Below are 46031 nucleotides of genomic sequence, written 5' to 3' on the forward strand. Positions count from 1 at the left end.
AAAAGAGTTTAAGAATCTCTCTTGTTTTTGCCTCACTAATTCTTGAACGAATTATATACTTGTTTTTCATCGTGTACATCATAACTTAAGATTCTTTTATGTAAGTTTAAGTTAAAGAGAACCAAATAAAAACACTCATAAAAGCATTCATTGCAAAAAAAAAGCGAAAAAATCCTCTCCCCTCACTTTTTGTCGCTATCCAAATAACAACAAATAAAAACAAATAACAACAAAAATGACAAAACAAACTACACGACAACAAAACCTACACGATTCTATGACTTACAAATTTTGAATAATTATCCAAAATCAGCCCATCTTTGCCACTTTTGGCACTTTTGCGAAATCCTAGCCCGCAAGACTCATACGCAAAAAACACATTTGGCTGGTAGTAAAATCCATTATGTTCATTTAGCTCGCAAAACTCCTGATACACGGGTTTGAAGTTGCCATATTCGCCTAGATTTTGCGCGATAATCGCCCCATTTGAATCAATGATTTCTATCCCCCCGCCCTCTCTGCCAAAGCTCGCTTTTTTGACTTGCTTTGTATGGTTTAGCGGTTCAAAGCTAGCGGGCAAAAGCAAGCGATGATTTGGAAACAAATCCCACAAAATCTTTAACATTCGCTTGCTTTGAAAAAGCAGCGTATAGGCGGGATTTAGGAAAATCCCCGCTTTATTTTGCATTATCCCGCGCATAAGCAGGGCTAGCTCTGGCTCATCAATAGCGATAGATTCCCACGGAAGCAGCTTAAATAAAAATTCATAATTTTCATCGTTAAAAAACACCCCCTCACTCTCGCTAAATTTCACCTCATCAATGTAGCCAAAATTGGTAGCAAATCCCGCGCCTTGTGCGATTTCTTGCAAAAATTTTGTCGTTTTTTCTTCTTCTGCGTTGCCTTTTATGCTTGCAAAGAGGATTTTCCACCCCTCATAGATTTCGCCAAATCTAGCCGTATCTTCGCCTAGTGTAATGATTCGCTTAAAATTTTCTCCCAAAGCCTCATAAATGTTGTTAAATTGTGCATTTTCATCATAGCCATTTGCTTTTAGCATAGCCCACGCGATTACGGAGCTTTCATACAGCAGGGTTGGCGTATCAGCGTTAAATTCTAGCAGTTTTATAGGCTTGCCATCTAGCCCACCGCTAAAATCAAACCTCCCATACAAATGCCAATGCACATCCTCTTCCCAGCTTTGCTCTATCATAGGGATTAGCGCGTTTGGTATATCTAGCTCAAAATATAGATTTTCATTTATGACATATTCTGCCGCTTCACAAAACATATCATACAGCTCATTTCCAGCCTCATAAAATGCCTCGCTTTGTTCTTCGCTTATTTCTACCATTTCAGGCTCGATATATGGCGTGCTATCCGCATCGGTATGCCACGATAATCCTAGCTTTTCTAAATCTTGATTTGTGATTGGATTTAGCGGAGTTACTTGCATTTGGTGTCCTTTTTTATGGGATTTTTGTTTTAAGATTTTGCATTATATCTTAAAATCTTGTTGTTTTTTTATGCTTCGCAAAACTCATTTATCCGTATTTTATATGCTGTTTTTGTGCGATTGGCACAATGTTTTAGTGTTATTTTTCTATGTTTTTATCGTTTGTGTTTTTAAGTGTGTTTTTAAGATTTTTTGGTAGCAAGTTTTTGGCGAAGTTTGTGTATTCTTTTAGCTTTTGATTGTGTGTAGCCATTTTTGAGACCACGATTGCCAAACTCTCTTTGCATTTTTGCAGATTGTTTTGGCAAATGCCATCATCTATGGCTTTTTGTGCAGTTTCTAGGGCTATTTTGCGCGACTTATTATAGGCTTCAAATGTTTGCAATAGGTTGTCAAATTTTTGTTGCAAATCTTGATTGTTTTGCTGTGTTGTCATTTCGTGCAAATATTGCGCGTATCTACCTAAATTATCCATTATTTCAGCCTCTTTTACAAAATGTAAAAATTCTTTGGATTTTGCAAACAATAAACTATATGTAACCATAAACATTTTCTCCAAATCACTATTTTGCTTGTTAGGATTTTGTTGGAGTAGATTTTCTGCGATTTGTATGTATTTTTTTAGGTTTTGATTGTGTTTGTGCATTTTTTCTATCAAGTTTGCTAGAGAGTTTTTGCATTCTTGTAGATTGTTTTGGCAAATGCCATCATTTATAGCTTTTTTTGCTAATTTAAAAGCATTTATTTTTTCTGTTTTATAAGCCTTATAAGTTTGAGAAATGTTGTTTAACGCCTCTTGTATTTGGCTATCGTTGGCACAATATTTGTCCGTATCTATGACTAAATCCTCCGCTTTTTTCGCCACTTCAAACAATGCTTCATTTTGTTTGCTAAACTGCAAAAATATTTCCGTGCGTCCTAGCAACGAATAATATAAATCAATAAATTCCTCATAATAGCTTGTGTCATCTAAATCAATATCGTTATCCGTATAATCACTTGTTGCCATAAGCTTCCTTTGTGTTAATCTGCGTTAAAATGAGGACGCATTATAACACTATTTGGAAACACGGATTTTGCGCACTTTCAAGCGTGTTTTATTTACTTTTCTAAAAAAATCAACTTAACGCAACAAAAAATCAAACAATACTAAATTTTACAAAATCTAGCACGCATAAAATCTAGCGCATTTGTTTTGCCTGCTTCATCTGCCCCATAAGCCCCATTAGCTCTTGCATTCCGCCTTTTGCGCTAAATCGCTTTGCCATTTTTGCAGCATTGTCAAACTGCTTTATTATGCGGTTTATATCTGCGACTTCTAGCCCCGCACCTTGCGCGATTCTCTTGCGTCTAGAGCCATTTAGTAGCCCCACATCTGCCCTCTCTTTTTTTGTCATAGAATCCACCATTGCGCGGATATTTTTGATTTCTTTTGAATTGTCTAAATCAATGTTTTTTAGCCCCCCTGCGACTTGAGATAGTCCGGGTATCATCGAGACTAGCGAGCTCATCGAGCCTAGTTTTTTGACATTTTCGATTTGGGAGAGAAAATCCTCAAGCCCAAACTGCCCTTTTTTTAGCTTTTTGGTGATGTCTTTTGCCTCTTTTTCATCAATCACAGTGGCGGTTTTTTCAGCTAGGGAGATAATATCTCCCGCGCCCATAAGCCTAGATACGATTCTATCTGGCATCGCTATGTCTAAATCGGGGATTTTTTCTCCATTGCCGATAAATCTAAGCGGGATTTGGAGTTGATAAGCGATATTTAGGGCGATTCCGCCTTTTGAGTCGCTATCAAATTTACTCAAAATCACGCCACTTAAAGCGACTTTTTTGTGAAATGCCTCCGCACTGCGCAAGCCATCTTGCCCGCTTAGAGAATCTGCGACATAAAACACCTCATTAGGCAAAATCGCTTTTTTGACTTCCTCTAGCTCATTCATTAGATTTTCATCGATTGCTAGCCTGCCCGCACTATCGACTATCATCACATCAAATCCCCCCTGCAAAGCGCGCTCTTTTGCCTTTTTTGCCACCATTTGTGGCGTTATGTTTTCATAAGTTTTTGGGCTAGATTCCACACCTTGCGTGGCAAGATTTTCGGGGCTAAAAACCTCCACTTCGATTTGCTCTCCTAAAATCTTTAGCTGGCTAACTGCTGCAAGCCGTGCCAAATCACACGCCACAAGTAGCACTTTTTTATTGCGAGTTTTTAGGTAGTTTGCTAGCTTTGTGCTAGTAGTTGTTTTGCCACTGCCTTGCAAGCCACACATTAGCACGATTGTAGGTGGGCGTGGCGCATACACAAATCCATAATTTCCGCTCGTAGTCAAAATCTCATTTAGCCCCTCACTCATCGCGTCCAAAAAACTTTGCTTGCCTATGCCTTTTTGCTTGGTTTTTAATGAAATAGATTCTAGCAGGGCTTTTGTTACTTTGTGATGGACATCGTTTTTTAGTAGCACCTTTTTTAGCTCATCTAGGGCGCGATTTAGGGCTTTTTCATCATCATTAAAGCGGATTTTAGAAGCGATAGATTTAAAAGAAGCACTCAAAGCATCAAACATTTTTTTCTCCTTAATTTATGCAGGTTTTTACAAAATCTAAACACAAAATCTAAATACAAACAGCGCAGATTTTATAAGCGCAAAAATCCTAAAATTGTAATATATTTTGTTTAAATTTTTATTAGACTTATACATAGCTTTGCATAGATTTTTGGATTTGCATAGATTTTTGCGGATTTTGCGCTAAAATAAGCGTTTGAAAATTTTGTATTTTTACTAGCAAGGCAAGACAAAATCAAAACAACATAAAGGGCAAAAGAATGCAGGCAAGAAAAATCATAAGCGTAACCGTAGTAAATGAACACAGCGTCTTAGCGCGTGTATCTGGGCTTTTTGCAGGGAGAGGGTATAATATCGAATCCCTAACCGTAGCCCCTATCCCAAATACAGATTTATCTCGTATCACTATCGCCACGGAGGGGGATTCTCGCGTGCTAGAGCAAATCATAAAACAACTTCACAAACTTATCCCCGTGCTAAAAGTAAGCGATGATGATGATTTGCTAGAGAAAGAAACCGCGCTTATCAAAGTGGGGATTGAAGAGGATTTGGCAGGCATAGAGGCATTAGCCCGCGCTTATAATGGCAAAATCGCTAACGCCAATGAAAAATACATAATCATCGTAGCCACCGAAAAACCCCACCGCATAACAAGCCTAATCAAAGCCCTAAGCAAATTTAAACCAAAAGAGGTTTTGCGTAGTGGCGTAATCGCTATGGAGCGATATTAGATTTTTTGCAATTTTTTTGCAAAATCTATTTTTAAAAAAAAACTAATTTTTAAATAAGCACCAAATATCACGCTAAAATCTAACGCAAAAACTCGCATAGCATAAAATCTCACGCAGATAATTTCAAAATCTCAAACCAAATCTAACACAAAAATCTAGCAGAAGTAAATTTAACATTTTATAAACCACATTTGTCATACTAAACGCAAGCGAAGTATCTTTAAAAACCTAGATTGCTATGCAAGTATTATGATAGTTTGCAATGGCGGATTTTTTTTTTTTTGTCATATTGAGTGTTTGGCAAAATCATTATATGTGAGTTTTTGGATTTTGAGATACTTCGGGTTTATGGGGTTAAGTATGACAAACAATAAGACATAAAAAAAGCAAAAAACTAAAAAAACTAAAAAAAAACTCAAAAACGCAAAAAAAGCAACAAACAAATAAAAGCAACAAAAAAAAACGCAACAAACAAACCAAAAAATTACAAGAAAAAAATAACACAAAAAAGTGTTATTTTTTTAGTGCGATTGCTTCTTTGATTAAATCATCGCCTGTGGTAAATGCTTTGGCATTCATCGAATATCCGCGCTGAAATAAGATAAGATTTGTTAGTGAGTTTCCCACATCGACATTGCTTGTTTCTAAATATTTGTGTTTTATTTGCCCAAATTTTAGATTCCCATTTTCGCCCCAGCCTAAAATTGGATTGCCACTTAGGGTGCGCGTCTGCCCATTTAGCGTATTTGTGCTCATCATATAGACATTATCGCCTAGCTTTTTTAGCCCTTGGTCATTGATAAAAGACACGATACCTATGCGTCCCATAGGCTCTGTGATACCATTGCTAAATGCTAAAAATATGATTCCATTATCATCGATTCGCACTTCTTTTAGCAGTCCCTCTGCCTTGCCATCTTGGCTTATTTCTAGTATCCTAGAATCCTCATAGGGGAGGTTTCTCGTGGTGTATTTATCGCTTCCTATTATAGAATAGCTCACTTTGCTATCTTTAAAATCTAGCTCCATTTGTGCAGATTGTGGCTTGCCATCATTATCAAAAACCAATTCTTGTTCGATTGCATTTGGGCTTATCATTAGCTCGCCACTATAATCATATATCGCGCTTTTTACAAACCACCGCTGATTTGTCGTGTTGCCATCTTTGATTTCGCCAGAATCCACTAGATAATAATCACTTTTTAGCAAAAACTTTTTGCCACTATCATCAAAAATATCTACCGAAGTAGAATAAGTAGCGATTTTGACATCTTTTGATAGGATTTGGGCATTTGGGGAGAGGGGGATTTGTGCGCTATTTATGCCTATTTTGTTGGATAATGCACCACCTATAGTTACTTCTACTTCTCCATCGCTTCCATTTTGCAGGGCAAATGCTAGGCTATTTCTAGCTCCCATTGTTGGCACAAATGTTAGCCCGACTTTTTCAAAAAGCGTGGCTAAATCGCCTAAGGTGTGAAATTCATTTGCGTCTATTCCGCCTGTGCCATAGACAAATTTCAATGTTTTAGCTTGGGATTCTAACACTTCTCCAGCCTCGTTTTTGGGTGCAACAGTTACGATAATATCCCTAAACCCTCTTGGGTCAAACGCGATAGAATCCTCATCGCTAAAGCTAGCCACATCTTGGGCTAGGACGCGCTGTGTGTCTACCACGCCATTTGGCAACAAAAATTCAGTCGCGGATTTAAAATTTGATTTTGGATTTAGATTTACAGATAAATCAACTTTTGAAGTATTGATAGGCTGAAAATGCAACTCTTGGGGGATTCTAAGAGGTTGCATTTTATTGGTGGTTAGCTTTGCCATATCCGCGTCCATATCATTGGTGGAGTTGAAAATATCCTCGCTGACTTTGTCTAAATTTACGCCATAGACATACTGCCCGCTTGTATTTACGATATATCCATCTGCATCGCGCAAAAATCCGCCATTGCGCGTAAAAAGCGTGGTTTGCTCCGCTTCATATCCATCTTCGCTCACTTCAAAGCTACCATCTTGCTTTGGTGCGACTACAAACCAGCCTTTGCCCATATACGCCACATCAAATTGCCCATCGCTTGCGTGATAGTTGCCATCTTTGGTAGAAATCGCATTGCTAGCACTTGTCGCGCCATAGGAGCGGTCGTTGTTGGTTATGGTGTTTGCATTTAGGTGGTCCATATTCATCGCAAAAAGTGTTTTAAATTCAGGGACATTTTCTTTGAAACCATTTGTATTGACATTTGCGATATTGTTTGAGACAGAATCAAGCCCAAATTGGTGGGTTTTCATACCGCTATATGAGTTTAAAATCGTATCATTCATTGTGTTTCCTTCACGCTTCTTGCTATTTGATTTTTGCTACTTAGTTTTGCTACTCGATTTTGTGGATTTTAAAGCTATCAAATCGCTACAAAATCATTGCATAGCCGCCTCTTTGTCATAAAATTCTAATGCCGCGCTTAATGGCAAAATCAGCTCTCCCATACGAATGAGTGGCTTGCCTTTGTCAAAAAGCACGCTTTGGATTTCGCCCCTGCCTATGCGGGTTATGAGGTATTGATTTGTCTTTGGGTCTAGGTTGTATTCTGCGGATACGGAGTATGAGCCTGCGGGGAGTTGCTCGCCTTTTTCATTTAGCCCGTCCCAGACAAAATCCAAATATCCCCCCTCGCCATTTCTATCTTTTAGCGAAATGGTTCGCACTAGCTCTTTTGCTTCGTTAAAAACTTGCACCACAGGCAAACCCTTGCTCGCATCGATAGCCCTATCAAAATAAAGGCTAAAATGGATTTTGCCATCACCTTTGTAATTTACCCCGCTTACATCGGTTTCTGCGATTTTGCCTACCATTGAGATGGATTGAAACGCGCTAGATTGGCTCATTTGCTCGGTGGCTTCTTTGCTAGATTCTATGCCCGTGCCTAGCTTTTCCATCGTGTCTTTTAGGCTCGCTTGAAACTCTTTAAATTCTTTATTTGTTTCTTGCATAATTTTCATAGATTCCACCATTTCTTTCATCGCTTTTTTGTTTTCCTCTTGCATTTCTACTTGCGTGAGTTGGGCAGTTTGAGTGATGATTTTGTCTGTTTCCATAGGCGCGGTTGGGTCTTGGTTTTTTAGCTGCTCTAAAAACAGCTTCATAAACGCATCTTTATCCAAACCATTAGCGATTTTTGGTGCGCTATCTTTTGCGCGTTTTTCCTCTAATGCCTTTGTAGCTCCCGTTACCTCTGCTAGATTTATTGCCATTTTTTCTCCTTACTTGTTTGCAACTTATGATTTTAGATTTTGTTTTATTTCACGCATTTATCGCTTTTATCACTTTTTTAGGCATACCTTGTTTAAGCATATCTTGGTTTTTAAGCATATCTTGGCAAAGTGATTTCCATTTGCGTGATTTGAGAATCTAGCGGATTTGTGGTGCTAGAATCTGCTAGATTTTGCCTATTTTCGCCGTTATTGTCGCTATTTTGCTCTCCATTATTTGAGTTGCTACCATTGCCACTATTTCCGCCATTGCTAGAAAAGCTCAAATCCACTCCCTCAAATCCCGCATTTAGCAAGTTTTGTCGCAAATCATTATGATTTTGCGCAAATAGTTGCAATGCTTGGGGGTTTGAAACCACGCTAATATGCAGGCTATTGCCCCTTTGGGTGATAGTAAGCTCGATATTGCCTAGCTCTTTTGGGGATAGCTCCATAGATATTTGTCTCATCGGCGGTTTAAATCGCTTGATTTCTTGCTCAAATTGCTGGACAAATGAACTAAGGGCTTCTCTTGGATTTATATTGCTTGTGCGCGAATCTGCTTTTAGCGCGCTAGTGCTAGAAGCAGTGCTTGCTAGCGTTTTTGCCTCATTTTTAGATTCTGCTTTTGACTCGGTGGATTCTTGCTTTTGGGCTTGTTTTGCTATTGCAGTTTCATTTAGATTTTGGGCATTTTGCTCTAGCTCATTTTGGGCAAATGCTGGCATAGATTGTGCCTTATCTGCGCTAGATTCTAGCGTGGTGGCATTTAGTGGCTCGCCTGTGATTTTGCTAGGATTTTTTGCATTGTCGCTTTGTGTTTTTGCCTCTTTTGATTCTCTAGTTTCTTTATTTTTTGAGCCATTTTTATTGTTAGAATCCCCATTTAGTTGCTTGGAGCTAAGAGCCGTGCTAGCTACCGCACTAAGATTAGTTGGGCTAGTGTTTTGAGAGGCTAGATTTGGCTTTGTGGTGGCTTTTGGGGCGATTTTTAGCGGATTTGGATTTTGGGTTTTGTCATCAAAAAGTTCATTTTCAAGTTTGCTTAGCTCTAGCTCGATTTGAGAGAGATTTAGCTCTTTGCCCGCAAGCAAATCTTTTTGTATTTGCTCAAAGATTTTTTCTTGTCGCTCGTTTTTGATTCGTTGGGCAGTTATGGATTTTGGCAGGCTTTTGCTTCGCTCTATCACAGCGATTTTGTCCTCGCCATTTTGGATATATTTTGTCTTGCTAGTGTTTGTTTGCATAGCCCTGCGTTTTTGGGCGTTTCGTGCGTCAAAAGATTCTAGCAAGTCAAATATCGGGCGCAATTCCTCTGCATTCTCGCTATCAAAGTAAGTTTTTATGCCATTTGTTTGGTTGCTTGCATTGCTAGCGTTACTTTTATTTGCGCTAGATTTTGCTTTTAGATTTTTGGTGGCAAAAGTTTCCTCTTCTTCCTCTTTGTAGCTTAGTTTGCTAGGATTTAGCCCGAGTTCTTTTGCCTTGTTTGCGACATTTTCTAGGGTAGGATTTTGACTATTTAGCGGAGTTTGCAAGGATTTTGGATTTTGCCCTTGTGCGTTTGGCTGCATATTTGATTGCGTGCTTGCCTGTGCGTTTGTAGAGGCTAGATTTTGCGCATTGCCAAAAGGGCTTACAAAATCTAGCTCATCAGCGTTATCATCATTTTTAGTTACTAATGGCTCTTGTGCGTTTTTTATGGCACTTGTTTTTGTATCTGCGTTTGACTCGGCTTTATCGTCTTGTTGATTTTGCATTATTTTGGATAAAAAAGTCTCTTTTTGCTCTTTTTGTTTTGCCATTTGGTTTAAATCTTTTTTGATAGATTCTTTGCCTAGATTTTGGCTTTGAAGTAGGGTTTTGGCGTTCGTATCCTTTTCATTTGGCAAAAAATCCTCCTCGCTAACCTCGCTAATATTGTCAAACTCACTAGATTTTGGCAATGCTTTGCTAGCGTTGTTTGAGAGAGAATTTAGCGTATTTGCTAGCGTTTTTGGATTTGTTTTGCCATTTGATTCTAGCGCGTTTTTGGGGTCAATCTTTTCTTGCAAAAGAGCATTTTTAGCAAGGCTATTTGCGCTATTTTTTTTATCCGCCATAAAAGATTCTAGCCCATCTGTGTTGGCGATTTTGGAGGGATTTGATAGCGTATTTTTTTGCAATGCTTTTTGTAGTTCGTCTTGCTCAAAAATGTCAAAATTAGCGTTGTTTGCGATATTTTTATGATTTTTAGTGGCGTTTTTGTGGGCTAGGGGGTTTGCACTGCCTAAAATGCTTTTTTCTTGTTTATCGTGGAGGCTTTGCGTAGGATTTTTTGCATTTGTAGGATTTTGCGTTGCGGGCGTATCTTTTGGGTTAGATTTTTGATTTTGGATAGATTTTTGCAATGCGGTTTTAAAATCAACTTCATTTGATTGATTTTGCGGTTGATTTTGTTGCGCTACATTTTTGGCTTGGGTTATGCTAGATTGCGCTTCAAAAGGGGCTTTTTTGACTGCTTGGAAATTGCTAACTTGCTCTAACACTTGCTTATCCTTAATAAAAAATTTTGCAATTTTGCAATAAATTTAGAGGGAAAATCAGCGTTAAAAAAGCAAAAGAAGTTCCAAAAATGCTAAAAAACAAACACTAAAATTTTATCAAAAGGCTTATAAGGTTTGATTTAGATTTTTTACCAAATAAAAATCTAAAATCCCGCGCTAATATCGCTAGAATCTATGCTTTTGTTTAAGATTTCTTGGGATTTTTTGATTGCTTCTAGTCTTTGTGCTTGAGTGATTTCGTTATTTGGAGTTTGTGGGGAGGTAGGAGTTTTGGGAGGATTTTGGGTAGATTGTTGGGGATTTTGTGGTGCATTTTTTGCGGGCTGTTTTGCTTTGTTTTGGTTTGTGGGGCGCACACCCGCTGGCATTTTGACAAACACATCTTCATAGTTTTTGCCACCTTTTCTAAATCGCACATACACATCGCCACTTTGGGTATTAAACAGATATGTATCTACGCCATCGCTAAACATCTGCCACTCTGCAAACGCTGGGGTGGCACATAGCACCATAAGCAAAAAAATCTTGCCATTAAGCCGTTTGATTTTATCCATAAGCATACAAATATACGACATAAATGCCCTTTTATGTGGAATTATGCGGAAGTGAAAACTTTGCAAACAAATATGACTAAACATAAAATCAACAAGTTTTGTTAAAAACATTTTTCGTTGATTTTGATTTTATTTGATTTTATTTTGCTTGCTTAAAAGCAAAATTTTAGCATAAAAAATAAAAACAAAGTTTTAGATAAATATTTTTAGCTTTTATGCTTTTTGTAGCGTGGCATTGTGGCGTGGCAAAATCCACAAACTCCGCGCTATCCTTCGCGCTATCCTAGCTCAAAGTCGATACAAAACTACTGCTACTTAAATCTAAGATTTGACAAACGATAACCACTTATAAGCCATTTCAATGGTATAATGCCCCTTGCAAAAATCCATACAAGCAAATGCCGACAAAATCGCGCTAGCAAGCCATCATCACACTTGCAAGCAAGACAAAATCTAAAACAAAACCAAAATCCCAAAACAAAGATAAAAAATGCGCTTTGGAAAGATTGAATTTCTTAATCTACTACCTTTTGATATGTTTATCAAATCTTATCCCCTGCCATCTCGCTTCAAACAAAGCCTTTTTGCCAAAAGCTCCTACCCCGCCAAGCTAAATCAATCATTTTTGTTTAATCGAATCGATGCGGGGTTTATCTCATCTATCGCAGGCGTAGAATCCCATCGCAAACTAAATGGCAAATACGCCACCAAAAGCGGTATCATCGCAAAAGGCGCGGTTTGGAGTGTGCTAGTGCGACACGCTTCACCAAAAGCAGATTTTCAATCCGATACTTCAAACGCCCTAAGCAAAGTGCTAGACATAAAAGGCGAGGTTCTTATCGGTGATAAGGCACTTTTGTGGCTGTATAAAAATTTTTATCAAAATCCACCAAATTCACAAAAATTGCCAAGTTTGCAAAATTCGCAAAAACCGCAAAATCCGCAACATTTACAAAATCTACAAACAAAACAGGATTTTACAAAAAAAGATTCCAAACCAAAATCTAAAATCTCACAACAATGCCTATCAAAATCCACTCACACAAACCCCACTAAAACCACCCCCGCTCACACAAACCAAACCCGCACAAACCCCGCAAGCTACACGGATATGGGCAAAAAATGGTTTGAAAAAACAAGATTGCCTTTTGTATTTGGCAGGCTATGCTGTGCCAAAAAATACGCAAAATTTTATGCAAAAATCTCACACTCTTTTAATGCTTCACACAATGCCTATCACAATGCCACTCACGCAAAGATTCCGCATTTTTGGCTTGTGAAACAATCTAAAAAAATTGGGATTCCACCTTCTTTTGCCAAAGAATATTTAAAACATATTTATTATAAAATCGGCACAAAAGAGCATTTAGGGATTTTGCGGTTTTTTCGCTCATTACGACTTTTGGGCATAAAACCACCCACAAGAAACTATAAAAAAGCACAAAAACACAAAAAATAAACATACAAAAGGACGCAAGACATAATGTATAAAAAAGATTTTGATACCTACCTTGCCTCTCGCACGCCCAAAGCCGCGCTTTTATACGGAGAGAGTGATTTTTTGATACAAACATATTCCAAAAAAATCACAAACGCACTAGGCGTAACCCCAGAGGTGTTTTATTATGCGGATTATAGTTTGGATTCTGTGATGAATATTTTGAGTCAAAGTAGTCTTTTTGGCGATGCGCAAGTGGTGGTGCTAAAGCTAGATAAAAAGCTAGATTCTAAGCATATCACGCCAATCACAAACGCGCTAAAAAATAATCAAAATGCCGCGATTGTCATAGAATTTTATCAAGCAGAAAATAAATCTAGCGCGCAATATGCTAGAGACTTCAAAGCCTTTGCCACAAGCCTACACACGCAATCTAACGGCTTAAGTGGCGTGGTAGATGTGAGATTTTTTGCACCAAATGCAAGGGAGTGTTTGGAGTTTTTACGAGAGAGGGCAAATGCGCTAAAAATCCTAATAAATAACCAAAATCTACAAAGCCTGCTTGAAATGCACAACAACGACATTGCCCTAGCGTGTGCGGAACTAAGCAAGTTTAATATCATCGATGGGGAGGTAAGTAGGCAAGATATTGAGCTTTTGTGCTATGGGCTAGGGAGTGTTGGGATTGAGGAGTTATTAGAGAGGATTTTTAGCAAAAAATCGCCATTTTTGGTGCTAGAAAAAATGCTTGAGAGTGGGCTTGAGGAAATGGGGCTAATGCGTGATATGGAGGAATATTTTAATAAATTGTTTTTGTTTTTTGCGTATGCGCGGGCAAATGGCAAAATCGAGCCAAAAGAGATTTTGGGATATGCCCCACCAAATCTAATCGCTGATGAATACAAGCATAGATGCTTGAGAGTGGGCTCTGAAGAGGGGTATTTGGAAATTTTTAAGCTACTTGGACAATGGCGAAACGAACTAATGCGGGGCAAAAAAAGCATTTCTTTGCAAAGTTTAATCAAAATTCAAGCATTTATTCGCTAAAATCTGCGCTTTATTTTCCTTGCTCTATGCGTGCAGATACTTCTAAACCCTGATTTTAGGGGTTTTACTTTTAGTTTATTTTGGCTTTTTTGAGTCATTTTAGGCTTTTAGGTTTTTTGTAGAGGTTGCCAAAGCATAGGGCAAAAACCATAAGGAGACTTCAATGACTACGCAAAAACACTACGAGACAATGTTTATTGTCAAACCTACTCTTGTCGAGGACGAAATCAAACAAAAAATCGATTTCTACAAAGACGCGATTACCAAAAACGGAGGCAAAATACAAACTTGCCTAGATATGGGAATGCGAAATCTAGCCTACGAAATCAAAAAGCACCAACGCGGATATTACTTTGTGATTTACTTTGTCGCTAGCCCGAAAGCGATATTGGAGCTAGAGCGACTATATCGCATAAATGAGGATATTTTGCGATTTATCGTAATCAAATATGAAAGCAAAAAAGAACAAAAAGCGTGGCAAACCCTAATCGATAGGGCAGACAAAAAAGTAGAGCCCATCAAGCTAAGCCCACCGCGCACTAGAGAGGACAGAGGCTATGACAGAGGCAATAGACGCGCTGAAGCAAGCACGCTAGAGAGCACACAAGAGGGCGCAGATACAAGCGACACTAGCAATGTAGATTCTAACACCAAAAACGCAGAATCTAAAAATCCTAGCGATTCTGCGGATAGCTAGCGTGCGATAATGTCGTATTTGAAGGAATACAAATGTTTAACAGAGTAATTATCATAGGCAACCTAACCCGCGATGTCGAGCTAAAATATTTGCAGTCCTCATCTGCGCTAGCCACTTTTGGCATAGCTAGCAATAGACGCTACAATAAGCAAGATGGCTCAAAAGGGGAGGAAGTTTGTTTTGTAGATGTTACGCTATTTGGACGCACCGCAGAAGTGGCAAATCAATACTTGCGCAAAGGTAGCAAAGTCTTGGTAGAGGGGCGACTAGTCTATGACACTTGGACTGACCAAAATGGACAAAAACGCTCCAAACATTCTATCGTAGCAGAATCTATGAAAATGCTAGATACCAAAAATGCTAGCGGTGGCTATGAGAACAATAGCTATGATGATAGCTATGCTAGCCAATCAAATTCAAGCTATGGTGCTAGCAATAATGCCTACCAAAATAGCTCAAACTACGGAAATAGCGCGGGTGCAAATAACGCAGGCTATGGAAACTACGGAGCGCAAAATCAAACGGCGCAAAACCCCCAAAACTACCAAAGACAGCCAAGCGAGCAAAATATCCCAAGCATCGACATCGATGATGATGACATACCATTCTAACATAAGGAGAACCAAATGGAAAGAAAACGATACTCACGCAGATACTGCCGATACACAGAGGCAAAGATTGAATTTGTGGATTACAAAGATTTGGATTTGCTAAAGCATACACTAAGCGAACGCTACAAAATAATGCCAAGACGCCTAACGGGCAATAGCAAAAAATGGCAAGAACGCGTAGAAGTCGCTATCAAGCGCGCGCGACATATGGCACTTATCCCATATATCATCGACCACAAAAAAGTCGTAGAAAGCCCGTTTAAATAGAAGTTTTTTATAATGACGCCATCGCAATGAAGCAAAATCTGCGATACATTGCGTGGCGTTGATTTTACAAATACATTAAAAAACGCATTTTTTAGTAGCTATCCGCATATCAACAAAATTACCACCATTTTAGAATCGCTATTATGGTTTGGATTCTAAACTTTATTTGAGGATAAAATCTTTGCGATACCTTAGCTACAAAGCGCAAATCAAGCATTCAACATTGATAAAACTTGGATAAAACTTGGATAAAAATTGAATAAAAACTTGGATAAAAGTTTGTGCGATTACTTACCTAGCTTTGCTAATCGTTTTTCGATTTTTTTTAGCAGTCCTTCATATTTTCTAGCAAAAGATTTGTGCTTTACCACTTCTTCAAAAAATGCCTCTAACTCTTGCGCAGATTGCTCATACTCTTTTATCAGTTTTTCTAGCTCTATGATATAAGATTCTTTTTTCTTGTTGATTTGTGGGGCTACTTCTAATTGTTTTTCCATTTCTTGCAAAAATGCCCCATAAGCGACATTATCATATTCGATTTTGTGTTGATATTTTTCCTGTTCCGCGCTAGATTTTTGGATAATATTTATAGGTTCTGCTATGGATTTTTGGAAATGTTCATTAAGATTGTCTATTTGTTTGTCGTGCGCCTCAAGTTTATCAAATACTAGTTTTGCCTTATTGATTAGTGTCTCGTGCTTGGCTATAAAATTTTTTAGCTCAAGTTTTTCTTGTGATAGAAGTTTGGGATTATCAAGCATAGATTTTGCTTTCTGGCTTGATATTTTTAGTCTTGCAAAAATTGATTCTGCTTTCTTTAGTAGCTCCGACATATCATCAAATAACGCTTCTTTTGTGTCATATAAGTTTTTCACTTTTTGATTTAGTTGCCCACCATATTCTCCAAGTTCATTAAACCGCCTGCTTAGTGCGTTCCATTTCTCATTTAATGCAACTCTTTTAGCATATTCTGGGTCATTTCTTAGTCTTTCTAAATGTTCTTGTTGTCTAAATCGAGCTTGCTCTTGTTGCATTTGAAATATTTGCTGTTGAAATTGCATATCTTGCTGTTGCTGCAACTGCTGTTGTTGTAGATTTCGCTCGTGTTGGCGTTGTATTCCTTTCTCAAGTGTTTCACTAAAACTTGGTTGTTTTTGTATCGTTATGTTGTGATTATAAGTGTTGTTAAACCCAAACGATATATTCCCAAACGCATATAATACAAATAATACTGCTAGCCCATTTTTGCAAACGCTTTTTGCTGTAAGATTTTTCATTTTTGCTCCTTTGTTGTGTGTATTGTTGTTTATGCAATCTATTTTATGAGAATATAAAATCCAAAATAACCTTAACAATATCCGCTTTTGGTTCTTGCTTCATATTATAAATCCGTATTCCATAACACCCTTTGTTTTTGCCACTTGTAACAGGCGTGATTTTGGTGTTGAGGATTTTTTGTAGTTCTTTATACTTTGGAAGTAAGCAAATATCTTGCTTCATTTGAAAAATAATACTCCACATTTTAGCCATTTGATTTTCCTCTATCCACTTATTAGACGAATCAATCGCAACAACAATAATATATTCATTTGCATAACTAAAATCCTGCCTAGAATCCCAAGTCCTATCCATTGTCCCGCTATCATAGTTTGCAATCATTGATTCAAGTTGCTCTAATGTCATTTTTATAATCCTTTTTTTTGTAAAATTTTAAAAAAGCAATCCTACAAAAAAAAAAAAAAACAGATTTTAAATGTGGGGGTAAAAAATTGTGGGCAAAAAATATCTGTGGAATAGAAAATCGTGTTTGTTATGCTTAAAATTTGTTTGAAAAGTATATATTTTGTCATACTTACTTACTTAGGCTAAAAGACAAAAATTCTCTGCTATTTGTCATATTGAGTGTCAGCGAAATATCTCTGTTTTTTGTTGAGATTATTTTTTTGTTTTTGAGATATTTTGCCACACTTAATATAATTTTTTGGATATTGAGTTTTCTTACGAAAACTCAATATTATAATTTAAATATGCTGTTTAAGATATTTTGGGCTACACCATCAATATGACAATGTGTAGTCATTGCTAGAAATCGCACTTGAGCTACTTCGTGGCAATCTATGATATTGTTATACTGATGGTGCGAAGTATCCAAAGGTTTGTGCAAAATCTTACCATATTGCAAAGTAGCAATATTTGCAGATTTTGCTTTTTGGATACTTTGCTTACGATAAGTATGACAAACGCTTATTTCCCTAAATTATCCATCAAATTAGCGGCTTTTTTTAGCCTATCTTTGTCAAAATGCGTATAAATCCTGCTCGTGTTTAAATCCGCGTGCCCTAACGCTTCTTGGACTAGGACTAAATCTTTGTGCTTTTGATATAGCAATGTCGCAAAAGAATGTCGCAACAAATGCGCCCCCATTTTTTCTTTTTTGATTCCAATGTAGAGCAAAATCCTTTTTACGATTCCATAAATATACACCTGTGTCAATGCCTTGCCTTTGGCATTGCAAAAAAGTAGATTTCCCTGCACTTTGTGATTTGTGCTCTCTATCAGCGCACGATATGCTAGCCACTGCTTTAGTAGGCTATCGATATGCGCTTTTTTTATCATCACTACGCGCTCTTTATCGCCCTTGCCTTGAATATTTAGCAGGTAAATCTCCCCATCAGGCAAAATCTTATTTATTTCTAAGTTTATCGCCTCGCTCACGCGTATCCCCGTATAGACAATCAACTTTACAATGAGTCTATCTCGCGCATTTACGCCGTCATTTTTCGCACTCATCGGCACTTCATCTATCGCGCCCAAAAATCTATCTAGTTCCTCTTCTTTTAGAAAAGTTGGCAGTTTTTGCCCGCTTTTGCCACGCGTGCCAGAGAGGGATTTTAGCTCGATATTTAGGATATGAGATTTTCCATTTTCATCTTCATTATGCTTAGTGATAAACCCAAAAAACCCAATTAGCACAATGCGAAAATTGCGCTTTGTAGCATTGCTAAGCTGCGCCGTAGCAATAGTGATAAACTCGCTTAAAAACACTTCATCGATTTCGCGCAAAGAGCTGATAGAATCGATATTTGAGAGATATTCTCCTAGTTTTAGCAATGGATTTGTATAAGTGTTTAGCCCTATCATTCCGCAGTTTCTAGCACTCTTTATCGCCTTTTCAAACTCGGCTAAATTGTTGGCAGATTTTATAGAATCTAGGCTTTGTGTAAATGCGTTTTTGTCGTGGATATGGCGATTTGATAGCGTAGTCATTTTGTGGGCAAAAAATTTTTGTAGCCAAAAAAGATAGTTTTTTTCTATGTTGCCAAAGGGCTCTAGTGGGTAAGTCATTGTGCCACCTTTTATCCATAAAATCAAAATCCTGCCATTATAGCAGATTCTACCATAATGATAGATTTTGTGTTTTTTTGGATTTTATGACTTTTTGTTGTTTTATTTACTGCTTTTGCTCATTATTTTTCTAAGTAGCGTTGTTAAATGCGTGTTTTAGCATTTTATAACGATGGATTGTGAGAATCTAGATTCTAACAATTAAGAGATTCCACCTCTACCCGCCTCCGCAAAAAAATAAATACTTTGCTACTTGCCCTACCACCTCCCAGCCAAATTATCCTACCACTCCCCGCCAAACCACAGCGCGTATTTGATATTTAGCGCGTTGCTCATTCCGTTAAATTTATTGCTAGCTTTTGGGCTATCCGCATTTGCAAAATTAAAGTTTGAAAAAAAGATTCCATTATAGCCAAAAGATAGCTCGTGGTTTTTTTTCACTATCCATATAAAATCCATATCAAAATTCCCATATAGCGCGGGCAAGTAGATTTTGCCATCGCCACCTAAGCCACCGATTCTAAATGTCCCTGTGGGCGTGTTTAGTATATTGTAGCGCAAGCCTCCCAAAAAGCTCGTTTTAAATCTCTCCCCCCATACTTTGTAGTATTTGACACTTGCGCCTAGTTGGGGCAGATGCCAATATTGCTGTGGATAGTATTCATTCCCACCTAGTTGGTATTTTGCTTTTTGTAGCTTCATATCTAGCGGGCTTAGCACATCATAGCTTATGCCAAATTCTGGGCTTATATATCCACCGCTTTTAAATTGATAAAAAGTCCAGCCCCCGCGCAATTCAAGTCCAAAACTCCACATAAGTGGCAAAGTAGAGGCATTGGTATTTGATTCTAGCTCAAATTGTATATGAGGCAGTGGGCTTTGTGCTTTTAGCATCGGTATATCCACGCCCCCACGCAAATTTGCTTTGAAATATCCCTCTTTGACTTGCTTTTTCTTTTTGGAGACGATAGGGATTATTTTAAAATAAGTCGCACCTGCTTGGATAGCATTATTATGCGTAGTGGCATTTGCCCCTAGCATTTGCGTGTTTAGATAGGCATATTCATAGGCTGCATACGCCCCTACGATTCCAGCAGCTCGCAAATCTTTTTGCACGCCCATTAGCACCCCTCCAGCCCATTCAAGCACATTACTTATACCCGCATCTGCTAGAGAATTTACCGCGTAAGGCACAAAAAATGCGATATGCGTTTTTTTGCTATCATAGGGCAAAAACTTTTGCTCTACTTGCGTTTTTTTCTTTTGTTGTCTGCCTGCGGTGGCTAGCTTGCGCATAGCGGGTGCGTAGCGCACTTCGCCTGTTAGTTTATTTTTGTCAAATATGTCGCCACGAGCTTTTATAGAGGTTTTGTCATAGCTTGTGGAGCGGAAATTTTTCTTTTGTATAGAATCTAGCATATTTTGTAGCATTATGCTTCTTCTAGCGTAGCTTAGGGTTAGCGTGCGCCACATAGAGCTACCATAGCTTGTCGCCAAATCAGGCTCTACTCTAAAACCTGCTTTTCCCGCGCTATCTTTTGTGTCGATTAGTTTTGTGCCTAGCCCACCGCGCAGGGAGTAGAAGTTGATTTTGCCATTTCCTCTGCCCCCCGTGCTATCGATAATCAAATTGTCATAAAGATAGACATCGCTTTTATTTTCTACCCCCTCGCCTATGTTGATTCTTATCGCGCCTTCGCCTACTTCGCCTACATTTGTTATCGTGCCTGTTAGGGCGATATGCTCATTTGTGCGCGTGCCGATTGTGCCTGATTTATGTCCGTTCCAAACGCCTGCCTTACTATCTAGCGTAATGGTGCTTTGATAGACATTTAGAGTAGTTGCATTTATCGTCCCGCCCGTGCCTATGAGATAGTTTCCTAGCAAATCCGCATAATCCCCAGCAAATTTATAATACCCTAGATTTAGCGTTTGTATGGTGCTTGCTGTGGTTGTTCCTGCGATTTGGCTTACAAAAGTCGAGCGAGTGCCACCATCATAGCCACCATAGATTGCCATAGCGGCGTTTGTTATATTTGTGCCATTTAGCGTGATACCACCTACGATAGTCCCATCTGCTTCCCTACGCCCTATCTGCGTTCCTGCGTGTATGTCAAAAGCGATTTTTACGCCATTTCCATACACCGCATCAGAGCCCCAGCTTTGGTTATTTATCGTTCCACTTACAGTTAGTCTTCGTATCGTAGAGGCATTTGCCGTGTGATTGCCAAGCGTGTAGGGGAGAAGTAGCCCTGCATTATTTTGTCCTGTGATGATAAAATCTGTGTTTGGCGCAGATACCGAGCGAAATATGAGGTTATTGCTTATGGTGGCAGTTACCGAGCCTGCACCTATGGTTAGCGGGGCGGAGTCTCCCCTACCTAGATTGATAAGCATATTTTTGCCTGTTATTGCTTTGCTTAAGTCTTGTGGAGCCATACTACCCGTGCAATCTAGCCAATTTACGCCACCTTCGCTTCTCTGCACGCAGGAAGCTATGGCAAAATCTAGGCTAAATGCACTTGCCAAAATCCCCGCAGTGGCTAGAGAAATCGCAAGGCGTTTTTTGGGCGTTGGGGTTGCTTTTTTGTCATTGCGAGCGGATTTGTCAAAATCCGCGTGGCAATCCAAATAAGCCCCTTCCCTTGCGGAGGGGGTTTTTGCTTCGGCTAACGCCTCGCAACCCGTTGGGTGGGGGTGGGTGTCATTGCAAGATTTTGCAACTTTGTCATTGAGAGTTGCATTACCGTCATTGCGAGCAATTAGATTCTGCATTTGTGCAGAATCTAATGCGTGGCAATCTATTTTGTTTTTATTGCAGAGTGGATTGCCACGCTCACTGCGTTCGCTCGCAATGACGGAAGCAGAATCATTGTCAGTAATGACAGAAGTTGTCGTGGTTTTTGACACTTTGCAATCTATCCAATCTATCAATGAGCGTTTATTAGATTTTGTATGCCAAAAATTTTCCAAGCATAAATCTAATATTTCATTGTTTTGTTGCGATTTTGTCGTAGCAACTTTTTGTTTTTGTGTATTCATTTTGTATCCTTTTTGTGTGGATAAAGGCGGTTAAATGCTTCAACAAAATTTTAATGTAAATAAAAAGTAAATAATAAACAAAATAAACTTAAATTAAGTTGAATTGAAAACAAAAAAAAAAAAAAACGCGCAAATTTTGTGGATTTTGGTGAATTATTAGAGATTTTTAGTGGATTTTTTGGTGTTTTAAGCGGATTTGTCAAAATCCGCGTGGCAATTTTTTTTGTTTATATTACATTGTAGATTGCCACGCAAAAATTCGCTTACGCTCATTTTTGCTCGCAATGACGGAATTTTCAATGACAAAAACAAATTCCTTGCTTGCAATGATGGATCTTTCAATGACAAAAAAGCAAAATCCTTGCTTGCGATAATTTGCCTGCCTACAATGACTTATAAAATAACCACAAAATCTATGTAGCGCAAAATCTATTTAGAATTTTTCACATTCTTTTATCATTTGCTCAAATGCGTTTAATGCCTTATTGACAAGGTAAGAATCATCATCATAAAAAAGTGTTTCAAAGTTGTTTTCAAAAGCGTTTTTACTCCAATTTGCCGAGCCGATATACAGCAGATTTTTATCAATGATTGCCATTTTTTGGTGCATTATCCCATAATAATTGCCATTTTGTGCCTTGCGTCCTTTGAGCGTGCAAGTAGAGATATTGTTGTATTTTTCTAGGTAGCCGATAGTTGAGCGAGCGTCTTTTGAGCTATCTTTGTCATAGATTATGCGGATTTTTACGCCACGATTTGCGCTATCTCGCAATGTTTTTGCGATTTCTCTATTGGTAAAATTATAGATAGAAATATCTATGGTTTTTTGCGCTCTTTTTAGCGCACCTTGCAGGCTTTTTAGGGCTTGCGCTTGCTCATAGGGCATCATATATAGCTCGCTTCTAGCCATACTCAAACTAGAAAAAGCTATACACGCAAAACAACTAAATCCAAAAAATAGAACGAAATTTGCTAGCAACTTATTCATTTGGCAATCCTTTTGTCAAAAAATTGGTATAATTTTGGCATTTTATCTAAAAATGGGTAGGCGTGCGATGAAAATTGTCATAGCAAATACAGATTCTATGGTGGAAAAGCTAATCGAAGCTTGTGCAAAAAAAACGGGGCTAAAAGTGCAGCATTTTATCAGTCTTGAAGAGATTGATGTATCAATGCTTGAGGATTGCTTTTTGTTTGTCGATGAAAATGCGCTAGGTGGCGATACAAAACGCGCTAAGCAAATCGGCTCTGGCTCTCTAAGCTGTCTTATCTACTCTAGGCGAAAACCGCTCGATGAGTTTAAATACCTTGTCCAAAAGCCATTTTTGCCAACGCAAGTGCTAGAGATTTTGCGCAAAGAGCTTGTGCGTAGAGGAGAGGACATAAGCAGGGTAGTAGAGGAGGACAATGACAAAAAAGCACCTATTGAGCCTATCAAGGACATTCCGCTAAATGAATTTGATTTAAAAGATGAGCATTTGTTTGAGGGGAATTTAGAGTTGCCACCATTGCCCGATACAGACGCAGTAGAGACAAAGACAAGCGCACAAAGTGCCAAAGAGCAAAAAGAACAAGATGAATTGCAAAATGATGAGGAAAATTTCTTAGATGTGGGGGAAAATATCGCGCATAAAAGCCTAGCCGCGCTTGAGAGAGGGCAAAGCGAACAAGGTGGCATAAGCGATGAAACAGGCAATGACGCAAGTAGTGAAATAAGCACAGATATGCCTAATGATTCTGTCGCGCAATCACTCACTGAATCGCTAGTAGGCGAGCTAACAGAAGTAAATGCGCTAGGTGGGGAATCTAGTGATTCTAGCGATGGGCTAAGTAGCGATTTGGGAGGGGATTTGGCACTAGATGGCATAGGCGATACTAGCCAAACGCCTGATAGCGCGGGGGATATAAGAGATAGTTTGGCGGGGGGATTAGATGATTCATTAGATAGTCTAGGTAGTTTGGATAATTTGGATAATTTGGCTAGCGCGGATTTGGCGTTGGATTTGGAATCTGCGGATAATCTAAAACCTGTAAATTCTATGAAGGGCAATCTAGCGGGGGTAGGGGCTTTGGATAATTCTTTAGACTCTGCTTTAGATAGCTCTTTAGATTCTGCTTTGGAATCTAGTATGGATTCTGCGGATTTGGGTGGTGGGGAATCTAGTTTGGATTTTAGCGCAGGTTCTAATGTTGGTTCTAATGTAGATTTTGCTAATGTCGATTCTGTGGAGGGGGGAGATTTAGCCACGCAAAATCAATCTAGCGAATCTAGCGCGACTAGCGAAAAAGATGAGTTGCTTGGCGGAGATGGTTTGGAGGATTTATCTAGTTTGGGAGCGGATGCACAGACGGATTTGCAAACAGATTTGCCAGATTTGGACGGAAATATCGCAGATAGCGCGGATATAGCCCAAGACATACAAGAATCTAATACCCAAGAAACAAGTAAGCAAGATACAAATGAAACGCAAACAAATGACTTGCAAGAAACACAAGAAGCGCAATCTAGCCCAGATTTTGCCGCAAATGGTGGCGTGCTAGATAAAGATGAAGCACAGATGATTCAAGAGCTACTAAATGGAGATAGCCAAGACAAACCTAAATCAAGTCAAGCCTCAAATGAAACGGCAATAAGCCAATCGGCACAAACAAGCCAAGAGGCAGAATCTATAAATGCTAAAGAGCAAGAGGGTGCGCAAGAAAATGCACACCAAGAGACTTTGCAACAAGAAGCCAAGCACCAAAAAAACACCCAAGAGGATAGCACACAAGAATCTAGCGCACAAGAAATCACGCAAGAATTTAGCGAATCTAGCGAGGCAAAAACAGCGGAGGCGATTGATGATTTTGCCGAGCTAAATGAAAATGACATTATGGAAGTGCTAGGCGAAGAATCTACAAATGAAAATGCTGAAAACGCCACAAATGCCCCAAATGTTATGGACAAGCAAGCAACCACGCAACAAGAGCCACAAGAATCACAAACACCACAAGAAATGGCGAAAGAATCTAGCACGCAAGATACACAAGAAGTAGCACAAGAGTCTAGTTTGAAGCCTAGTGCGGATAATGAAGCGGATTTGAGCGAGAATGTAGCAGAGGACGCAAAATCTACAATCGCAAGTGAAATCGATGAAAGCACTCAATCCACAGAGCAATCCATAGAAACCACGCAAGATGATATAGCAGGCACAACAGCAGAAGCGGAGGGCATAGCAGAGAAAACGGCAGAAATGGACAAGTCGGCAGAATCTACACCACAAAAAGCGGAAATAAGCACAGATGAAGCTAGTGCGCTAGATGGCATAGATAATGTCGGTGGGGCTAATGAAAATGCGGAGGTTGGGGATATTGGAGGGGAAGTCCTAAAAGATTTGCAAGATAATCTAGCCAAAGATTTAGAAAAAGGCTTAGCAGATGAGTTGGCATTGCAAAATGATTTGGTAGAGGGAATGCCACCTAGCCCTACACAAGAGGGTGCGCAAGAAAAAAATGCCGAGCAAGAAGATAGCGCGGAGCGCGTAAATAGGCAACTAAAAGAGCTAGATTCTAGTTTGGAGCAAGATTTAGCAAACGACATAGACAAAACTAGCGAATCTATGGCGGAGGATTTGGCAAATGACGCAGAATCTAGCGGTTTAGAAGCTAGTGATTTAGGCAATAGCGATTTGGCAGAGGGCGATTTATGCGATGAGGTGGCTAGCGAAAATGTAGAGTTGCCAAAATCTTTAGAAGAGTTAGAATCATTGGTGGATTCTAGTGAGGGGGATTTAGGCGGGCTAGATAAGTTAGATTCTATCATTGATTCTAGCGATGCGGATTTGAGTGCGGATTTGGCGGGGGATAAGCTAGATTCTAGTATGCAAACAAGTGCGGATTCTAGCCTAGATTTTGTCCCACAATCAAGCGTAGCACAATATCTAAACATAGATGAGAGTGGCACGCAAGATTGTTTAGCCAAAGTTGCGCAAAATGATTCTACTAAATCCACTCAAAAACGGCTTATCACCGAGCTTTTGGCAAATAAGAGTGCAGAAGAGATTAGCTCATTGCTTGAGGGGGCGCATATTCATATTGATATTGATTTTTCGCAAAAATAGCAAGCGCAAAAAATGAAATGCAAAAAGCAATGCGAAGTATGCAAGGCAAAGTATGTGGCAAAATATGCAAAAGCCTAAAAAATTATGCCTTGCTTATGGCGGCTAAAAGCGTTTGCATAAAAGCGGAGTTTATAGGTGTAAAAAAAGCAAAAGGCACAAAATGAAATCAAAACATAAAACAAAAAAAGATTCTAGCGCGAAAAAGCCGACAAAAAAATCCGCTTTAGACACGCCACAAAAAATCAAAAAAACCCAAAATCCACAATCAAACAAAAACGCTCAAAATAAAAAACTTCAAAATAAAAATCCTGCAAAAAAACACCCCAAATCCACCAAAAATCTCACAAAAAATTTTATAACAAATACTTCAAACGATTTTGCACACAACTTCACAAGCGCAAAAAATCCCCAAAAATTTGGCAGGATTTTGGTGCTATCAGGTCCTAGCGGTGCGGGCAAATCCACCCTTTGCAATGCGCTAAAAAATAGCATAAAAGATATGTATTTTTCGATTTCCACCACGACTAGAAGCCCCCGAGATGGCGAAAAAAACGGCGAACATTATCATTTTGTAAGCGAAGCAGAATTTATAACCGACATAAAAAAAGGCGAGTTTTTAGAATGGGCTCAAGTGCATAATCACTACTATGGGACTTCCCTAAAGCCCATACAAAAGGCATTAGATGAGGGGAGGCTTGTCGTTTTTGATGTCGATGTGCAGGGGCATAGAAGCATAAAACAATATTATGGTGCGCGTGCAAAATCTGTATTTGTAACGACAAAAAGCAAGCAGATTTTGCGCGAGAGGCTTGAGGGCAGGCAAAGCGATAGCAGGGAGCATATCGAGCTAAGACTTTTGCACGCATATAATGAAATGCAGCATATTTCAAATTTTGATTATGTCATCATAAATGACGACATAGAGCAGGCAAAAAGCGCGATTTTGCATATTGCGTTTTCGTTAGGATTTTTAGCTCAAGAGCAAATGATAAATTCTCTTTGGGAGGATTGGCAGGGCTAGGCAAAATCTTTGGAAAATCTGTAAATGCGCATTTTGCAAGTGTATTTTGCTAGCGTGTTTTGCTAGCGACACGCACGCAATGCAAAAAACAATGCAAGGGCAAAATTTATGTGATTTTGCGCGTGTTTTTATGCGTTGTGTAATGTTTTTTAATAAAAAGATATTACAATAATGCCTTGTTTTGATTTTATATTCACAAAAGGAGCGATAATGGGAATGGGCAGCTGGTGGCATTGGGCGATTGTGATAGCGGTGGTGCTAATCCTTTTTGGTGGCAAAAAAATCCCCGAGCTAATGAAAGGCGTAGGCACAGGAATCAAAGGCTTTAAAAAAGCATTAAAAGATGATGACAATGATAATGTGGATAGTAGTGTGGATAGCGCAGATAGCATCGATAACGCTAATAGCAATGCTAAATCCACGAAGCAAATCACACAAAGCAGCGCAAAAAAACGAGGACGCCCAAAAGGCACGACTACTAGCGCGACTACCTCTAGCACAAAAAAAACCACCACAAAATCTAGCACTTCAAAAAGCCGTGCTACGAAATCGCAGTGATTTAGCGCGCAAATTATGCAATAATCAAAATAATCAATATGTTTGCTTCCATAAAATCCATCATAAGCGAGATTATCGGGCAGGAAGTGGTTTTGGAGTTGCCCAAAAATAAAGATTTTGGGCATATCGCCACGCCTTTAGCGTTTAGTCTGGCAAAAGAGCAAAAACGCTCCCCCCTACAAATCGCCCAAGAAATCTGCCAAAAACTAGAATCCAATCCCAAATCAAACGCCACTTTTTCTAAAATCTCTCAAATAAATGGCTATATCAACCTATCTTTAAGCGCGGATTTTTTTGATGAATGTATAGCAAAAGCGTTTGAAAATGGTTTAAGTTATCAAAAAAAAGACCAAAAAAAAGACCAAACAAAAGATATTGCTAAAAACGATTTAGAAAGACGCATTGAGACAAACGCACAACGCGCAAAAAGCGTGCAACCAACTCACAAAAAAGAAAAAATCCTTCTTGAATATGTAAGCGCAAACCCCACAGGACCGCTTCACATAGGGCACGCTAGGGGCGCAGTCTATGGTGATAGCTTGAAGCGAGTGGGAGAGTATTTGGGGCTAGATATTACGACTGAATACTACATAAATGACGCGGGAGCTCAAATCAATAAGCTAGCCTATTCCCTAGCACTTGCCGCGTTAAAGATTTTGGGTGCAAAGGATTTGCCACAAGAGCTATTAGACGCAGAGCAAGCAGGCGAGACTTACAAAGGCGAATACATCATAAAAACCGCGCAAGATTGCATAGAGCATTTTGGCAAAGATTTTTTCTTGCCACAGATGATAATGCAAAATCTTAATGCGCTAAAAGATTTTGGCAAAGATATTATGCTAGGGATTATCAAAGAAAATCTACAAAATCTAAATATCACATTTGATAATTTTGTAAGCGAAAAAAGCCTCTATACGCAGTGGGGAGAAACCCTAGATGAGCTAAAAGCACATAATGGAATCTATGAAAAAGACTCTAAAATATGGCTAAAATCTAGCCAATTTGGCGATGAAAAAGATAGGGTAGTGGTGCGCGAGAGTGGCGAAGAGACTTATCTTGCAGGGGATATTATCTATCATCGCTACAAATATATGCGCGGATTTAGCAGGCTTATAAATATTTGGGGGGCTGACCATCACGGATATATCCCGCGTGTAAAATCCGCTATGGAGTTTTTGGGGTTTGATTCAAGCAGGCTTGAAGTCTTGCTAGCGCAAATGGTTAGCTTGCTAAAAGATGGCAAACCATACAAAATGAGCAAGCGGGCTGGCAATTTTATTTTGGTAAGTGAGGTGCTTAGCGAGGTTAGCCAAGATGAGCTTCGGTTTGTGTTTTTAAGCAAAAAGCCCGATACGCATTTGGAATTTGACATAGATACGCTTAGCAAAGAGGATTCTAGCAATCCTATTTTTTATATCAACTATGCAAACGCTAGAATCCACACGATGATGGCAAAATCTGCGTTGAGTGAGGGGGAGATTTTGAGCGCAAAAATCGCTTCGTTGGCAAATAAAGAGGGCGAAAATAGCGAGCATAGCAAGCAGATGATGGAGCTAGCATTTGCCTCAATGCTACTGCCTCGCATAGCAGAAATGGCGTATGATGAGAGAAGCCTGCAAAAAATCTGTGAATACCTAAAAAACCTTGCGGGTGCGTATCACGGATTTTATAACGCTACCAAAATCCTAGATAGCCAAAATGAAGCAATTTATCTAAAAATCTCAAAGCTAGTAAGCCTATCAATCACGCAAGGACTAGCCCTGCTAGGCATAAAAGCAAAGACAAAAATGTAAAAAACACAGGGGCAAAATCTACCCAAAATCTGCCAAATGTTTTTGAATATGCCCAAATATGCCAAAATATGCCAAAACTAGAATGCGTTTTGTGGTGATTTGTGTTGATTTAAGTTTTTAGCGATAGCAAACGGTGCGTTTGATAAATAATAAAATCACAAAATCAATGCTTTTATTTGTGTAAAACCTTGACATTAGCGCGATTTTTTCATAAAATTTTGCCTTTATTTAGATTCCGGATTAGCTCAGCGGTAGAGTAGGCGGCTGTTAACCGCTTGGTCGCAGGTTCGAATCCTGCATCCGGAGCCATTTTTACTACGCATTCTGCTTTTTACTACACTTCATAAAACTCAAAAACAAACCTTACAATTTTTACAAATTTTTCTTATTAGATTTTGCTTAGATTCTGCTTTGTTAGCACATTTATCGCTAAATATTTATCAAAATCGTTATTTTGCTTGCACATTATTTGCTAGGCTTAAACGCCCAAAGTTTGCTAATAGCATATCCGCTTATGGTGTAGCTTACATTTGCGATGATTTGGGATAGGTATTTATCCACGCCAAATTCATAATGCAAAACCACAAGCACGGCTAAATTTATGAGATAGGACACACCCATAGCCACGCCAAACCTCACAAAATCTTGTTTATGGGAATTGTGCGATTTGAAAGTGAATTTTTTATTTAAAAAATATGAGTTAAAAAAACCTACGATATAGCCAAGTAGATTTGCTACTTCGGGCTTTGCGCCCATATACATTAGCACAAATATCACGCCAAGCCCAACCGCTGTATTTGCCACGCCTACAAGGGCGTATCGCAGGGCAGAATTCTGCAAGAGTTTTTGTATTTTTATGCGTTTTTTCATTTTTTTCCTTATTTTTTTGTAGATTTATGCGTTTTTTTAGCTTTTTTATGCAAATCATAGTCTATCAATCTAAATTTTTAGTTTTTGTGTTTATTTTATTGCGTTGTTTGTGTGCGTTTTTGTTGTTTTTAGATTCTATGATTTTGGCAAAAATTTTTGTAGCTACAAAACCTTTTTTGAAAGATTAAGTAATGTTTTTTGCAACTTTTTTTTGCATTTTATAGCGATAGATTGCCACGAATCTGCAACTTTTAACAAAGTCGCAGATTCTCGCAATGACAAGAAAAATTCCCTCTCCCTTTAAAAAGTGAGGTGGAGTCCAAAATCAAATCCCTAAACTTGCAAGATTATAAAATCTTATTAGTGAGCGGTAATGACTTAAAATCTTAAGCAAAGCATTTAATCACGCTAATGAGCGATAAATCTAAGCGTGCTAATTTTTAGCAATGCCAAAAAACAATAAAATCAAAAAACAAACATTTTTTATCGAATCACGCCAAATTGCAAACCGCTTACAAAATCCCTTAGCCTACCGCTATCTTCAAAAAAATCCCGCAAAAGCAATGTTTCTTTTGAGCCTGATTTTGCGCTGATTTCAAACCCCAGCCTCTCGCTATCTAAAAAAAATCCACCAAAAGCACTTAGAAAATCTAGCGCGAAATTATGCGTGTTGATTGGCATTTTGTCGTTGATTAGGCTTTTGCGCAAGATTTGGCTCTCTTTTGTGATTATGGATTGTATGTCTTTTTTGTAGGTTTCTCTATCTGAAGCGCGAGCTTTGTTTGCCACATCGATGGCATAAATAGCATACATCGTATCGCTAAAATCTTGCGAAGTAAGCGTAACTTTTAGATTTTTGGGGCTAAAAAGCGTTATGCTAAATTGTGCTTTTTTGCGCGTGATATTGCGCTCGCATTCTGCGTGGCTAAGATTTTGGCACAGCTCTTTGTAGTCTATGCTTTTTGGCAGGGCACTTAGCATAAAATCTAGCAAAAATTCTGCCAAACTTTTATGCTCATAAAATGGATTTGTAGCATTGCCTTGTAGCACTAGCACTAGCGCGCTACCTTGCTCGCTTGTAAAATCCACGCGATAATCATAGCTAACGCTTGCCCCCTCTTTTTTTATAGTAAGAATGTCTTTGAAATATTTGGGGATAATCTTTTCAAATTCGCCCTTTTGAGAATCCGTGTGAAAAGGCAACGAATCTAAAAAGAAATCCGCCGATACATTCGCACTCAAAGCCACTTGCAAAGTATCAGGGAAAAGCCTAAAATGTTGGGAGATTTGAGATAGTTTGATATGTGGGGAAAAAATCTCTATTTCTTTTGGATTTACGCAGATAAAATCTACTTCGCTCCCCTCGCATTCTTGCTCTAATTTTACGCCTAAATTTGCCTCTTTTATGCGTATTTGTTTGGGATTGCTTTGGGCGATTTTATCTAGCTCGCTAGTATCTAGCAGGCTTAGCACCCCTACATAAAAAGGCGAAAAGCTAAGGGCTTGCTGCAACACTCGTTTATGTAGATTTTTGGGTGGGGCATTTCTATCTTTTTTTGCTTGGAGTTTTGCTTTTTTTGCATCGATTTTTGCCTGCTTTTTGGCTTCTTTTTTTGCTAGATTTTGCGCTTTTTTTTGGGCTTTGATTGCGTCTTTTTCTTGGGATTTTTTGCTTTGTTTTGCATTATTTTGGTTAGATTCTGTTTGCGTGTCGCTATTTTGTGGATTGGGATTTTGGTTTGTATCTTGGCTAGATTTGGCAGGATTTTGCTGTGATTTTTTTGGATTTTTATTAGTATTTGTAGAATCTTTTTTTGCTATATCGCTTTTTGTGTCGTTTTTTGTGGATTCTTTAAGCGTCTTATTTTGAGTGGATTTTGTTGTATTTGTCGTTTGTGTCTTTTTTGGTTCTTGCGTAGTGTTTTTGCTATCTTGTGTGTTTTGCGTAGGATTAGCATTTGTGCTTATAACCCCGCTAGCCAAAGCCACAAAAACAATGAAAATTTTTAAAAAGTTCAAACGCATTTTCTATCCTTAAATTTTGTGTCGTAAATTTTGTAGCGTGATACAAACATAGCCAAAAACCACACAAACACTTTACACAAACTCCCCTATGAAGCAAGACAAATCGGCTACATTTCTAAACCAAAATCTATCATAAAACAAAAATCCCAAAATAACCTAAACCCCCTAAAATAAAATCCTAATAAATGCAAAATCTAGTCTATAAAAATCTAGCCTGCAAAAAAACTAAGATTTTAATGCCCTCTCCCACTGATATGCGCTATCTATAATAGTAGCCAAATCATCATATTTTGGCTTCCAATCCGTGCAAGACAAAAGTTTTTCATTGCTAGCTATGAGTATCGATGGGTCGCCCTCTCGCCTGCTAGCAGGATTTACCACGAAATCTACCCCGCTTATTTTTTTGACACATTCTATGACTTCTTTCACGCTATATCCGCGATTATAGCCTACATTAAATATTTCGCTTTTGCCCCCCTCTCTTAAATGCCTAAACGCGCTTAAATGCGCGCTTGCCAAATCATCTATATGGATATAATCCCTTATGCAAGTCCCATCTTTTGTCTCATAATCCTGCCCAAAAATACTCATCGATTCTCTCTTGCCTACCGCACATTCTACGGCGACTTTGATAAGATGAGTGGCGTTTTTGCTTCGTTGCCCTAAGCCATTGCCTTTTGCTAGATTTTCATTTGTGTTTGCCATACTTGCCCCCGCGACATTAAAATACCTTAACGCCACATAATTTATCGCGCCGATTTTGGCACTATCTGCTAGCACGCGTTCGCTCATCATTTTGCTAGCACCATAGGGGTTTATAGGCATTAGCGGGGTGGATTCTCTCACAGGGATAAACTCCGCGCTAGGCTCGCCATACACCGCCGCCGTAGAAGAAAAGATAAAATCCCTCACGCCATTTTTAGCGCACAAATCAATCAAATTTGTCGTGTTTATGACATTATTTTTGTAGTATTGAAGCGGATTTTGCACCGATTCGCTAACAATTAGCGAAGCGGCAAAATGCACGCACGCGCTAAAATCCCCCTGTGATAAAATCTCATCTACGCGCTTTGTATCGCATAAATCCATTTGGATTAGCTCTACGCGATTGTCATACAAAAAATGCAAATATTCAAAGTTTTGCCTAAAACCTGTGGATAGGTTGTCTAGTATGGTGATGCTTGCATCGGTGTTTGCCAAAAAGCAGAGCGCGGTATGAGAGCCGATATAGCCACTGCCACCTGTAAATAAAAGTCTCATATTTTTTAACCTTTTTTGCAAAATTTACCCCTCATTATAGCCAAATACCATTAAAGTATGTTAAAATGCTAGGCTTTATGGGCAAAATCTTAAAGATTTTAATGCCAAGATTTAACGCCACAACAACAACTAAAAGAGGTGTCAAATGAGTAAAAACGCAACGACTAAACATACAAAATCTAGCCCAAAAAAACCACTAGATTCTACTTCAAATCCTAGCAAATCTACAAAATCTAGCCCAAAATCTACTTCTAAAATTACCTCCAAATCCGCAGATTTTATCACGGATTTTACACAGCAAGAAAACAATTTGCTTATGCGGATTTTAGTCGCGCCACAGATGGCAAATTTTAGCGGAGTGATGCACGGGGGCGAGCTTTTAAAGCTATTTGACCAAGTGGCGTATGCTTGCTCTACTAGATTTTGTGGGATTGGCACGGTTACTATGAGTGTGGATAATGTCGCCTTTTATCAGCCAATCCCCATAGGCTCGCTTCTTAGCCTCTATGCAAGCGTGAATTTCACAGGGAAGACAAGCTGTGAAGTCGGCATAAAAGCCGTAGCACAAAATCTAAAAGACAGAAGCGAGACACATTGCGCTAGCGGATACTATACGATGGTAGCAAAGCAAGATGGCAAGACGACTTTAATGAGAGATTTTACCCCCAAAAGCGCGGAGGAAAAACGGCGATATAGCAACGCCCTAAAAAGACGCGAACTACGCGGAAATCTACAAAAATAATACTTCAAACGCCACGATAATCCACAAACACGCTTTATAAATCTAAAATCCGCACCCAAAATCCAAAATCCACAAATCTACAAAATCCACACAAAAATAACAAAGCGCGTTGGCGTTTTGCTTTTTTGTGTGGATTGCTATGATTTTTGTAACTTGGCTAAAAATCGTAGATTTGTAGCAATTTATGATTTTTTGCGAAAAATCCACGAGGATTTTAATAATTGTGAGGATTTTTAATAAGTTTGAGGGGTTTTTATCAGTGCTAAGATTTTGCGTGAAAAATCTTTTTGATTTTTTTGCTTCAAGCATTATTGATTTTGCAAAATGCTTCAAAATTTTCCTTACATTCTTTCTTATTTTTTTACATTTTTGCTTGCCTTTTTACATTTTTGTTTGCTTTTTTCTTGCATTTTTTTATCGCAACTTTTTTCATTTGTTTGCCGTTTTTTTTTTTTTTTTGTAAAACTTAGAAATCCAAATGTGATTTTGGGAAAATACAAAAAAGGAGACGAAATGTCAGCATTACAAAAATGTCCAAATTGTGGAATAGAGGCGGAGTTATTTTGCTATAAATGTGGCGAAATAGTCGGTGGAAAGGAATTTAGCGATAAAAATAGTTTGGAGCAAAGTAGCAAAAATCTAAAAGATTTTATCGCTAAACTTAGCCAAAAAGTAGAGTCAAAACCTGCGCCAAATACAGCGGTGCAAAGCTATTTTGATGAAGTGGCAAAGATTAAAAATGTGCTTTTGGTTGGCAAAAAAGATGAGGATAGCACGGAATCTAAAAAGATTTTAGATGGGTTCATAAACGAAGCGGAAAATTTTCTAAATCAAAGTCAATATTTAGAAATCGCCTTTGTAGGCACGATAAACGCCGGGAAATCCACGCTTATAAACGCGCTACTAAAGGCAGAATACGCAAGCACGCATTCTACGCCTGAAACGGCTACACTTACGAAGTTTCGCTATGGTGAAAAAGCAGAGATGAAAATTACCTTTTACACCAAAAATGAGTGGGAAGAGCTGTGGAATGACGCAATCAAAAGTGGCAAACTTTTTAAAGATAGATATGATGAACTTGGCGCAGAATCTTACAAAGATAGCTTTGTGGGCAAGCAAACTATCACGGAGGATTTTAGTATCGATACGCTTAGAAAATACACTTCCTCAAAAAGCCCTCAACACTTTTTTATCAAAGAAGTAGAGATTAGCTACCCTGATTTTCCATATCAAAAAAATCTAATGTTTGTGGATACTCCCGGGCTAGATGACCCTGTGCCATATCGCTCAAATATCACTCGTGATTATATCAGCACCGCAAAAGTCGTGCTTGTTTGCAATATGGTAAATTCTATGAAAGAAGGTGAATTAAATGTGATTTATAGCGCGTTTGACAATACAGGCGGAAAACCTGAAAAAGTCTATGTGCTAGGCACGCAATATGATACTTTTTCAAATCCCAAACAAGACTGGGATACGCAAAAAGCTGAATGGGCAAATTATCTCACTTCTCCAAAGCAAGTTGATGGAGCAAAAGAGCACACTTGCTACACTAAAAAGCTAGCGAATAAAAATATCATCGGCGTTTCTGGCTGGACTGCTTTTTTGTGCGAACTTTATAAAAAAGGCGAATTAAAAGATACAAAACCGCTAAAAGACATTTGCTATAAAATCTTTAGCAATGATGACATAGATGCAAATTTGGATAAATTGCTTGAGTTTTCAAATGTGGATTTGGTAAATACACGCATACAAAAAGATATTTTGGATAATGCGCAAAAAATCTATATCGATGGCGTAAAGGCGACTTATCACAATCTGCAACGCAACATAAGCGAGTATTTCACAGGCGATATAAATAAAAAGCAAGAGACTTACAATGCCCTCTCTGGCGGACTTGAAGCGACAAACGCACAAATTTCAAAAGAAAAAGATGAGCTAAAAGAGTTGCAAAAAGCGCAAAATGAGATGGAAAATATCATCGCAGACTTTGAATCTCAAAGCAAAGCAATGCTAGAAAATCTAGGTGAGCAAATACAAAATCTCATCGAAAGCAATAAATAAGGGAGGTGTATTATGGGCTGGTTTGATGATTTTGCAGATGGTATTAAAAATGGCTTGAAAAAAGCTGTTGATTTTGTAGCTGATGGTGCTAAAAAAGGTGTTGATTTTGTGGCTGATGGCACTAAAAAATTTGTTGATTCTTGTATTATGAGTATGAAGAATGCCATTGCACTTGGGGAGTATGCTTGGGATAGCGTTACGGGATTGTTGTCCTCTGATGAAGCTAAAAAGACTGCTAGAGAGATAAATCTTGCAAACAAAATGGTTGCTAACTTTCTTGCTAGCACTTCTTTTGACAAAGATAAATCAAGCATAAGCAGTATGAAATCCTTGCAAGATGAGATAAATAGGTTTAAAAATACCATAGCAAGTCAAGCTGAAGTATTTGAATCTGAGCTAAGTCGTATCGGTAGAGAATGTATCGACAAACTAGCACAAACGCTAACCCAAGACGCCGCCAATGATTTTAAGGCACAATGTGAGCTGGCATTTGAAAAGACTGCGGGGAGCGCGCTAAATAGCATTAGTAAGAAAATCAGCCTTAGCGATGATAAGTTTGTGGATATTTTATCGCTTCCTAATGGTTTGGAAAAGGAAGAAAAAATACAAGATTTTATCGATAAAGCTACGCAAGAAGGTTTTAGGACGCTAAGCTATCATTTTAAAGAGGGCATAACGGACAACATAGCCCAACTCATAAAACAGCTAAACAACGAGCTAGAAATCCGCCGCACTTTGAGCGCAAAACAAATGGAGTTTTTGCACAAAATCAAAGAAGCTGGAAGCGTGGAGCAAAAGCAAAGTGAGCAAGCAAATATCGCTTGCAAGCTAAATAAAAATATTGCTATTTTAAATGCGATAAAGGGGGTGTAGTATGACGCAAGCAATTTTGTCGATTTTGACACAAGCAGGTAAGGTGCTGAAAAAAGCTGGTCCAATCATAGAAAAAGTAGTTGCATACTTGCCATTGATAACAAATGGGATAAGCACAATAAAAAGTTGGTTGTCTGGCGATGAGAAAGAGAATCTCACAAGCGAACTCTCCCAAAGCGAATCCTTTGACGCGCAAAAGGCAAGTATCGCAGAGATTCAGCAGATTCGCGGGATTATTTCGCAGTATAAAAACGCTTCGTTGCAAAAGATTGATGATTTTGCAGGGCAGATTGTCGATGGATTTTTTGAAAAAGTGTTTAGCGATTTTGGTGAGCTTTTTGGCGAGATTGATGAAAATATCGCTAAAGATATGCGAAGTGGGGCTAACTATCACTTTGGCAAAGCAAAGGAAAATTTGCGCCAAAATATAATGAGCCAAATTAGCTTTGATAATGAAAAATTGGCTGAAATCTTGCGCGGTGATAGTAGCGAGGACAAAAAGCATAAGCTAGATAGCTTTATAGATTCGGTAAATGCAAATGCGTTGCGTGGGTTTCAAAATGAGCTAGAAAATAGCCTAAATGCGGTTTTTGAGTTAGCAAAGCAAAAGCTAAATGGCAAATTGGAGGGCATAAAATCTAGCGCGGAAAAAAGCGTGCGATTTTTGGAGGATTTTCAAAATTCGCCCGATAAATTAGCCAAAGAAGCACAGCAAATCACACTTGCCAAAAGCATAGCCATAGATAGTGCGATGCTTAAAGCGATAGGGTAGGTGGCATTTGAGCGATGATAGATTGCTAGAAAATATCGCGGATTTGGTGCATAGTGAGTTTAGGTTATTTGTAGCGGATTTGCTATGTGCCAAAGATTTTGATATGCTAGAAATGATAAGTAGCGATGAGATAAGGCGCAAAATCTGCAATGATAAGGCAATCAAAGCTAAGCTACAAGAGATTATCAAATGCCCTAATGAAAAAATCATTATCAATGATAATGGCGATTATACAAGCGTGTATGAAGCGTTTGTTTTGTGGATTATTGGTAGGATTGGCATAAAAAATAAGCTATTTTTAATGCTAGAGACAAAGAGGCTTTATAGCAAGCAAAATCTTTGTAAATCTTATGCCAAAATCCAAAATCTACATTTAAAAAAAGCAAAAAAGCAAGCAATGCTAGCGGTGATAAAAGGCGAGAAACTAAAAAATACCAAACATATCAATGGTAAAAATAACGCTACAAAATCTAGCGGATTTATGGGCGGGTTTATAGAGGCTTGTAGTGAGGGTTTGAAAAACATTGATAGGGGGATTTTGGATAAAATGAATTTGCAAGTTAGAGAGGCATTAAAACAAATTAGCGAGGAATTAAAACAAGATACAGAGCGGATTTCGCTAGATTTAAAAGGTTTTTTAATGAAAAATGATTGAATGCTAGCCTAGATTTTGCAAGATTTCGCGCAAGTTTTCTACCACAAACTTTACTTGCTTTTTGGTAATGATAAATGGAGGCATAAAATAAATCGTGTTGGCTAGCGGACGAAGCAATAGCCCCCTTTTTAGCCCTTTTTTAAATACTTCTAGCCCCGCTCTTTTGTGCCTACTACCCACAATATCTAGGGCAAAAATCATACCGCAATGACGGAGGTTTGCGACATTTTTTAGGCTAGATAGATTTCCCCAAAGCGAAGCGATAAATTCGCTTAATGTTTGATTTTTTTCTATGATTTTTTGGGAGGCAAAAATATCTAGCACCGCATTTGCAGCCGCGCAAGCAAGGGCGTTGCCCGTGTAGCTGTGAGAATGCAAAAATCCTACATTACTATCGCTATCGCCATAAAAAGCCTCATAGATTTTATCGCTTGTAACCACCACAGAGAGAGGCAAATATCCCCCGCTAATGCCTTTGCTAAGGCATAAAAAATCTGGCACTACCCCGCACTGCTCATAAGCAAACATACTCCCGCTTCGCCCAAAACCTACGGCGATTTCATCAAAAATGATTAAAATCCCATATTTTTTAGCTAGCTTGCAGGCGGATTTTATAAAGCCTTTTGAGTAGATATTTATCCCGCCTGCGCATTGGATTAACGGCTCTAAGATAAATGCGCAAATATTTTCCCCCTCTTTTTGCAAAATCTTTTCTAATGCGCGGAGTTCTTGTTGGTAGTTGCTAGAATGTATGGGGTTTGTGGATTTTGCAAGTTTTGATTTTGTGGATTTAGATTTTGCGTTTTTTGTCGTGGCAAAATCGTTGATAGAATCTGTAAATTTTGGCACAGGAGTGGTGATACATTCTAACAACAACGGCTTATAAATGTCTTTATAAAGCCCCACATCTCCCACGCTTAGCGCGCCTAAAGTCTCGCCGTGATATGCGTTTGATAGCGTTAGAAACTTGGTTCGCTTTTTTGTAGATTTTGGTTTATGGTTTTTAGAATCTAGCGCGTGATTTTTAGCTAGATTTTGTGTGATATTTTTGTGGTATTGGTAGCTCATTTTTAGGGCGACTTCTATCGCACTTGAGCCATTGTCTGCATAAAAACATTTATTAAGCGGTGCGGACAAAAGGCTAGTTAATCTATGTGAAAATCTAATAATTTGCTCGTGAGAAAAGCCCGCTAATATAATGTGCTCTAGGGTTTTTAGCTGTTTTTTGATTGCTTTATTTATGGTTTTATTTTGATGTCCAAAAAGATTTACCCACCAGCTACTGACACAATCAATGTATTTTTGCCCATTAAAATCATACAAATACACGCCCTTTGCTTTTTTTATGGGGATTAGCGGGATATTTTCGTCATTTTGCAAATTTTCGTCATTTTGCGAAATGCTAAAATGGTCTTTCATCTGCGTGCAAGGATGCCAAATATGCGCTAAATCAAGGGCTTTTAATCGGGCTTGTTTGTCGTTTTTGACTGCGCTTTTTTGCAAGCGTTTTGGCAAGTGTTTTTGCAAGTTTTTTGGTGGTATTTTTGGGGGAAAAATTTGTGGCATTTGCTAGCCTTTTTTGTGGTTTTTATGGCAAAATACTACACCAAAATCTATAATTTCATTTTAATAAATACGCTTTCATTTCACATTTTTATATTGTTTAGGGCAGGGTGCAAAAGTGCAAAATTACTACATAAAACAAATCTTAGATTCTCTAAAAAAGCAGGATAATTATCGCTATTTGCGCGATTTTAGCCATAATGGCGCGTATTTGTGCGGTGATAAAAAAAGACTGCTAAATCTAGCGAGTAATGATTATTTGGGTTTAGCGACATCTAAAAAAATGATAAAAAAATTTTATCGATTTTTTAGAAAGACTAGTCAAAACGATTTTTCATATTTTAGCTCATCTTCTTCGCGCTTGCTTAGCGGTGGATTTGGCATTTATGGGGTTTTTGAAGCGTATTTGGATTCTATATTTTTGCCTAAAAAATCATTGCTTTTTAATAGTGGCTATCATCTAAATATTTCCCTTTTGCAAGCCCTTAGTCATCTCCCAAACTCACTTTTTTTGCTAGATTTTTATGCGCACGCTAGCATAATCGATGGCGTGCGACTTGGCGGGGCTGATTTTAAGCGATTTAGGCATAATGATATGTTGCATTTGCGTGAGTTGCTAGAATCTAGGGCAAAAAAATATGAGCATATTTTTATCATAAGTGAGGGGGTGTTTAGTATGGAGGGGGATTTTGCGATGTTAGGCGAAATCATCGCGCTAAAAAATGAGTATAAAAAAATGGGCAAAAATATATATATTTACCTTGATGAAGCCCATAGTGTAGGGGTTTTTGGGAAATGCACTTGCGATGAGATAGCAAAGCAAAAACGCATAGCAAGGTGCAAAAAACAAGATTTAAGCGATTTTGCTTTTAATGATTTTGTGCGTGATTTTGGCGCGCAAAATGACGGGCTTGGGCTAGCTAGGGCTTTAGATTTGCACTCACAGATTGATTTTTTAATCTTTACTTTTGGCAAGGCGATAGGCTCAATGGGGGCTTGCGTGATTTGTGATAAACATTTCAAAGATTTTTTTGTAAATAAGGCTAGGGGGCTTATCTACTCTACCGCCCTGCCACCTATAAATGTGGCGTTTAGCCACTTTGTGTTTCAAAAATTAGGCACAAAATCTATGGCAAGACGCAGGGGGAAATTAGCAAATCTAAGCGAGGTTTTTAAAAGCGGATTAGGGATAATCGCTAGCAAATATCATCTAACCTCACTTGGAAAAAGCCATATATTTTCTCTCATATTAGGCGAAAATACAAGGGCTATCAAACTAGCCAAAAAGCTAGAATCTAGCGGGATTTATGCCCCCGCGATAAAATATCCAACCGTGCCAAAAGATATGGCTAGAATCCGCTTTTGTCTAAATGCAAATATCTCACAAAAAGAGGCACAAAATGTTTTAGAGAATTTGGAGAAGCATATAAAATCTATATAAATTATGGGCATAAAATTGTGAAATTTTTTGGGTAAATGCAAAGGGATAAAATGAAAATTTTTACACAAAAAAATAGCCTTAAACCACGCGAAAATCTAATCATATTTTTTAGCGGATTTGCTAGCTTGCCTAGTCATTTTGATTTTTTGTTTGAAGCACAGGATTTTGCTAGCAAAAATCCATCAAAAAATACGCACGATTTTGGCACGGATTTTAGTGTGGATTTTGGTGTGGATTTTGCATCAGATTTTGGCTGGGATTTTGATTTTTTGATGTGTTATGATTATAGCGATTTTAGCGAGTGTGAAGCACAGATACAAGGGCTACTAAAAGAGAGCCAAACATACAAAAAAATCTATCTTATCGCGTGGTCTATGGGCGTTTTTGTGGCGTCTATGTTGCTAAGTGATTTTGCAAAAAAACATAACGCAGATTTTGGCTATGATTTGGACAAAAACTTTGCGCAAAAAATCGCTATAAATGGCACAAATATCGGCATAGATAATACCTATGGAATCCCGCATAAAATCTTTGCTTACACGGCTAAAAATATCAAATCTAATGCGTTTAAAAAAGCACTTTTTGCAAGCAGGGATTTTGATATTTTGCACTTAAAAAAGGATTTTGATTTAGCGGATTTTACGCATAATTTTTGCTTGCCACATAACCTAGAAAATGAGCTAGAATCCTTGCTAGATTTTTATCACTTTTATTTGCAAGATTTTGCGCAAGATTTTGGGCAAAAAAGTTTGCAAGATTTTGATTTAAATCTTACGCAAAATTTTGCGCAAAAATTTGCACAAAATTTTTTGTGGGATAAGGCAATCATTTCACGCGATGACAAGGTTTTCCCCACAAATGCGTGTGAGAAATTTTATGCGCAAAATCCACATAAAATCCACACAAAAATCATTTATACAAACGCACCTCATTTTGCATTTTTAGGCTTTAAAAATTGGGCTAAAATCCTGCAAGCATAAATCCACAAAATGAACCAAATCGACACAGCCAAAGTGGCAAAATCTTTTGCAAAAGCAAGCAAGACTTACAAAAAAAATGCCATTGTCCAAGAAAAAATGCGCTCCGTGCTAATAAAAATGCTAAAAAAATATGGGCAAACATATTTTGAGAATGTGTTTGAATTTGGCATAGGAAATGGCGAGTTTAGCGAGCTTTTGCAAGAAAATATCAAACACAAAACATACACCATAAATGATATAAATCCGCCATTTTTGCATAAAGATTTGGATAAAAATCCGCACTTTGATAGCATAGAAATCTTTGATATGAATACGCTAGAAACGCATAAAATTTTTGCGCAACGATTTGATTTAATCGCGTCAAATGCGTGCTTGCAATGGCTAGATACGCATAAGATTTTGCGACTTCTTAGCACTATGCTAAAGCCAAATGGGATTTTATTGCTTAGCACATTTGGAGAGCAAAATCTATGCGAGCTAGAAAAAATAGCGAGCATTTCTCTGCGATACGCTAGCGCAAATGACATAAAAACTACGCTAGAAAATGCGTGCGAAGTGCTGGATTTGCAAGAGGGGGTGGAGACATTAGATTTTGGTAGAAGTATTGAGGTGTTTAGGCATTTGCAAAAAAGCGGTGTAAATGCGCTAAATGCGGATAAAAATACATTAAATAAATCATTGCTAAAAGCCTATCAAGCGCGATTTGGCGGGCTTATCACTTATCATTCAATCTATATTTTGGCACGCAAAAAAGTATAAAATTTTAAGGAACTTCTAAAAAATAGATAAAAATAGCGTAAAATACGGCTTTTATTTTCTGCAATAAACCCCAACAAACTACCTTAAAATCAACCCCACAAAAAGGACAAAAAAATGCTCCAAACCATAAACTTATCAATGCGCTACCCCACCAAAAAACTCTTTGAAAATGTGAATCTTAGCTTAGATTCAGGCAAACGCTACGGGCTTATCGGCGCAAATGGCGCGGGAAAATCCACGCTATTAAAGATTCTCTCAGGCGAGGACGAAGCCACAAGTGGCGAAGTGGTAATCGCCCCAAATGCAAGACTTGGCGTGCTCAAACAAGACCAATACGCCTATGAAAATCTAAGCCTAAAAGATGCCGTGCTTATCGGCAACAAACGCCTCTATGACGCAATCAAACGCAAAGAGTGGCTTTATGAAAATGGCGATTTAAGCGATGAAAAAATCAACACCGAATTAGGCGATTTAGAAATGATTTGCGCAGAAGAAGACCCTACTTATGAATGCGAAGTGGTGATTGAGCGGATTTTGGAGGATTTGGGATTCCCCGCTAAAAGCCATCAAAACCTTATGAGTAGCCTTACAGGCGGGGATAAATTTAAGATTTTGCTTGCCCAAGTGCTATTCCCAAAGCCTGAAATCTTATTGCTAGATGAGCCCACAAACAACCTTGATTTGCCCTCAATCGCGTGGCTAGAAAACAACTTAAAGCATTATGAGGGCGTGATAGTGGTGATTAGCCACGATAGGCATTTTTTAAATTCTATCTGCACGCATATTTTGGATATGGATTTTGGCTGCGTGCGCGAGTTTAGCGGGAATTATGATGATTGGTATATCGCTAGCACGCTTATCGCCAAACAGCAAGAAGCCGAGCGCAACAAAAAGCTAAAAGAAAAAGAGGAATTAGAAAACTTTATCGCGCGTTTTAGCGCAAATGCTAGCAAGGCAAAGCAAGCCACTTCGCGCCAAAAGCAATTAGAAAAGCTAGATATTAGCGCGCTTAAAGTTAGCTCACGGCGCGACCCTAGCATTGTGTTTAAGCCAAATCGCACAATCGGCAATGAAGCCCTAGAATGCGAGGGAATCAGCAAATCTTATGGCGATAAAAAGGTGTTAGAAAATGTGAGCCTAAAAATCCTGCCAAATGATAAAATCGCGCTAATCGGTCCAAATGGCGTGGGCAAAAGCACTTTATTGCAAATCCTTGTCGAAGTTTTACAGCCCGATTGTGGCAATGTGAAATGGGGTGCGACTACTCATCGAGGCTATTTCCCACAAAATGTAAGCGAGGAAATAAAGGGCGAAGAGACGCTCTTTGAGTGGCTTCGGGCATTTGATAAGCGCAAAGAAGCGGGGGAAATCCGCAATGCGCTGGGCAGAATGCTATTCTCAGGCGAGGAGCAAGAAAAGCAGGTAAATCGCCTAAGCGGTGGCGAAAAACACCGAATGGTGCTAAGTCGGCTAATGCTAGAGGGCGGGAATTTTTTAGTCCTTGATGAGCCCACAAATCACTTGGATTTGGAATCCATAATCGCGCTTGGCGAGGCGTTGTATAAATTTAGCGGGAATGTGATTTGCGTAAGCCACGATAGAGAGCTAATCGATGCGTATGCAAATCGCATAATTGAGCTAGTCCCGCAGTTTGAAAAAAACGATAAAAATGGCGCGAATCTCCCCGCCAAAATCATCGACTTTCGCGGAACTTATGAGGAATATTTGGAGAGTAAGAACATTTGAGGGCAAAAGTATGAAAAACAACAAAATAGTTGGCAAAGCAATGGGGCAAAAAATCGAAAAAATGTTTGGTTTGGATAAATTAAAAGAAGGCGAATCCAAAACGATAACTACTGCAGAAATTAGAAAAAAGATACCAGAATATCCAGCCAAAAATGGACACCCAGCTTTTAGAGATGGTAGCAGAAATGGACAACAAATAGGATTCTTAGTTAAAGAGTATAATGTCAAAAAACACCATAAGAATCCAAACAATCAAAATAGCGAAGTAGTAGAATTTGAAATTTCAACTAAAAACACAAAATGAACTACATAGGCTCAAAACTCAAACTTAGCGATTTTATTGCGCAATCCATCACGCAACGCATAACAAAATCTAAACCACTGCGCGAATGCGTATTTTGCGATTTATTTGCGGGCACAGGGGCGATTGGCAGGGCGTTTAAGCGCAAGGTGCGTAAAGTCATCGCAAATGATAGGGAATTTTATAGTTTCGTGCTAAATCAAAACTACATAGCAAATCACACGCCGATACAAAATCTAAACGCGCTCGTGGCAAATCTCAATAATTTGCAAGGCATAAAGGGCAAAATCTATGAAAATTACTCACTTGGCGGGACGCAAGGCAAGGCACACCAAAGGCTATATTTTAGCGATTCTAACGCAATGAAAATCGATGCGATTCGTGTGAAAATTGAGAATTTAAAGCAACAAAACGCCATAGATTCTAACGAGTATTATTTTTTACTAGCCTCACTACTAGAATCCGCTGATAAAGTCGCAAATGTCGCCTCTGTGTATGGTGCGTTTCTAAAAAATCTTAAAAAATCCGCGCTTAAAACTATGGAATTTAAGGGCGCGGATTTTGAAATCAACGACAATTCGCACGAGGTTTTTAATGAGAATGCAAGTGATTTAATCGCTAAAATCAAAGGTGATATTCTCTACCTTGACCCGCCTTATAATGCCCGTGAATACGGCGCAAACTACCATTTGCTAAATACAATCGCTTTGTATGATGACTTCACTCCGCAGGGCAAGACGGGACTGCGCACATATCAAAAAAGTGATTTTTGCAAAAAGGGCAGTGCATTAAATGCGCTGGAAAATCTTGTGAGAAATGCGGATTTTGAGTGGATTTTTTTGAGTTACAACGATGAGGGGATTTTGGGATTAGAGCAAATCGCAAGTTTGTTTAAAAATTATGGCAAGTATGAGCGCGTTAGCAAAATCTATCAGCGATTTAAGGCAGATTCTAC

Annotated in this window: 39 protein-coding genes, 1 tRNA gene and 3 pseudogenes; 24 read left to right on the top strand and 19 right to left on the bottom strand. The window is 38.5% G+C overall.

What is annotated here, in order from left to right:
- Nucleotides 1-265: 265 nt before the first annotated feature.
- The 3 genes from ACWIUO_RS10190 to ACWIUO_RS10200 form a co-directional block, all read right to left on the bottom strand.
- Nucleotides 266-1456 (bottom strand): glutathionylspermidine synthase family protein, encoded by a 1191-nt coding sequence (locus tag ACWIUO_RS10190; protein ID WP_454177789.1) that lies wholly within the window; start codon nucleotides 1454-1456, stop codon nucleotides 266-268.
- Nucleotides 1457-1595: 139 nt separating this feature from the next.
- Nucleotides 1596-2465, bottom strand: a complete 870-nt coding sequence (locus ACWIUO_RS10195; RefSeq protein ID WP_454177790.1) for a hypothetical protein — start codon at nucleotides 2463-2465, stop codon at nucleotides 1596-1598.
- A gap of 172 nt (nucleotides 2466-2637) precedes the next feature.
- Nucleotides 2638-4023: a nucleotide-binding protein gene (locus ACWIUO_RS10200; RefSeq protein ID WP_454177791.1), complete on the bottom strand. Its 1386-nt coding sequence runs from the start codon at nucleotides 4021-4023 to the stop codon at nucleotides 2638-2640.
- A gap of 260 nt (nucleotides 4024-4283) precedes the next feature.
- Between ACWIUO_RS10200 and ilvN the strand changes: the two genes are divergently transcribed.
- Nucleotides 4284-4754 carry an acetolactate synthase small subunit gene (gene ilvN / locus ACWIUO_RS10205; protein ID WP_454177792.1) on the top strand — a complete coding sequence of 157 codons (471 nt, stop codon included), beginning with the start codon at nucleotides 4284-4286 and terminating at the stop codon, nucleotides 4752-4754.
- A gap of 513 nt (nucleotides 4755-5267) precedes the next feature.
- Here ilvN and ACWIUO_RS10210 read toward each other — a convergent pair.
- The 4 genes and pseudogenes from ACWIUO_RS10210 to ACWIUO_RS10225 all read right to left on the bottom strand — a co-directional run bounded on the left by ACWIUO_RS10210 (nucleotide 5268) and on the right by ACWIUO_RS10225 (nucleotide 11127).
- Complete coding sequence (locus tag ACWIUO_RS10210) at nucleotides 5268-7082, bottom strand: flagellar hook-basal body complex protein (RefSeq protein WP_454177793.1); 1815 nt, start codon at nucleotides 7080-7082, stop codon at nucleotides 5268-5270.
- Nucleotides 7083-7199: 117 nt separating this feature from the next.
- Nucleotides 7200-8009: pseudogene (gene flgD / locus ACWIUO_RS10215) on the bottom strand (flagellar hook assembly protein FlgD); the annotation flags it as partial.
- Nucleotides 8010-8119: 110 nt separating this feature from the next.
- On the bottom strand, nucleotides 8120-10534 hold the full coding sequence (fliK, locus tag ACWIUO_RS10220) for a flagellar hook-length control protein FliK (protein ID WP_454177794.1): 2415 nt from the start codon (nucleotides 10532-10534) through the stop codon (nucleotides 8120-8122).
- A gap of 161 nt (nucleotides 10535-10695) precedes the next feature.
- Complete coding sequence (locus ACWIUO_RS10225; protein WP_454177795.1) at nucleotides 10696-11127, bottom strand: hypothetical protein; 432 nt, start codon at nucleotides 11125-11127, stop codon at nucleotides 10696-10698.
- A gap of 469 nt (nucleotides 11128-11596) precedes the next feature.
- Between ACWIUO_RS10225 and ACWIUO_RS10230 the strand changes: the two are divergent.
- The 6 genes and pseudogenes from ACWIUO_RS10230 to rpsR form a co-directional block, all read left to right on the top strand.
- A pseudogene (locus ACWIUO_RS10230) lies at nucleotides 11597-12097 on the top strand (hypothetical protein); the annotation flags it as partial.
- A gap of 120 nt (nucleotides 12098-12217) precedes the next feature.
- On the top strand, nucleotides 12218-12565 hold the full coding sequence (locus ACWIUO_RS10235) for an MqnA/MqnD/SBP family protein (protein WP_454177826.1): 348 nt from the start codon (nucleotides 12218-12220) through the stop codon (nucleotides 12563-12565).
- 24 nt (nucleotides 12566-12589) lie between these two features.
- The gene (gene holA, locus ACWIUO_RS10240) at nucleotides 12590-13591 is read left to right on the top strand and encodes a DNA polymerase III subunit delta (RefSeq protein WP_454177796.1); all 1002 of its coding nucleotides are present in this window, start codon (nucleotides 12590-12592) and stop codon (nucleotides 13589-13591) included.
- 163 nt (nucleotides 13592-13754) lie between these two features.
- Nucleotides 13755-14100 (top strand): annotated as a pseudogene (gene rpsF / locus ACWIUO_RS10245) (30S ribosomal protein S6); the annotation flags it as partial.
- Between the two features lie 220 nt (nucleotides 14101-14320).
- The gene (locus ACWIUO_RS10250) at nucleotides 14321-14899 is read left to right on the top strand and encodes a single-stranded DNA-binding protein (protein WP_454177797.1); all 579 of its coding nucleotides are present in this window, start codon (nucleotides 14321-14323) and stop codon (nucleotides 14897-14899) included.
- A 15-nt stretch (nucleotides 14900-14914) separates the two neighbouring features.
- Nucleotides 14915-15166, top strand: coding sequence for a 30S ribosomal protein S18 (rpsR, locus tag ACWIUO_RS10255; RefSeq protein ID WP_454173708.1), 252 nt, complete (start codon nucleotides 14915-14917; stop codon nucleotides 15164-15166).
- Nucleotides 15167-15453: 287 nt separating this feature from the next.
- Here rpsR and ACWIUO_RS10260 read toward each other — a convergent pair whose 3' ends face one another.
- The 7 genes from ACWIUO_RS10260 to ACWIUO_RS10290 form a co-directional block, all read right to left on the bottom strand.
- Nucleotides 15454-16443 carry a hypothetical protein gene (locus ACWIUO_RS10260; protein WP_454177798.1) on the bottom strand — a complete coding sequence of 330 codons (990 nt, stop codon included), beginning with the start codon at nucleotides 16441-16443 and terminating at the stop codon, nucleotides 15454-15456.
- Nucleotides 16444-16486: 43 nt separating this feature from the next.
- Nucleotides 16487-16849, bottom strand: a complete 363-nt coding sequence (locus ACWIUO_RS10265) for a hypothetical protein (RefSeq protein ID WP_454177799.1) — start codon at nucleotides 16847-16849, stop codon at nucleotides 16487-16489.
- Between the two features lie 331 nt (nucleotides 16850-17180).
- Nucleotides 17181-17330 carry a hypothetical protein gene (locus ACWIUO_RS10270; RefSeq protein ID WP_454177800.1) on the bottom strand — a complete coding sequence of 50 codons (150 nt, stop codon included), beginning with the start codon at nucleotides 17328-17330 and terminating at the stop codon, nucleotides 17181-17183.
- Nucleotides 17331-17410: 80 nt separating this feature from the next.
- Complete coding sequence (locus ACWIUO_RS10275) at nucleotides 17411-18511, bottom strand: tyrosine-type recombinase/integrase (protein WP_454177801.1); 1101 nt, start codon at nucleotides 18509-18511, stop codon at nucleotides 17411-17413.
- A gap of 282 nt (nucleotides 18512-18793) precedes the next feature.
- On the bottom strand, nucleotides 18794-21553 hold the full coding sequence (locus ACWIUO_RS10280) for a hypothetical protein (protein WP_454177802.1): 2760 nt from the start codon (nucleotides 21551-21553) through the stop codon (nucleotides 18794-18796).
- 186 nt (nucleotides 21554-21739) lie between these two features.
- The gene (locus ACWIUO_RS10285) at nucleotides 21740-21901 is read right to left on the bottom strand and encodes a hypothetical protein (RefSeq protein WP_454177803.1); all 162 of its coding nucleotides are present in this window, start codon (nucleotides 21899-21901) and stop codon (nucleotides 21740-21742) included.
- An 85-nt stretch (nucleotides 21902-21986) separates the two neighbouring features.
- Nucleotides 21987-22541, bottom strand: coding sequence for a phospholipase D-like domain-containing protein (locus tag ACWIUO_RS10290; RefSeq protein ID WP_454177804.1), 555 nt, complete (start codon nucleotides 22539-22541; stop codon nucleotides 21987-21989).
- A gap of 67 nt (nucleotides 22542-22608) precedes the next feature.
- Here ACWIUO_RS10290 and ACWIUO_RS10295 point away from each other — a divergent pair, with 67 nt between their 5' ends.
- The 6 genes from ACWIUO_RS10295 (at nucleotide 22609) to ACWIUO_RS10320 (ending at nucleotide 29334) form a co-directional block, all read left to right on the top strand.
- The gene (locus ACWIUO_RS10295; protein ID WP_454177805.1) at nucleotides 22609-25653 is read left to right on the top strand and encodes a hypothetical protein; all 3045 of its coding nucleotides are present in this window, start codon (nucleotides 22609-22611) and stop codon (nucleotides 25651-25653) included.
- Nucleotides 25654-25670: 17 nt separating this feature from the next.
- Nucleotides 25671-25817 (top strand): hypothetical protein, encoded by a 147-nt coding sequence (locus ACWIUO_RS10300; RefSeq protein ID WP_454177806.1) that lies wholly within the window; start codon nucleotides 25671-25673, stop codon nucleotides 25815-25817.
- A complete protein-coding gene (gene gmk / locus ACWIUO_RS10305) occupies nucleotides 25814-26674 on the top strand; it encodes a guanylate kinase (RefSeq protein WP_454177807.1) in 861 nt (286 codons plus the stop codon). The genes ACWIUO_RS10300 and gmk overlap by 4 nt, the downstream gene beginning before the upstream one ends.
- Nucleotides 26675-26884: 210 nt before the next feature.
- Nucleotides 26885-27232, top strand: coding sequence for a twin-arginine translocase TatA/TatE family subunit (gene tatA, locus ACWIUO_RS10310; protein WP_454177808.1), 348 nt, complete (start codon nucleotides 26885-26887; stop codon nucleotides 27230-27232).
- A 38-nt stretch (nucleotides 27233-27270) separates the two neighbouring features.
- A complete protein-coding gene (gene argS, locus ACWIUO_RS10315) occupies nucleotides 27271-29025 on the top strand; it encodes an arginine--tRNA ligase (RefSeq protein ID WP_454177809.1) in 1755 nt (584 codons plus the stop codon).
- A gap of 234 nt (nucleotides 29026-29259) precedes the next feature.
- Nucleotides 29260-29334 (top strand) — tRNA-Asn (locus ACWIUO_RS10320).
- A gap of 156 nt (nucleotides 29335-29490) precedes the next feature.
- On the opposite strand, the gene ACWIUO_RS10325 is transcribed toward ACWIUO_RS10320, so the two are convergent.
- The 3 genes from ACWIUO_RS10325 to galE all read right to left on the bottom strand — a co-directional run bounded on the left by ACWIUO_RS10325 (nucleotide 29491) and on the right by galE (nucleotide 33180).
- Complete coding sequence (locus ACWIUO_RS10325; RefSeq protein ID WP_454177810.1) at nucleotides 29491-29895, bottom strand: GtrA family protein; 405 nt, start codon at nucleotides 29893-29895, stop codon at nucleotides 29491-29493.
- A gap of 483 nt (nucleotides 29896-30378) precedes the next feature.
- Nucleotides 30379-31920 carry a hypothetical protein gene (locus ACWIUO_RS10330; RefSeq protein ID WP_454177811.1) on the bottom strand — a complete coding sequence of 514 codons (1542 nt, stop codon included), beginning with the start codon at nucleotides 31918-31920 and terminating at the stop codon, nucleotides 30379-30381.
- A 225-nt stretch (nucleotides 31921-32145) separates the two neighbouring features.
- Nucleotides 32146-33180, bottom strand: a complete 1035-nt coding sequence (gene galE, locus ACWIUO_RS10335) for a UDP-glucose 4-epimerase GalE (protein WP_454177812.1) — start codon at nucleotides 33178-33180, stop codon at nucleotides 32146-32148.
- Between the two features lie 145 nt (nucleotides 33181-33325).
- Between galE and ACWIUO_RS10340 the strand changes: the two genes are divergently transcribed.
- Nucleotides 33326-33922, top strand: a complete 597-nt coding sequence (locus ACWIUO_RS10340) for an acyl-CoA thioesterase (RefSeq protein WP_454177813.1) — start codon at nucleotides 33326-33328, stop codon at nucleotides 33920-33922.
- A gap of 42 nt (nucleotides 33923-33964) precedes the next feature.
- Here ACWIUO_RS10340 and ACWIUO_RS10345 read toward each other — a convergent pair whose 3' ends face one another.
- Nucleotides 33965-34255: a hypothetical protein gene (locus ACWIUO_RS10345; protein WP_454177814.1), complete on the bottom strand. Its 291-nt coding sequence runs from the start codon at nucleotides 34253-34255 to the stop codon at nucleotides 33965-33967.
- A gap of 180 nt (nucleotides 34256-34435) precedes the next feature.
- Between ACWIUO_RS10345 and ACWIUO_RS10350 the strand changes: the two genes are divergently transcribed.
- Genes ACWIUO_RS10350 through ACWIUO_RS10365 form a run of 4 tightly spaced genes read left to right on the top strand, consistent with a single transcriptional unit; the run spans nucleotide 34436 to nucleotide 38286 of the window.
- Nucleotides 34436-35986 (top strand): dynamin family protein, encoded by a 1551-nt coding sequence (locus ACWIUO_RS10350; RefSeq protein ID WP_454177815.1) that lies wholly within the window; start codon nucleotides 34436-34438, stop codon nucleotides 35984-35986.
- A gap of 12 nt (nucleotides 35987-35998) precedes the next feature.
- Nucleotides 35999-36859, top strand: coding sequence for a hypothetical protein (locus ACWIUO_RS10355; protein ID WP_454177816.1), 861 nt, complete (start codon nucleotides 35999-36001; stop codon nucleotides 36857-36859).
- Nucleotide 36860: 1 nt separating this feature from the next.
- Nucleotides 36861-37631 (top strand): hypothetical protein, encoded by a 771-nt coding sequence (locus tag ACWIUO_RS10360; protein ID WP_454177817.1) that lies wholly within the window; start codon nucleotides 36861-36863, stop codon nucleotides 37629-37631.
- Between the two features lie 7 nt (nucleotides 37632-37638).
- On the top strand, nucleotides 37639-38286 hold the full coding sequence (locus tag ACWIUO_RS10365; protein WP_454177818.1) for a hypothetical protein: 648 nt from the start codon (nucleotides 37639-37641) through the stop codon (nucleotides 38284-38286).
- 3 nt (nucleotides 38287-38289) lie between these two features.
- Here the strand turns inward: ACWIUO_RS10365 and bioA are convergent, their stop codons facing one another.
- On the bottom strand, nucleotides 38290-39852 hold the full coding sequence (bioA, locus tag ACWIUO_RS10370) for an adenosylmethionine--8-amino-7-oxononanoate transaminase (RefSeq protein WP_454177819.1): 1563 nt from the start codon (nucleotides 39850-39852) through the stop codon (nucleotides 38290-38292).
- 115 nt (nucleotides 39853-39967) lie between these two features.
- Here bioA and ACWIUO_RS10375 point away from each other — a divergent pair, with 115 nt between their 5' ends.
- The 6 genes from ACWIUO_RS10375 to ACWIUO_RS10400 all read left to right on the top strand — a co-directional run.
- Entirely contained in the window at nucleotides 39968-41290 is a 1323-nt protein-coding gene (locus tag ACWIUO_RS10375; protein ID WP_454177820.1) for an aminotransferase class I/II-fold pyridoxal phosphate-dependent enzyme, read from the top strand.
- A gap of 50 nt (nucleotides 41291-41340) precedes the next feature.
- Nucleotides 41341-42270, top strand: coding sequence for a pimeloyl-ACP methyl esterase BioG family protein (locus ACWIUO_RS10380; protein WP_454177821.1), 930 nt, complete (start codon nucleotides 41341-41343; stop codon nucleotides 42268-42270).
- A gap of 9 nt (nucleotides 42271-42279) precedes the next feature.
- Nucleotides 42280-43029, top strand: coding sequence for a methyltransferase domain-containing protein (locus ACWIUO_RS10385; protein WP_454177822.1), 750 nt, complete (start codon nucleotides 42280-42282; stop codon nucleotides 43027-43029).
- 114 nt (nucleotides 43030-43143) lie between these two features.
- A complete protein-coding gene (locus ACWIUO_RS10390) occupies nucleotides 43144-44775 on the top strand; it encodes an ABC-F family ATP-binding cassette domain-containing protein (protein ID WP_454177823.1) in 1632 nt (543 codons plus the stop codon).
- Between the two features lie 10 nt (nucleotides 44776-44785).
- Nucleotides 44786-45079 carry a heme ABC transporter substrate-binding protein gene (locus tag ACWIUO_RS10395; RefSeq protein ID WP_454177824.1) on the top strand — a complete coding sequence of 98 codons (294 nt, stop codon included), beginning with the start codon at nucleotides 44786-44788 and terminating at the stop codon, nucleotides 45077-45079.
- Nucleotides 45076-46031, top strand: a 956-nt coding sequence (locus ACWIUO_RS10400; protein WP_454177825.1) for a DNA adenine methylase, incomplete at its 3' end; no start/stop codon positions are given. The genes ACWIUO_RS10395 and ACWIUO_RS10400, both read left to right, overlap by 4 nt.

It is taken from the genome of Helicobacter sp. T3_23-1056 (assembly GCF_053654535.1).

Coding starts and splice junctions, on each gene's coding strand:
- ACWIUO_RS10390 (WP_454177823.1), top strand. CDS start 43,144: ATGCTCCAAACCATAAACTTATCAATGCGCTACCCCACCAAAAAACTC.
- rpsR (WP_454173708.1), top strand. CDS start 14,915: ATGGAAAGAAAACGATACTCACGCAGATACTGCCGATACACAGAGGCA.
- holA (WP_454177796.1), top strand. CDS start 12,590: ATGTATAAAAAAGATTTTGATACCTACCTTGCCTCTCGCACGCCCAAA.
- ACWIUO_RS10300 (WP_454177806.1), top strand. CDS start 25,671: ATGCAAAAAGCAATGCGAAGTATGCAAGGCAAAGTATGTGGCAAAATA.
- bioA (WP_454177819.1), bottom strand. CDS start 39,852: ATGCCACAAATTTTTCCCCCAAAAATACCACCAAAAAACTTGCAAAAA.
- ACWIUO_RS10380 (WP_454177821.1), top strand. CDS start 41,341: ATGAAAATTTTTACACAAAAAAATAGCCTTAAACCACGCGAAAATCTA.
- ACWIUO_RS10325 (WP_454177810.1), bottom strand. CDS start 29,895: ATGAAAAAACGCATAAAAATACAAAAACTCTTGCAGAATTCTGCCCTG.
- ACWIUO_RS10265 (WP_454177799.1), bottom strand. CDS start 16,849: ATGACATTAGAGCAACTTGAATCAATGATTGCAAACTATGATAGCGGG.
- argS (WP_454177809.1), top strand. CDS start 27,271: ATGTTTGCTTCCATAAAATCCATCATAAGCGAGATTATCGGGCAGGAA.
- ACWIUO_RS10200 (WP_454177791.1), bottom strand. CDS start 4,023: ATGTTTGATGCTTTGAGTGCTTCTTTTAAATCTATCGCTTCTAAAATC.
- ACWIUO_RS10290 (WP_454177804.1), bottom strand. CDS start 22,541: ATGAATAAGTTGCTAGCAAATTTCGTTCTATTTTTTGGATTTAGTTGT.
- gmk (WP_454177807.1), top strand. CDS start 25,814: ATGAAATCAAAACATAAAACAAAAAAAGATTCTAGCGCGAAAAAGCCG.
- ACWIUO_RS10295 (WP_454177805.1), top strand. CDS start 22,609: ATGAAAATTGTCATAGCAAATACAGATTCTATGGTGGAAAAGCTAATC.
- ACWIUO_RS10350 (WP_454177815.1), top strand. CDS start 34,436: ATGTCAGCATTACAAAAATGTCCAAATTGTGGAATAGAGGCGGAGTTA.
- ACWIUO_RS10385 (WP_454177822.1), top strand. CDS start 42,280: ATGAACCAAATCGACACAGCCAAAGTGGCAAAATCTTTTGCAAAAGCA.
- ACWIUO_RS10210 (WP_454177793.1), bottom strand. CDS start 7,082: ATGAATGATACGATTTTAAACTCATATAGCGGTATGAAAACCCACCAA.
- ACWIUO_RS10195 (WP_454177790.1), bottom strand. CDS start 2,465: ATGGCAACAAGTGATTATACGGATAACGATATTGATTTAGATGACACA.
- ACWIUO_RS10355 (WP_454177816.1), top strand. CDS start 35,999: ATGGGCTGGTTTGATGATTTTGCAGATGGTATTAAAAATGGCTTGAAA.
- ACWIUO_RS10190 (WP_454177789.1), bottom strand. CDS start 1,456: ATGCAAGTAACTCCGCTAAATCCAATCACAAATCAAGATTTAGAAAAG.
- ACWIUO_RS10340 (WP_454177813.1), top strand. CDS start 33,326: ATGAGTAAAAACGCAACGACTAAACATACAAAATCTAGCCCAAAAAAA.
- ACWIUO_RS10260 (WP_454177798.1), bottom strand. CDS start 16,443: ATGAAAAATCTTACAGCAAAAAGCGTTTGCAAAAATGGGCTAGCAGTA.
- ACWIUO_RS10235 (WP_454177826.1), top strand. CDS start 12,218: ATGGGCAAAAAATGGTTTGAAAAAACAAGATTGCCTTTTGTATTTGGC.
- tatA (WP_454177808.1), top strand. CDS start 26,885: ATGGGAATGGGCAGCTGGTGGCATTGGGCGATTGTGATAGCGGTGGTG.
- ACWIUO_RS10280 (WP_454177802.1), bottom strand. CDS start 21,553: ATGAATACACAAAAACAAAAAGTTGCTACGACAAAATCGCAACAAAAC.
- ilvN (WP_454177792.1), top strand. CDS start 4,284: ATGCAGGCAAGAAAAATCATAAGCGTAACCGTAGTAAATGAACACAGC.
- ACWIUO_RS10395 (WP_454177824.1), top strand. CDS start 44,786: ATGAAAAACAACAAAATAGTTGGCAAAGCAATGGGGCAAAAAATCGAA.
- ACWIUO_RS10330 (WP_454177811.1), bottom strand. CDS start 31,920: ATGCGTTTGAACTTTTTAAAAATTTTCATTGTTTTTGTGGCTTTGGCT.
- galE (WP_454177812.1), bottom strand. CDS start 33,180: ATGAGACTTTTATTTACAGGTGGCAGTGGCTATATCGGCTCTCATACC.
- ACWIUO_RS10360 (WP_454177817.1), top strand. CDS start 36,861: ATGACGCAAGCAATTTTGTCGATTTTGACACAAGCAGGTAAGGTGCTG.
- ACWIUO_RS10275 (WP_454177801.1), bottom strand. CDS start 18,511: ATGACTTACCCACTAGAGCCCTTTGGCAACATAGAAAAAAACTATCTT.
- ACWIUO_RS10225 (WP_454177795.1), bottom strand. CDS start 11,127: ATGTCGTATATTTGTATGCTTATGGATAAAATCAAACGGCTTAATGGC.
- ACWIUO_RS10250 (WP_454177797.1), top strand. CDS start 14,321: ATGTTTAACAGAGTAATTATCATAGGCAACCTAACCCGCGATGTCGAG.